Below are 57,671 nucleotides of genomic sequence, written 5' to 3' on the forward strand. Positions count from 1 at the left end.
CGTTACATTGCTAACTTTAATTCCGTTCGTGATCATTTTCTTCGCTTCTGCCAAATAGTTGATTGTACCTGCAGATCCCCATTGGCGATCAGCAAGAATCAGAGAATAAGCGATGTCAAGGTCTCCGTCAGTTGCGGAGTCGAAATGACCTTGGGCACCAGCGCTATCCGCTACAACCCAACCCATTAGATTAGCGTTGTTCGGGCTATTGAACGCTCTTGCTGTTTTGAATAGACCATCGTAGATCGTTCTAGCATTAGAATCGTAGCCTGCCATCAGAACAGTGATAATCATTCCATATCCTTGTCCTTCAGAGGTACCAAGCGGATCGTATCCGTCAGCGCTGCCAGTTATATCGCCTTTTACATAGTAACCGCCAGGCAATGATGCTAGGTTATTTCTTAGATGTGCGGATTTCCAGTAGTCATAATAAGAGGCAACCGAGCTATTCATAGAAGCCTGGCTCACATGATTAGGCTTAATAATGCCCGGGTAGCTTACTTGTTGTGGAAACGGTTTCAATTCACCTGCAGCATGAGCTGTCGGTTGATATTTAGCAGGCGCACCCAGCAGTGTAACAAGCATTGCTAGACAGAGAAGAATGAGGCCCATCAGTTTCGTCGTACTTTTGTTTGATTTTAAAGTGTTCAAATAAAATTCCTCCTTTTATTATGCTGCTGTAATCTACGACTCTATCCATAAAGCTCCTTTCCCTTTGATAAAAATCGTTAAGCACTTAACTAAATTTAAGCGCTTAAACTTAGGGGGTGAAAAGTAATTAGATTTTGAAAAAGGATTTGAGAAGAAACTGGCTGCACTTTACACGCATCTGTATCAACCAAGCTACTTTGTAACCCTCTACTCAATGAGAAATGGATTTATCCTTCTCCATGGCAGTAATTTAACACATATTTTTTAATAATGCTACTAAAAAAAAAAGCAATGAATAAACTTATATTGGAATAAATGTTTATAGAATTTAACCGCTTACATCGGATTTATACTCAGTCACATCTTTAAAAATTAAAAAAATCTTCCTATATCAATATTTTCAATAAGAAGTTGCCTTAAGGAGGATCATAAGTTATATAATCCGCCATTCGAAAATTGGGAATCCATCTATGAAATTCAAGTGCCTGGATATGGTTTATTGAAGATCGGGAACATACTTAAAATGGAATTTATTCCGTAATATTAAAGTAGGAATCCACATCGGTTAATAAGGAAAAAGGGCTCAAACACGCATGCAGCGTGGTTGAACCCAAAAGTTAATTTTCCTCTTTAAAATTTATCTCTACAACCTATTAAATCAGTTCTGATTTTTGAAGCAGTCTGTTTTTTTCTTTGTGATCGCCATCCCTGCAACTTCGAAAATATGAATTTAATCATTCTCTTAACACAATTCTCTAAAAAAACTTAACCCGGGTAATCCGTAATAACCCCATCCACCCCAAGACGCTTCATCCGCTCCATATCTCCATCGTTTTGGATCGTCCACGCGACCACTTTTCGCTTCCGGTCATGGATTGCCCGAACGAGCTTCTCGTCAAGCAGATCATGGGGGTAGTTAATATATGCCGCATAGGAAGTCAGCTCATCCAGAGCCTCATTCGATAAAGGGTGTTGATCCTCATGAATAAGTGCAGCGACAGGAATGTCGGGAAGCAGCTCGTGAATACGGCGCGTTGAGTCAAAATCATAGGATTGAATGACGATGCCTGCGCTGTTCTTCATTTTGCCCATACCCTTTAATCGACCATTGTCTTCAAACTGGCTATGATTAAGCTGAAGCTCGTATTGGCGCACAACGTCGGCCACCTTCTCTTCAATTTCTGGAAACAGCTTGGAATCCTTAATCTCAACGAGCATGCCCATCTTTCCCGCGAATCGTTCCATCACATCATGGAATGATAATATTTTTTCGTCCGCAGCATCAACAGCATCCGCACCCTCCGAACCCGCATTCATTCGTTGAAGCTCGTTCAACGTATACTCCTCCACAGAACCTGAATGCTCCGTCGTTCGATCCACCTTATCGTCATGAATGACGACGAGCTCTTCGTCCTTGCTCAGCTGAACATCAAATTCAATAAAGTCTGAGCCAAGCTTCTCGGCCTCTTCGAAGGCCGCCATCGTATTCTCAGGCGCATAACCGGAAGCTCCACGATGCGCGAAAATTAAAAATCCCTCCGGTGTATTGGGATTGGATGCAGATGCGAACAACGTCGCGCAGCACATCGAAAGCAAGAGCAATCCAATCCTGCGCCAAATAAAAGCTGGTTTCCGTCTTCCCATCATTCCACCTCCAGATATAAAACAACTGCTTATTAATGATGTCTCACGCAAAAACAGCCAAGGGTTCGTAGTCTAATTACATTAAACATACGGAGCACTTCCCGAAACAAAAAAAGGCCAGATCTGCCTTTGGCAAGGCTGATCCGACCTAGTTAACGACCTATTTAGCTCCGCATTCCTCACCCTGGAAAATCCGTAATGACCCCATCCACACCTAGCCTCTTCATGCGCTGCATATCCTTTTCATTACTCATTATTTTTGCGGCTGCTCCGCCGTCTTCAAGGAAACAACGACCTCCCGATCCGAGTCCACTCCCCTTGCATGAGGATTAAGCTTATAGCGCTTCATATGCTGATGCAGCAATGCTGCATGCTTTGCAATATCAACTTCAGCAATATCTACTGTAGAGGCTATTCCTGCGCTTCTTAGATTAACTGCCTTTATTATTGCAATTTTTAAACTTTACTTTGACCAACGTTCAAGCTTATGAATATTTCTAGTAAAGAGGCCAGTCAAAAATTTCGGAAACCCGAACTCTACCAGCTTTTGTTTGACTCTATCCTTCATTTGTTCTACCGTTAGGTTTGGCATCGTATAAGCGCCATTCTCGTAACAATGACTGCAAAATTTTATGCTTTTAGCTCCGTTTTTTTCAGTGCCGCCTTGTTTCTCGTCACGAGCTAGCGGCATGCCGCAGCTTTGGCAATTTTTATATGCCTTTTCCATCCTCTTCGCCCCTTAATCAACGACCGGTAGTTTTCCTTCATTATATATCATTAATTATAGGTCATCCATACCGTATTTCCCAAAGCCTCAAACCCCTGCTTAAACCAAAAGTTCCTTGATTTATCTAATGTATAAACATACATTTTTTTATTAGGGTATTTCTCTTTAACCCAATTAATAAAGAAAGCCGCATAGCCCTTGCCTTCAAAATCTTTCAACACATCCAACGCTTCAATGAATATGAAGTCCCTCTTGTTTTTGATCTCAATATAGAAATCCTTCTCTAAGTACTTCTCATCATCGCTAAAATAGTCCGTCTCCGCCTTCTGAATTAACTGTTTCCCATTCTCATATTCCCAAATAACACCGTATCCGACCATTTCTTGATCAGCTTCAATCATATAAATCTGCTCCGGCAGCTCCGAGCTGTCCTTCTTGCTCAATTCCCCTGCATGATAACCCGATTGTAATTCACTCAATAGTGTTTGTATCTCTTGATCAAATGGTTTTGCAACAATTGCAGGCATTTTACAGCTCCTTTTGCTATTTATAGCATGTATGGTCTCCAATGAAAAAGCAGGGCATGTAGCATTCCCTACCTCTCATCCTTTATGGTATATGGCTTTTTGTCCTTAATCGCCTTTAACAATAACCTATTCGTTTCCTTCCGTCAATCGAAGCAACATTTTATAAACGCTTATACACGCATCGCCTAAATATCGCAATAACTCGGCCAAATTCTATAATTATACAATTTTACCCCATCGTAAATAGAATATCCCCCTTCCCATCTCTCTCCATTCGTCCCATGATAATAGGAGGTACACAAAATCTTTACATATACAGAAGGGGAGGTGCGCCTTAAATTTTATTTAAAATGGGACGGCATCAGGAGGCCATTCCATACCTTTACACCGAACGCAGCCATTCAAGACACACTCACCGCTTTAATTTAGATTTTCCGCTCTCCTCCCGGTCATCGAAGAATCCCCTTCATTGAACCTTCCGGATCTATCCAACCAGCATGATAAGACATCAACACCCAGACATGCACATCAATTGGAATGATGCACTGTTCGACTATTACGAAATAGAGGTGATACGGTGAATTTTTTTGCTAAGAAGAAAAATTTGAAAATTTATATGCTGTTGCTAAGTTTTGTTCTACTGTTTACCACATTTGTTAATGCTTCTATATCCTATGCCGCTGAAAACGATCCCCCGAATCAAACAGACCCTTTTGCTCCGAAAAATTTGAGAGTTGTAGCTGATTCTATCACCGCTACTAGCGCGACTATAGCTTGGGACCATGTTGCTGAACTTGATGATATTGACGTTTGGTATGATACAGGCACCTATTACACATGGGGAAATAGCGGAAGCCGCAAACTTACTGATTTGAAACCCGAAACAACATATAAGATTTATATCACTTGGTATAAACAGAGGCCCGCTACGCTAAAAAGCAATGTTATCGAATTTACGACTTTAGCAGGTGACCCCGTGAAACCTCCTGCCGCAGGCGCTACGAATTTAAAAGTCGTCGAAGTTACGCATAATACCGTTTCCTTGTCTTGGGACCAAGCCCCCGGCATAAAAGATTATTGGATTTGGGATCAGAATAACAAATACATCTATTGGGCGAGCGGCAGCACCCAAACCGTTGGCGGCCTAACGCCAAATACCACCTATTCCTTTTATATCGGTCCCGACGGCATCCAAGCTCCAAATCTCACGCCTGAGCAAAAGAGCAACTTGGTCACCTTTACTACAACGGAAGATCAGAGCGAATACAAAGAGCCCCCATTAGCGCCTCCGCTAAATTTGAAGTTGTCAGCTGTAACAGATACTAGCTTGACCTTGAAATGGACGGGAAGTCCTGGCGCGGATGGTTATGATTTTTACGTGAATGGAAAATGGACATCCGGCGTTTGGGATGGTTCCACTAGCATTACATATACCATCCCAGGCACCGTAACGGGTTCGGTTTACTTCCAGGTTGGAGCGCAAAAGACCGTAAACAAGCTAACAACTGCATCGGAGAAAAGCAATAAGGTCAAGCTCACTTGGGGACAACTGGCTGCTCCGAGCGATGTTCAGGTCGTAACAGCGAACCGCACGACGGTTTCGCTCGGCTGGGCTCCTACGCCTGGTGCTGCAAGCTATGATATTTATCAAGACGGCGTACTAATCGGTTCAAGCGATACGAACCGCTTTGTCGTCAATAGCCTAAAGGAAGGCCAGTCCTACGCTTTCTCAGTGGCGGCCAAGAACAATCTATGGGAATCACCTAAGAGCGCTTCAATTAAGGCTGTACCGGGAAGCAATTATAACATCGTAACGTACTACACCTCTTGGTCTGTTTATGAGACAGCACGGAATTTCAAGCCGACTCAGGTAGATGTATCGCAGGTGACTCATATCAATTATGCCTTCGCAGATCTATGCTGGAAAAAGTACGGAACAGGCTCAACGGTTTGTGAGAACAAAGACATTCCGTTACAGAGCAGGTATGTGCATGACGGTGAAATCGTCATTGGCGATCACGACAACGATATAAAAAACTTTGAAACGTTTGCATCAATCAAAGATAATAATCCGCATTTAAAGATGATGGTATCGGTAGGCGGCTGGTCATGGTCCAAAAACTTCTCGAACATGGCGGCAACTGAGGAAACACGCCGCGTATTCGCTAACTCCGCTGTGAAATTCCTTCGGGCTTATGATCTAGATGGCCTCGACATCGACTGGGAATACCCGGTTGAGGGCGGGGAGACGCATAATAGCCGTCGACCAGAGGATAAGCAAAACTTCACGCTCATGATGCAAACCGTTCGTGAAGCTTTGGATGCAGCAGGCTCTGAAGACGGCAAGTATTACTTGCTGACGATTGCATCCGGCCAGGGCGACAATTTTGTCGTGAATGCGGATTTTGCAAATTCCGTCAGCTACCTGGATTTTATCAACATTATGACCTACGATTACAGCGGAAGCTGGGAGCTGCTGGCTCATCATAATGCACCGCTGTACGCAGATAAGAATCATCCGAGAGATACCGCTCCGCGCAACAACGTGAGAGGCGGAGCAACTGGCCATTTAAATGGAGGAGTACCTGCCTATAAGCTTGTGCTCGGCATTCCGTTCTACGGCAAAGGCTGGAGCGGCTGCCCCGCAAGCGGCGAATATCAGACCTGTACCGCCATTCCGCCCGGTTCGTGGGAAGCAGGTATCTTTGATTTCTCAGATCTGGAAAAAAACTACGTGAACAAAAACGGTTATGTCCGCAAATGGAACGAAGCTTCTAAAGCTGCCTATTTGTACAACAGTGTAAATGGTAATTTTATAACGTACAATGACCAAACATCGATGATCTACAACGCCTCTCTCGTCAAATCCTTGGATTTGGCTGGTGTAATGAGCTGGGATATTAGCGGTGACCGCAACAAAACGTTGTCCACACAGTTGGTGCATGATTTGCCAATTGACGGCTCCGTGAATGCTTCTGCCCTGCCTGCCCCATCCAACCTCGGAATTATTTCTAAAAGCGAAAACGAGCTGCAGGTGAAATGGGATGCAGTAACAGGAGCGACCGGCTACGAGGTGTATGTCAATAATCAATACACAGGCGCAACAAACGAAACCAATTATGCAGAAGGCTTGCTTACATCCAATACCGAATACAAGATTCATGTGCTTGCCATCGAGAAGAAGGATGATCGCGTGCTGAAGGTTTCCGCTGCGAGCCATGTCCTTGTCGCGAAAACGTCGGGATCGACTTCGAATTCCACTTCGCCAGGAGGCTCAACGCCGCCGCCTGCTAAGCCGAAGGATGAACTCGATGCAAGCATCACCAAAGACGGAAGCAAATGGACGATTGCTGTACAGGCGGACGCTGCTATTAAGTCAATCAATGCCTCCGATTCCTCGGCGTTTAAAGTAACGGCAAGCAAAGAGGCGAAGCAGGTCGATGTCCTCATTTCTAAAGCCGTTGTCGAAGCGATCGCCAAAAAAGGGGAGATGCCGGCATTGTCCATCGTCTGGAATAGCGTTACGTATGTCATACCGATTCATGCCATCCATCTCTTCGCCGATATGAAAATCTCGATCTCATCGACGGATGCGGGTACCGCTGGCAAGATCGAGCAATTATCGCAAGCCAGCGGTCTTAAGCTGCTTGCGATGCCGCTTGATTTTAAAATCGAACAGCTTAACTCGGATAATACGTATGTGGAAGTGACTGATTTTGGACAGCATACGTTCAGCCGCCTTCTCACCTTAAGCGCAAAGGATATCGACGCAAACCGGGCAACCGGCGTAGTCTATCTCCCAGGGTCAGATCAGTTCCGCTCCGTCCCTACCAAGTTCACTGCGAATTCGGATGGAACGGTAACCGCGGAATTAATAAGAAATGGAAACAGCGTCTATACCATCGTTGAAACGAATTTCAAATTTAATGATGTAACAGCGGAGTGGGCACGTAAAGATGTAGAGCGAGCAACCGCCAAGCTGATCGTCTCTGGAGAGACGGCGGATCGCTTCGGCGTGAACACCAGCATTACCCGTGCCGAGTTCATCTCCATGATCGTCAAAGGTTTAGGCATCTTGCCAGACTCGGCAAACAATCCGTTCAAGGATGTGGACAGCAATTCCAAGTATGCCGGAGATATTGCAGCGGCTAAGAAGCTCGGACTGATCAAAGGCGTAACCGAGGATTCCTTCAACCCTAACGGCTCTATAACCCGTCAGGATTTAACCGTCATACTCGCGAGTGCGCTGCAATATGCCGGCAAGTCGAAAGAAGCTGATGTCACGGTGCTTGAGCGCTTCAAGGATCAAGCTGCTATTTCCTCTTATGCCAAAGCATCGGCCGCGCTTATCGTAGAGCAGCAAATTATGCTAGGTGTATCTACGGATAAGTTTGCTCCTTTGTCCAAGGTGACGAAAGCCCAAGCAGCAGTTGCGGTCATGAGAACGCTTGATGCATTGAAATTAACCTAATAAATCTTCCCTCATGCATGACAATAGTAGACTGTAGATGAAAATAGGACGGAACAGATTGTTACATCTGCTCCGTCCTATTTCGTCTTTGAATCGTTATTCCTTGACTCCACCCGACGTCATTCCCGTTACGAGATGCTTCTGGAAGATGAACGAGATCAAGATCGGCGGCAGGCAGGCAAGCACCCCGCCAGTTGCGATCATACCGTAATCGACCCCATTTTTCCCGCTGAATTCAGCAATGGCTACTGGCACTGTTTTCGCATCGAGACTGGAAGTAAACAGCAGTGAAAAGAAAAACTCATCCCATGCAAACAGAAACGCGAATATGGCGGTAGCCAGCACTCCAGGTCGTACTATCGGAAAAATAATCAATCTGATCGTTTGAAACCTTGTACATCCATCCATGTAAGCGGCCTCGTAAAAGTCCTTGGACAGAAACTTCAGATAGCTTTGCATCACCCAAATGACATAAGGAATGACGAAAGTTAAATCGAGTAGAATCAACGACCATTTAGAATCCATCAATCCAAGCTTATTCAACACTGAGAACAAAGGAATAACGATTACGACTGAAGGAATCATGTAAGAAAAAAGAAATAAATAGAGCATTTTTTGCTTGAATCTGAACTGATACCTTGCGAAGGTATGTGCAGCAAGTCCTCCAATGATCAATGCCAAGAGCGTTGTGCATACGGCGACAATTAGACTGTTGAACATGGACACTCGGAAGGTGTAAGCCATATCATTGTCCGGATTTGCGAAAATATCGATGTATCTCTGGAACGTAATATGGCGTGGAATCCATTTCAACGGCACAGATGTCAGATCTACCTGATAAGATATGCTTGAAATAAAGAGCCAGATAAACGGAGCAAGCGTGCAGAAAGCTACCAGGACACCGAATAAATACTGTACAAGCCTAAATCCTTTGCTGCTTTTCATCCGGCTTCCTCCTCTGCCTTTAACACTTTGACATAAACAAAGCTGATTATGCCAATAATCATTGCGATGAGGAACGAGATCGTAGCCCCTATTGAAAAGTGCATATTGTTAAATGCTTGGATATAGGCTTGATACGTGAGTACTTTCGTCCCGTCCGAAGGTCCTCCCATGGTCAAGGCATAAATCAGGTCGAATACTTTAAACGCTTCCATCGTTCTCATGACAATCAACACAAGGATCGTCGACTTCAGATGCGGCAGAGTAAGAATGAAAAATCGCTGCAAACGACCCGCACCGTCCACATTAGCCGCTTCATAGATTGATTTGTTGCTCATTTGCAGCGATGCCAGCAGGAAGATAACAATCAGCGGAGTCATCTTCCAAACATCAGCCAAAATGACCATGTTCATCGCAAGCCAAGGCTTGCTTAACCAGGATTGATATTGCGGGATGATATGAAGTTGAGTCAGAAACGCATTCAAAGCCCCGTATTCCGGTTGATAAATCCATTTCCACATGGCACCGTTTACGATGGTCGGAACGGCCCAAGGCAAAATGATAATGGTACGCAAAACAGCGATGCCTCTAATGTTTTCGTTAAGCAGCAGCGCGATCAATATTCCAAACAGCAGCTCAAGGCTAATGGAAACAAAAGAGAAGTAGGCTGTTCTACCGAGCGATTCCCAGAAGCTGGCATCGGTAAGAACATTAAAATAGTTTTCCAAGCCTACAAATTCACCCATCGATTCGACGGTTAAGGACATGCTGTGAAGACTTAGTATGAACGTGTAGATCAGTGGAAAAAGTATTATACCGAATACCGCTAAAACAGCCGGAGTGATATTCAGCCAGGCATAGGTTTTATCACTCATTCTTCTCATGACATTGCCCTTTCCTTACCTCTTATTATTTACTTTCAGAAATTTGGGTCGCTTTTTGCTGCAATTCATCCAAGGCAGCCTGCGCCGAAACCGATCCGTTTAACACTTTGCTTACGGCAACCTGAGTTTCAGTGGAAAACTCACCGTACCATGGCACGATTGGACGGTTGACCAAATAGTCATATTGCGTTTTTGACAAGTTAACAAGGTCTGGATTTACAGCAATGACATCTTGATCCTCATAGAGCGATTTCCAAATCGGGAGAGCATCCTTCGCATGCTGCTTCTGGAAATTTTTATCCGCTAGAAATTGAATGTATGTCCATGCTGCATCGGCATGCTTGCTGCCTTTCGTAATCGCAAGTCCCATACCGCCATTAACGGTTGCGCTTGCTTTTTTGGATGTTCCTGGGCTAAGCGCAATTCCCACCTTGCCAACAACCTGCGATTTACTCGCATCACCGTTCGCCAGGTTAAACATGTAAGTCCAGTTCAAGGCAAAAGCCGCTTTGCCGCTGGTGAATACGCCTGTAACGTCATCTTCCAAATACTCAATCGAGCTCGGATTAGTCAATCCGTCTTTAATCGATTGCGCCATGAAATTAATCGCTTCTACGTTAGCCGGATCATTTACGGTAGCCTTGCCGTCCGTTATCAAATGTCCTCCAAATGCTTCCGTAATGGAAGTCACATCGCACACTAGAGCTTCAGCTTGCTTCCATGTTGCAACGAGCGGGAACTCCACAATATTTTTTTCTTTCAGCACTTTTGCTTGAGCTAATAGTTCGTCCCAGGTCGCTGGCGGAGCATCGAAGCCTGCTTGTTGAAGCATTTCTTTGTTGTAAAATAAGTAGCGCGTATCGTTCAGCCAAGGCATGCCATACAACTCGTTGTCATAGGTAACCGAGTCTAGCGCCCCTTGAAAAATATCGGTACGGTCATCTGCAGGCAGCTTATCCGAGACGTTTTTGATAATTCCCGCTTTTGCGAACTTCGCTGTCCATGGAGCATCGATCAGAACAACATCATAGCTGCTGCCGCCGGTAATAATTTTTTGCTCCAGAGACTCATAGGAAACAAAAGTCGGCTCCACTTTAATGTTCGGATTCAATTTCATGAATTCCTCAGTAGCCGTCTGAGTCGCCTCTTCGCTGTATCCGGCTTGCTTCATAAAAATCGCCTTCAAAGTTACCTGATCCCCTGAATTTCCCTCTTTGCTCGAACATGCGCTCAAAGCTCCCGTACTCAATAGAACAGTTGACATTACAATTGCAAGCTTCTTGTTCATTTGACTTCCTCCTCTATACTTTTCCTTGTATTTGTAGAAAAGCGTAAGCAATCGCACCAATTGCACAGTCTTTCTTGCCAAGCAAAGCCAACTCTATTGTTGTCTCAATCGGCGTAGAATGACTTACTCTTTTCTTAATACCATTTAAAATCGGACCTAATGACTCGGAAATTTCCCCGCCAATGATGACTTTTCAGGAATGAGAAGGCTTACAATATTTGAAATACACATTGCCTGTGCTAGCCCCTAAAATTAAAGCGCTTTCACTAAAGGCAGCACAATTGACATCGTTGTTGAAAAATAACGGAAAGCATGTTTGTTCGACGCCAAAACTAACTAAGATCAATATAAATTGCAAGTGCTTACATTGTCAATAACAATTTAAATGCATCGATCAGGAGATAGCAAAACGCCAATTTTTCAAACAAAAAAAGAGGGGCAAGCTGCCCCTCCTGCTGTTCCCTATGCCATTACATTCGAGCATTTCAACCTAAGCCTCATCATCTTGGCGAATTGGTTTCTCATATTTATTAAACTGTCCCATTGTATTCGAGGCTGTGCCTATAAATTCATAACCGCAGCTCTTATAAAAAGCGTTCAGCTGCGCGTTATTTGCAATGCAATCAAGGCGAATGCGGTCTTTGCCTGGAAAATGAATGCCGGAATAGGCCCAATGGACAATGGCCTCACCCAAGTTTTTTCCCGAAGCTTCACGATTAATATTAAGACGGTGCAGATAGATCGAGGATGCATGACCCTCATCTCCCCAAAGCTCAACGTCCCAAGCGCTCGCACGCTGCATAAGCATTACCATGCCTGCCAAGATGCTTCCTTGCATGAATATATATACTTCGCCGCGTTTAATGGCCTCCGGTGTCTGATGGGAATCCTCGCCTCTCAGCAAGCTGTTCCACTGCGTGGAGCCTTTGCTCTTCAACCATTCTGCGGTGCGAACGAGCAGCTGCAATACGGCCTCTGTATCCTCAGGCCGCGCTTGAAATACGTTGATATCCGAATGAATAACTCCAATAGAATCAGTACGAGGAAAGGTTTGCATGATCATTATCCTCCGAATGGCTATATGCTCCCTTTATTATATCCTGATCTTCATTCGTTTCGCCATTTTAACGATTCATTCATGCGTACAATAGCAAAAGGGCTATCCGCATGTTGGATAGCCCTTCTTCATAAACCCTTGTTATTTGGCAGTTACTCCGCCATCTACTGGCAGCTCAACGCCTGTAATATAAGCAGACTCATCAGAAGCCAAGAACAGGACGGCTTCAGCCACTTCGGATGCACGACCCACTCTAGGCAGTGCCGTCTGAGACAAGAACCATTGCAGCATCTGTTTGTTATTCACGAAATCCGCACTCATTGGCGTTTCAATAAAGCCTGGGTGAACCGAATTGACGCGAATATGATCCTTGCCAAAATCGACAGCCGCCGCTTTCGTCAACATACGGACAGCGCCTTTGGAAGCCGTATACGCCCCCGCACCGCTGCTGCCTGTTAGACCTGCAATCGACGAAATATTGACGATTGAGCCGCCATTGTTAGCTTGCATATGTGGAATGACATATTTCATGCCAAGGAAAGTGCTGGTTAAGTTAATGCTCATGACTTTATTCCATTGATCAACTGTCGTATCAAGAAGTCCAACAGCAAGAGAGATTCCCGCATTGTTTACTAAGATGTCCACTTTGCCGTAAGTTTTAATCGTATTCTCGACGACACTGATCCATGCTTCTTCCGAACTGACATTGTGCGCATAGGCTGCAGCTTGTCCGCCGCCAGCTTCAATTTCCTTCACAACGGCTTGCACAGCGGCTTCGTTAATATCTGTTGCGACAACCGTTGCTCCCTCTTTTGCAAACAAAAGAGCTTCTTCGCGCCCCATGCCACTACCTGCTCCAGTAATAATTGCGACTTTCCCAGTAAGACGAGTCATGTGTAAGTCCCCTTTGGTGTTCAATATTTTAAATGATGATGAAATTAATTATCAAGTGATAGTATCACTATCACTATGATATAAATCATATCACACTCTTTAAGAAAGCTCAATTCCTTCCTTGCTTAAAGGATAACCAATCGATATACTACATGTAATTGAAATAGCTAAGCTGAAAGGATTTAACCTCTTATGGATCCAAAAGAAAGATACGAGAAAGAACGTTTTGAAGGCAAGCAGCAGCGCCAATTCACCGTTCTCGAAGCCGCAGAGCGCGTATTTAATCAAAAGGGAATCGAAAAAACGACGATGCAGGATATTGCGACGGACGCGAATATTGGCATCGCAACGCTGTTTCGGTATTTTCCAAAAAAAGAAAAGCTGATCGTTGCGGTCGCTACCAAGCTGCTTGAGCCGATGCTCCATCGTTTTCAATATGTCGCTGAGCTGCCCTTGTCATGCCTCGAACAGCTCGAAATTTTGTTTGATTTCTTTATCGAGGATCAAAATCATTCGAGCATTAAATTTATGGTCGATTTTGAAAGCTATGCCTCCCACTCGTCCGAGCCTTTAGAGGATATACACAATATCAACGCAATGAATCGCATGATATCGAGCGAGTATTCGAAAATCATTCAAAATGGCATGGAGGATGGATCGATTCGTTCCGACCTTCCGGTTAAGGAGACATTAACGACTCTCATCAACACATTTGGACTTTTTTCAAAAAAATTATCGCTGCAAAAAAACATTCTCCTGCTCGAATCTGATTTGGAAAACGATCATCAGCTAGCTATCCTAAAAAAAATATTTATGGAATACCTGAAAGCCTAAATAGCAGGCAAGCTCCTTGCCTCTATATGATTTGCCGTGATCTCGTTATTTAAACAAAAACAAGTCAGGGAGGAATGCTGTTCCTCCCTGACTTGTTTATTTATTTTGCTTATAAATTACGTTATTGCTTCGCTTGCATTTCCATTAATTTGACGATTACGGATGCCGCTTCGCCTCGGTTCATCGCTTTCTCCGGACGGAAGGATCCATCCTCATAGCCTTTGATAATGCCTTGGCTAACAAGCGTATTCAAGGAGCTGACGGCCCAATCAGAAACATTCGATTGATCGACGAACTTCGTTTTCTCTTCGTTCTCGGTCTTCAGCTTTAAAGCCCGAACGAGAATAACCGCCATCTGTTCCCTAGTAATCTTTTGCTTTGGAGCAAAGCTCGAGTCGCTTACCCCTTGAATGATTCCTAGCGTAGCAGCGGTTTGGACTGCTTCCTCGGCCCAGTGGCCGTTCAGATCGCTAAAGGAAGGACCACCCGTACCCTTCAGTTGAAGAGCTTTCACGAGTAGGACAACAAACTCTGCACGTGTCATCTCTTTTTCCGGCTTAAACGTCTGATCAGGATAACCGCTAATTACGTTTAGCGCGCTCAGCTTCTCAACTGCTCCTTTGGACCAGTGCTCGGATAGATCCTCAAACTTTACAGGTGCTGCTGGAGGCTCAGTTGCTGGCTTCTCTGGTGTTACCGGCGGCACAATTGGTTTTTCTGGCTTGATATCAGGTTTTGGTGTCGTCGGTGGGTTCAACACCGTACCTCCATCGTCCCCAGTGCCACTGGATGGAGATTTAACATTAATTTTTACCTCAGCCGTATTAGAGTCGGAAATGCCATCATTTACCTTATAGGTAAATTTGTCCTCTCCGGTAAAGCCTGCGTTTGGCTCGTAGTTGAAGTATCCATAAACGGCATCTGTTACTGTCAATTTTCCGGATGTCGGCTGGGTGACGATCGTGAAGTTGAGCGCATCATTATCCTTATCGCTCGCTTTCATCTGGCCTGTCAATTTCTTGTCCTTCTCCATTTTAAGCTGAACATTCGTCGCATCTGGCTTATTGTTCTCCTCAATATAAATGATTGCAATGGCTTCATTAGTCCGTCTTGTACCGTCGCTAATTTGGAAAGTGATTACGTCTTTGCCAGTCTTAGTAGAATCAGCTTTGTACACAAATGACCCATAAGTTGCTTCGGTTACGGTTACTTGTCCTTTTTCCGGAAGCCTTACCAGACTGACTTCAAGAACATTATCCCGTTCATTTTTGTCTACCGCGTCGGAGAATGTTCCGTTAAACGTTCCGCCTTGTCGAATCGTATATTCCAGATCTAATGCAGTCCAATCTCCTGTGCTGGGCGCATTTTCTGTTATATTTACGGTAACTATCCCTTCAGGTGATTCGTTCTTCCCGTCTGTAACACTGTAAGTAAAATAATCAATTCCTTTTTGTCCACCTGTAGGCACATATTTAAATGCACCAGTGGATGCATCAGTCAATACGATCGTTCCCTTGCCCGGCTGCGTGAGCAGTTTAAACGAGAGCTTGTCGCTGTCTGCATCCTCCACCTTCATCATTCCGCTCAATTCTTTTCCTGGAGCAACCGTATACTCGCCGCGTAGCGCCTTCGGTGCATGATTTTTGATTACCGTTACGCTGACATGAGCTTCGTTTGAATACGCTTTGCCGTCATAAGCCCGGTAAGTAAATTGATCAGCACCGTTGTAATCGCGGCTTGGTGTATAGACGAAATCTCCTGTTTGATTGTCAACGGTTAGAGAACCGTTTTTGGGCTGAGCAACGATCTGATACGTTAACGGGTTTTGATCTTGATCGGCAGCCGATAGCTTGCCGCTATATGCCTTGTTCTGATCTGTCTTCACCGATAGATCATTGCTGACAGGTATTTCATTGTCATTAATCAAAAACTCAGTAAGGTCGAGGGGACGATTCGTAATCCGAATCTCATTGATTGCCCCGTTAAATGCTCTTTCAAATTCATTGTTGTAATGGTACGCTCCGACGATCCACGGTACGAATTTGCCGTTTTTCTGAGCTGTCGCTAGTCCAACCGAGTCTGGACCTTCGTCATTCGTCAGTACCGGGGAGCCATTCACATACATTAATGTCTTCTTCGTATCATTTACGACAGCAACGTGAATCCAGTCGAAGAACATCTCGCCCGACCAGTTGGTCCTCAGTTCATCTTTAGTGTGCGGGTAAGCTGCCCACTGCAGCTGCTTTAGGTTAGAAATAGATAAGGTAGCGAGAGGTTCTTCATTGTCTCCTTCTGGGTCTTTTTTCCCTCCATCCTTACCCGTCCCTCCGCGTCCAAGTATGCCCATCCAACCATTTTTACTCCCGTCAAAGTTGCTGTTAATACGGAAATACGCTTCTATTGTATAGCCATTTTGGAAAGTCATGGCATTTAAAGGCGCATCGTCAGACGTCCTTAAATAAGACAGCTCTTGCGGAAATTTACCATAGGTTGAAATTTCTAAGCTGCCCTTGCTTTTGGAATACGGAGATTTATCATCCGTCCATTTCATATCAATGTCTGGTACATCCGCTTGGATAAGGTCAACTCGCTGCAGATCATTGCCGTTGCCGGATAAATCCTTTACGTTGAAGGAACCGTCAGCCGGCTTTTCGAATTTCCAATGCGCGACCTCTCCGTTTCCATCCGAGGCACCGCGAACGTCAATCGTAACCGTTTTGATCTCAGAATCTATGAATCCGTCGTTTGCCTTAAATGTGAATGTATCCTTGCCTGCTGCGCCTGCAGGAGCCGTGTACAGGAACGCTCCAGTCGCAGTGTCCACAAGCTTGACCGTGCCTTTCGTTGGCGCAGTGACAATGGAGTAGGTTAGCTTGTCCACGTCTGGATCTGATGCTTTCAGCTTGGCGCTCAGCGTTTTTCCTTCAGCAGTGCTGTAATTTACATCAGACGCTTGCGGTGCTCTGTTTTGCGAATCCCAGATCCCTTTGAAGCGCTCTTTAAAGTTCATGTTCATAGTAAATTGGTTATTCGAATCGGTCATTTCTTCAAGATCATAGGTTTCATCGCGCGTATCCACAGGCATATTCATGACCCAAGGCGAGAATGTTTTAGCAGAAATCGTTCCTGCATCCAGATTGAACTCCATCGTTCGCATAATGCCGTTGCCGCCCATGTAATAGCCTTGATAATCAATAACGGACATTAATACGTCATGGCCTTTGTCGTTCTTTTTGACCATTTGAGCTGTACCGTGATGGTGACCGTTGAGGGTGAGAAAAATTTGGTCGTTGCTTTTAATCAATTGATCCCACAAATATTGGCCATTCTCTGTCATAACCGCCGTTTTCCCATCGCTTTTGATATTCAAAAGCTGGTGAGTTGCCAAAATTGTTGGTTTGTCGGTGTTGTCTTTCATGACCTGGTTAGCCCATTTTATCGTTTCAGTTCCCGCTCTCCAGTCAATAAACAGAACCAAAAATGTTTTTCCAGCGCCTTTAAACGTATAGTAGGAGCTATAGCCCTTCGGCGACGATCCTTGATAGCCAGGCTTATTGCTCATACGTGTTGCTGGCTTGAAGTATTGATTAAAGAACTTATTATATTGGTCATTATCATCTCGACTATCGTCGTCAAACCGTTCGTCAATATCGTGATTTCCCGCTGTATAACCATAAGGAGCTCCCGCATCGTCCAAAATCTTCATCGCTTCATCGGCACTTTTCCATTCACTCTCTACCGTGCTTCGATCAACGATGTCGCCTAAGTGCGTAGTGAATGCGATATTCTCGCTATATTGATACTTTTTTATCCATTCCGTTTGGGAATTATAAATTTCCGGTTTGTATCTGGAATACATTTGCGTGTCGGGAAGAACCGCAATTTTAAAAGAGCGATCGGCAGCTGAAGCTACTTGGTTCTCCTTCATGCCCGAAATAGGAAGCAATGCGATTTGCAGCAAAATGACGAGGGATAGCAACACCTTCGTTAATCTCTTTTCTAATAACAACATAAGCCTTATCTCCACCTCTATCTTTCTTCTGATGTTTGGTTCCAGCGTATACATCAATCTTTTTAGAAAAACAAACGCTCTATCGACCAAAAAGCGCCAATTAATGCAATGACAGTCGACACTGCTATTAATCCTGACTTCTGGTAGGAGCTGCGTTGCCACAGATTTAACAGGGGCAGCAGCAACAACACTAAAGTAATCTGCACAAGCTCAATGCCCACATTGAAGCTTATTAGCGAAACCGCCAAATGGGATTTTGGAATCTCCATTTCGCCTAATATTCCAGCGAAACCTAAGCCATGAAATAAGCCGAATAGGAATGTAATTAGAGCTCTATGCGAAATTTTTTCGCGAAATAGATTTTCAACAGCAACAAAACAGATACTAAGTGCAATAATAGCTTCAACCCAGCGAGACGGAACCGATACGATACCCATTACCGCCAAGGATAAGGTAATACTGTGCGCAACAGTAAAGGCAGTTATAATGGCAGCATATTGTTTAAAGCTTTGTTTTCTCAGAAGCAGCGCCAGCAAAAACAATAGATGGTCGTAGCCCGTAAGAATATGCTCTGCTCCAAGTAAGAGAAAATCAAACCAACCGCTGTGCGAGCCAGACCCACCTGATCCTGCCGCTGGATCTCCCAACATCACCTCCCAGTGTCGTGAACTTCCCTTCAATACCGTTTCACTAACTTGGTTGCCTTCTTTAAAAACGAGCAGATTCGTATAATTCGGACTGTTTTCTGTGTACATGGAATCGTCTAAGCTAATTTCTTGTCCACTTTTCACGTCTGAAAATTGATAAATGGCTCTAACCATCGTTAGCCCTTCAGATCGCCTATCTTCAAGCTCCATGCTCGTCAACTGTCCTTGTTGCTCGACGCCATCGACTTTAAGCACAATTTTTTGACGAATCCACTCATTAATTTCATCTTGCGATTCGCGTAGCTTTTGTCTATCTAATAAACCCACATCAGTTGATTCAGTGACAGACAACAAGTCGATAGAATACGCCAATTCGATACCGCTACCGTTATGAGTTATTGTGCTGTAGCTTACGCTCAATGGGTGAGCGAGCGTATGCGACGGATAACACATGAATAGTAAAAATATCGATAAACCAGCCATCATGATCATTGTCGATAATCGTTTCAATCTCAGTCCTCACATTCTAATGTTGAATTATTAGCTGGCTTCCACATGGGCAGTGACAGTATTATATTGCGTCACTTTTGTAAGGGGAATATTAACATCGGCAATAAAATTGTGTAAAAATCGTAGTTAAACAAAAAGAACAGTCCTGAAACGGGCAAAAACAAACATTCATCTCGCATTGTTTGACTCCTGTAAAGGTGGCATTTGTATGATTGAATGTTAAAAAGGACGAAGCAGGGTTTATCCTGATTCGTCCTTTATGGTTTACTCCCTAATAAATAAGTTCCAAAACAATCACGTTTACGGAATAAGCCAATGCCCATCGTTATCATGTAGCCCCATACGTTAAAGTTTTCCTTGCGCAGCTCGATATCGTTGACCGACTCTTTCCAGTCGTAAATATTTTCCCAAACGTGAGAAACCCTCTGAAATACAGCCGCTAGGAAAACGCAGAAACGTAGGATGCAGGTCGACGAGCGCATTCACTAAATCTTTTCTCAAAAAAAGAAACTTCTGCTTTTCGCTAACAGAAGTTTCTTCGATTAAAGAGTCATAGCTTGCCCATGCCTGGCTAAATACTCTTCCTTTTCTTTATAATCCGGCATAATGCTGCCGACGCGTCTCCAAAATGATCGATCATGATTCATATGAAGCAGATGGCATAGCTCATGAATGATGACATAATCGATCACTTCAATTGGAGCCATTGCCAGTCGATAATTAAAGGTTAGCTTTTTGCTCGAGCTGCAGCTTCCCCACTTCGTCCTCGACTCTTCTACTTCAATGGATTTTGGCTTTACTTTCAACTGATTTTGATAGATCTTAATTCGTTCACCAATAATCTTCTTACAGCTTGTGAAATAAAATTTCTTAAGATTCTTCTTTAGTTCGTCTTCGTCCAACTCTCCGGTGTCGATTAACTCATGTAGATAATACTCTTTTCCAAGATGGAGAAACTTTCCTTGATCCTGATATTCTCTAGTCTTCGGCTTATTTCGAGCCTCCGCAAGGACATTTAATTTCTCTAAAATCTTCTTTCCATGATGCTCCACAGCTCTAATAATACTCTCTTCACTTGTTGCATTGGGAGCTTTAACGGTTAAAAAGCCTAAAGAGTCTATTTGAATGGACAGTTTCCCTCTATTTCCGTATTCAACATTAAATTCTATCGTTTGATTTTCAAACTCAATTTTCATAAACACCATCGTTTCCATTGGGCTATTTCCAAATCACACTAAAACAGATGAAAGAGTGCAGGATCAAGGACTTCCCCTTGGTTCCCTTCTCTTCCTCTATTTTAGCATGACTACATTTTGTTTATAATGGAAGCAACAAATAAAAGGGGCTGTCCAAAAAGTGTTCGCACGGAATTTCGCTAGCCTATAATCTCATGAAGCAAGCAACCATTGACCTGAATAGAAAAATAGCGGAACAGGAATAGCTCCCTGTACCGCTATTTTTTCACGCACTTTCAACATTTCAATTCAAAGCGAGCTATCTTCCCAGTGGGCATACTACTTCTGGGGCAGCCCCTTGTTAGCTTTTAAGAGCCATATACCTCGAAATCAAAGAGCGAATATCCATATGCAGTGCCTCTTGCTGTACCTAGTACACGCACATATCTACCGTTTGCAGCAGTAAACGTAATATCGTCAATCGCTCCATTGCCGGTTGTTGTTGTAAATGCATCAGTCCATGTGGATGCATCATTGGATACTTGGATTTTGTAGCCCTTTCCGTAAGCAGCCTCCCAGTTTAATTTCACTCGGTTTACGCTTTGAGATGTGCCAAGGTCTACATAAATCCATTGGTTGTCGCTTCCTTCAATGCTTGCCCATCTTGTTGCAGAATTGCCGTCCGTCGCTTTGGAAGCTTCGAAGCCTGCTCCTTCTACCGAGCTGGCTGCTGTCGTCTTGCCTAGAGCAAGATTGGAGCCTGATGAAGCTGCACTTGTTGTAGCGGTTGCTGTGCTGCTGTTTGCCGATAGGTTGCCCGCAGCATCAATTGCTTTTACCGTGTAGCTATAAGCCGTGGATGCCGTTAGACCCGTATCGTTAAAGGTTGTGCCAGTTGGTGTGCCAACTTGAACGCCGCCGCGGAAAACACGGTATCCCGTTACGCCAACGTTATCGCTCGAAGCTGCCCAGCTTAAGTTGATTTGGCTGCTGGATGCTGCTGTTGCAGTTAGGCTGCCAGGTGCGGTTGGAGCTTGTGTATCTGCCGATCCGCCACCACTGCCATATACTTCGAAATCAAAGAGTGAATATCCATATGCAGTGCCTCTTGCTGTACCTAGTACACGCACATATCTACCGTTTGCAGCAGTAAACGTAATATCGTCAATCGCTCCATTGCCGGTTGTTGTTGTAAATACATCGGTCCATGTGGTTGCATCATTGGATACTTGAATTTTGTAGCCTTTTCCGTAAGCAGACTCCCAGTTTAATTTAACTCGGTCAACGCTTTGAGCTGTGCCAAGGTCTACATAAATCCATTGGTTGTCGCTTCCTTCAATACTTGCCCATCTTGTTGTTGAATTGCCGTCCGTCGCTTTGGAAGCCTCGAAGCCTGCTCCTTCTACCGAGCTAGCTGCTGTCGTCTTGCCAAGAGCAAGGTTTGAGCCTGTTGAAGCTGCACTTGTTGTAGCGGTTGCTGTGCTGCTGTTTGCCGATAGATTGCCTGCGGCATCAACTGCTTTTACCGTGTAGCTATAAGCCGTGGATGCCGCTAGACCCGTATCGTTAAAGGTTGTGCCAGTTGGTGTGCCAACTTGAACGCCGCCGCGGAAAACGCGGTACCCCGTTACGCCAACGTTGTCGCTCGAAGCAGACCAGCTCAAATTGATTTGGCTGCTGGATGCTGTTGTTGCATTCAAACTGCCTGGAGCGGTCGGAGCTTGCGTATCCGATGGTCCGCCGCTGCTTCCCGGCTTCCACCAGTTGCCTGAAACGTAGAGCAGGTTAAGCATATTGAAGGAATCGCTAAAGTAAGAAGACTTAGCGCTCTTCATATAATCCCAGCCTGCATTCACCCAAGCCTGATGGCTAGTGCTTGTCGTTGCTGCGGAGATCATCGGTGACGTAAATACCGCTTCACCGTAAGAGTTGAGAGCAGTTCCGCTTAATGTGTAGCCTGCTTTAACCTGAGAAGGCGAGCCTCCAGTTTTGCCTTTAATCCATACCGCTATTTTGTCAGCGATTGTTTTTGCTCTTGTGTCTCCATAAAGAGCGTAGTCCATAACAATCCGGAGCGGGACACGCGAAGCATTATAATAGAACTCATTTGTCTCTGGGAATTCATCCAAATAATTTTGCGGTGCAGGCTTAGCCGGATTGTCGACGATAAAGTCGGAAATCAGTCCGGTTGACGAAGCGTAATTGTTGCTGACCTGCGAATAGGCCGTATATAAGCCATTAATCACATTGATCCAGGTTTGATCTCCAGTTACTTCATGGAACGCGCGCAGATGACTTAACATCCAATCGGACGGTCTTGAATTCAATGCGCTCTTTTCATCCCAATCTCCAAGATTAAGGCGATTGTTAGTCGTAACGTTGCTGGATTTAATCGCATTAATCATTTTGATCGCTTCAGACAAATAATTGATTGTTCCGCTTGAGCCCCATTGATTGTGAGCAAGAACCAAGGAATAGGCAATGTCCAAATCTCCGTCAGTTGCGGAGCCGAAATGCCCTTGCGCACCCGAGCTGTCAGCCACTACCCAGCCCATCAAGTTGGAATTGCCTGAGCTCTTGAATGCTCTAGCCGTTTTGAACATGCCGTCGTAAATCGTCTTTGCGCTAGAGTCATGTCCGGCCATCAGAACGGTGATCACCATGCCGAAGCCCTGACCCTCAGATGTACCGAGCGGTTCATAGCCCTCCGCGCTTCCAGTAATGTCCCCTTTTACATAGTATCCGCCCGGAAGGGATGACAGGTTGTTCTTTACATATTTAGTTTTCCAGTAATCATAGTACGAAGAAACGGAAGAATTCATAGAAGATTGGCTAACATGATTCGGCTTGATGATACCTGAATAGTTAACTTGCTGAGGGAACGGTTTTTGTTCTCCTGCAGCATGAGCTGTTGATTGAAAATTAGCAGGAGCACCCAATAAAGTCACTAGCATGGATAGGCTTAAAAGAATCGGGCCCATTAATTTCATCATACTTTTGTTTGATTTTAATGTGTACATTCGATCTCCTCCTTCATTTTTATACTGCCTCAATCTACTGTTTTATCCATTTCTCCTTTCCTACGTAGTAGAAACATAAAAAATGTAACCGCTTTAACTTTACGACAGAAAGCAACCAATCTATGGAAAAAAGTGTAGTGGAGGATACGAGGTATGATTAAATCGCAGCTGTATCATCCAAGTTACTTTTAGCCACCAACCTTCAAATGATAGATAAGAATCTTGTATCCTTTTTTTAGTAAATGTAACATATCTATTTTAATTATGTCTACACTAACTTATATGGGTAAAAATAGTTCCGTCCCTATTTTCTTTTTTATTGGATATCTCCAAACGCCAGCTTTTTCAGGAATGGATTGTTTGCAATTAAATTTTTGACTCTCTCTATTTAACCAACCAAACCCGATCGATTTAATATCCTAATAATAACATAGAAACTCACCGCCTTAATGAAATTTTTGAATTTTATCATTGTAGCGCGTCTGTATGAACAACCAAAAAAGCCGACTCGCTGAATCGGCTTTTCCATAGGCGCCATGTTTTCTATACTCACGTAAAAAAGAGATTATCCCCGAATCTTGTATTTTTTTCCCATTGGCTCTTGACCTCCTCCATCATCTGGTTCGGTATTTCCGCCAATGGCAGCGCGGTCGGCTGCCGCAAAGCGAAATTGCCTGTCTTCGCAACCGTACCGTTATGGACAAGCGCATCGGCCCGGTCCGTGCGTACGCCCGGGATGATTATAATATCCTGCTCCGCCCTGCATCTCGCCGCGATTGCCCATTCCACTTCAATCGGATTGTCGATCGGAATATCATCATCGACCACCACGAAGTGCTCATGGTATTTTTCCAGGAAGTATGACTTGATTGATCGCATCCTTGCGATACGTGATAGCTTTCACCTACAACTGGTATACATGGTGGCTCGGCGACATGCCAATCATCAGCTTGTCCGGACCGAGCACCAGCAAACGGTTCATCGACATGTTGCGCTTGCCGGTTTCCGGATCCTTCGCCACAATGAGGCCAGCGGTATGATTTATTTAAGAAGACCAATGATTTCAAGGAACTGCTTGGCGACTTCCTTTGGCTTCATTTTGTCATTCTCTACTTTGGCGTTCAGTCCGGCCATCGTAACCTCATCCAGCTTGTCTGCAAGCAGGTTCAGTGTCTCGCCTACCTCCGGATACTTTGCGAGGAAGTCCTGTTTAACAATCGGAGCCGGAAAATAAGGAGGGAAATATCCCTTGTCGTCTTCTAGAGTAACGAGATCCATCACGGGAATCCGGCCATCCGTTGAGTAGCCGACAAGCACGTCGATTTGGCCGTCTTGAAGCGCCTCATAAGCGATTCCGATATCCATTTCCTTGCGGCCCTTGAATTCAAAACCATACGTTTCCGCCAATCCCTTAAATCCATCTATGCGCTCAAAGAATTGAGCATCGGTGCCTAGCACCATATTCGGCGCCTGCTGAGCCAGATCACTGAACGTTTTCACCTTCCATTTTTCCGCTGTTTCTTTCTTGATGATCAGGGTGAACGTATTGGAGAATTGGATAGGATTCAGCCATGTAAGTCCATACTTCTCCTCGTACCCTTTTTTTGTTTTCTCATAGACCGTAACCGAGGTGTCATCAGACTGGAGCTCATTTTGCAGGATGTTAATGTACCCTGTCCCGGTATATTCGGCATAAACCTGAATGTCGTCGTCTTTCAAAGCTTGCATGAGTTCATTTGAAAAACCCAGTCCTGCTTTCGTGGAAATATGATGATCCGTCTTTGCATCCAGTAGCTGCGCCATAATTTCTACCAGAATCAATTGCTCGGTGAACGGTTTACCGCCAATCACAATATCCGCTGGCGGAATCCCGCCGACCGATTCTGCGTTCTTGGATGAAGAGCTGCAAGCGTTTAGCACTGCCAAGACCAAAATCATCATACCGATTAGTGCTTTTTTCATTGTAGGCTCCTCCTGGTTGCTGGTTTAAAAATTGCAAATAGCGATAATCGATTATGAATTCCAACTATTTCTACATGTAATATATTTGACACCTATAGCCGTGTCAACAACTTTTATTATCTGCAAGTAAGATAACGTGACATGAGGAAAAGGACCAGCCTAAACGGCCGGTCCTTTACATGTATTTCGACGTTACTTCAACGTCATTTCTTTTTTCCACGTTAACTCCTTGCCTTGCTCATCCTTGAACAAGAACACAACCTGCCCTTTCTCACCCTTCATCGCGTCCGTGTAGAAGAAGCCCGAGAATTGTCCGTCGCCGCTAATATAGAAGCCGTCTCCACCGCTAGCTCCATGTTCAATCGCTTCTTGAACCGAATTGACGATCAAGTTCTCCTTGGACACCCACTGCATTTCGGCCAGCATAAACCCTTCCGGAAGCTGCTTCACCGTAAAATCGAAGCTGTTGCCCTCAATCGGCTTCTCCGTCTGGTCAATGACAATTAAGATTTTTTTGTCGGTGTCCGGATCGTCAGAGGCTGTTGGAGATGAGACAGCTTCACCGGGATTTAGCGCGGGCTACCAGTACTCTTGGACTCAGAGGCTTCGTTACGTACTCATCGGCGCCAAGCTCAAACCCCAACAGGTGGTCGTCATCCTCTGCTCGGGCGGTCATGATCATAATCGGGATGTCCGACTTTTCCCTGATGCGCCTGCATACCGACCATCCATCGATTTCCGGCATCATAATGTCGAGGACAACCAAATCAACGGAGTTCTGTTCGAATACGTCAAGCGCAATTCTTCCGTTCTCCGCTTCAAGCACTTCCCATTGCTCCTTCTTAAAATAGTCCGTGATCACCTCACGCATAAGCATATCGTCTTCAACCAGCAATATCGTTCGTTTCATTGGGCTGCACTCCGCTTCCGCCAGCATCTCTATGTTTTATCGCTTCCCATAATTCAAATTAAAGAATGGCTGTGTACTTTGTGTGTATTTCAAATGAATGTTTCAACATAAGTAATTCTCACAATTGTATCATTGAGAAACATCCATTCACAATTGAAGCCGCCTGCCTTATACTCACGAGTATATTTCCAATATAAATTGCATTTCAGAAACAAAAAGAGCCTTAAAAGATCTCCAAAATTGCAAGATCCTTAAGGCTCTTTCCAGTTCTTATTCCTTTTACCCTTACTTATTATGCGTCAAATCATTGGCTTTTGCATGATGGAATTATGAGATAGCTGTAATCGTACTAAGTTCCGCGTCGTTATGCTTCACGTTATACACTTTTATTTTCTCCGTGTCGCCTTTGAAATACCATTCATATGAAGCCTTCGAATTGCGGTTAGCCCCGTTCAGCTATGCCCAATAATATACACAAAAAGTTTATGATTTTCCAATTTTTCACACATTCACTTCCTTCGGTTACATTTTGCTACAAACGCCTCTTCCTAGTCTGATTTAAAGCCAAACTTTTTATCGTCTGCACTTCAACATTTAATACCTGCCCATAAGCCTTACACACCTGGTGAAGCCACTGCTGTCCGTCGGCAAACCTAGGAGCGAGAAGTACCTTTTTAGTTAGCGAGGAATTTCTAAAGTTCTCATGAAGATTTTGAATCATTGTAGATATCATGCTTTCACCTCTTGATCGGGAATAGAGACCTACACTTCGCAATAATTCATCAACTATATAATTTCATCCATTCCTGCAACTGCTGCTTCATGTGTTCTCTATAGGATTTGGGTTCCAAAATCTCTGCGTTGGGTCCGTATTGATACACCCAGTTAAGAAATTCTCGGTCATGATTCAGTGTTACTTCAAAGATCAAGCCGCCATCCTGAAGATCCTTCATACGCGGTCTCACAAACAGCTCTTCTTCTTTTATATAACGAGCGACTGCCGAGGAGAACTTCACTTTAAAGTGAATGTGATCGTCGCCACGCTCAATGGACCACGTATTTTTCAAGTACTGCTTAATACTGAAATCGCCTTTTTCATACGATTGATTGGAAACTTCGACGGCTCGAAACCGACTCAGCTTGAACGTCCGTATATCCTGGGCTTGATGGCAGAATCCAATCAAATAAAAACGCTGATCCCTTGGCACCAAATAGTAAGGGTCTATCAGGCGCTTGGTCTCGGTATTTCTGCTTTGTGTATGGTACACAGCCTCTATCGTTTTGTTGCTAAGAATCGCCTGCAAAATATCGAATAGAAAGTTCTGCTGATTTTCTTCCTTATAGGCAGGCATACCCATTTGGATTGCATCCGTAATATTCTGAACAATATCTTTACTGCGAGATTTTTCTTTTAAATGTGTAGCCATGACCTTATCATGAGCCGTATCGAATCCGTCAGGCAGCTTATTTCGGTCTAGGACAGAAGGCAGCATGGAGAAAACCATAGCTTCCTGATCCGTAAAATTGAGAGGATACATTGAAAAATTACCGATAAATGTATACCCTTTCCCATAACCCTCATTCGTGACCGGAGCAATGTGATCCAGGTTGCGAAGATCTCTGTATACGGTTCTTTCGGTTATTTGGCATTTTACCGCAAGCTCTTTCGCTGTTATCCCGGGGTTTGCTTGTATGGCATTAATCAATTTAAATAATCGAATGACTTGATCTATCATCGAGAATGCTCCCTTGAATTAGTTCTATTTTCCTAATTCTAGTACATTCGACTTAATGTTCTAAAATCCTGCAATAATTGTGGATGAGACTTCCATATTGCTCACCCCTAATTCGAATAACTCTACATAAGTCCTTGTTTGATCCCGTTGTAACGAATCCTATGGTAGATGGAGTTGCCATTTTCGCGATAAATTTTTTCTACTCTAGGATCATCAGGTTCAAATAAATCGAGTACAAAATGCGGTGAGTGACCTGTACAGATAATGACAACCTGCGCACCGTTTCTTTTGCTTTTTAACGCCTCCGGACTTTCCTCATATCCGTCATACCATTCAACATGAAATCCACAATCCGTTAGCATCTTTGTATATTTAGTACGGTTTCTAGACCCAATGACAAGAACTTTCATTTCAGTTGAATGAATGGGTATAACTGCGCTATCTGTACGCTGAATTTTCCGTCTTACCCCAGCAGCACTCGAAGTCCTCGGAACATAATGGTAACTATACTGCTTAATAATGTTAACCTCATGTTCATGAATCATATTAACCTTAACAGGAAGGTCTGGCTCATATGTCCCCTCCCCCGAACAAACCTTATACACACCGTTTTCTAAGTTATAAAAATGAAGATCTTCGCCTGTTTTAATAAGGTAACCATACATTTCACTCGAGTTTCTAGGCTGAATGGAACTTGGCGCTTCCTGAAACCTGCTTTTGATTCTCTTTAATCGATTAAATAAATCTAGAAGCATCTCCCTGTGCGACGGCTTTGCCAAGACAAGCCTTGCCCGCAGTGCATCAAATAGTTCCTGAATACTGGCTTCTGAGATCATTCCAGAATTTGAACGTTTCAATTGTTGTATGTAGGCTGCCTGTGTCCGAATCGTATTTTTGAGCAGAGACAACTGATCCCGATCCATTCGAAATTCCCTTTCGATTTGTAATTCCCTTGATAACTCTTGGTTTACCTTGTTAAGCCGGTCTAATGAATTCCTCAGTTTCAAAGAACTATTTGTATTTGTTAATGATTTCGCCTTCGATAGATCATGTTTTAGTTTTTCTATTTGAACAGCTTGAGCAGCGTTCGTCTCTTCCAGAGCTTTGCATTTTTGAGTAAGCCGATCAAATTGTGACTGCTTTTCAAGGCTGGCTTTCTTTTCGTTATTTAGTTCCAACTTTGCTTCGTATAAAAAAGAACGTAATGATTTATTTTCCAATTCCACTTTATTGGATTTAGCTTTGGAAGCCTGAAGCTTCTGTTCCTGTTCGTTCACTCTATTTTCCAATTTCTTGATATGCTTTTTTAAGCCTCGGATATCTTCTTGCTGTCTATTTAGCAAGTCATGGTCTTGAGCAATCTGATCTGTTGGTGATTTTGAAGTTGCGTTTTGAGCTTTAATTTTTAATTGTTCAATAAGTTCCTTCTTATTGAATTGATGCTTTCCTTTATTATGTTCCGCGGTTTTGATCATCTGTTTGATATATGGATGCATGCCATTCACCCCTTATAAAATTCATTAAGTAACTATTTCACGTGAATGTACAACCACATGGGCAGCCAGAATAACATTCCACCTAAATAAAAGATCGTAATCAACCCTTTACTCCCCACGATTTTCTCAAGATTATGCAGCGCATCATAGAAATCATTTCGGGATCGAATGTAGTTTACATCTTCCTCTTCACTAAGATCTTCATCAAATATCTCATGTATTTCTTTCGTAATAAAACGGTATGCCAAAATTAATCCCACCACTAGGTACAGACTAAAAATTAAGATCATTGCACTATTCATATTCATGAAATTAACCCCCATGGCCTTCTGTAAATCCATTTTCTCATATCCAAAAGTCAGCTAGTTGTCAGTGAACACTTGTTCTGTAATAGGCTAGGGGTATTCTTTTTACATTCAATCAAAAAAATAATTGTTATTAGAAATAATTTGACGGAGGTTGCGTGAAGTAGCTAGTTTAGAGAAAAGAGGAAAAAAATCTTGGAGACTAACCGTTAGCATTAAAAGAGAAGTCAAAGCGAGCGCATACATCGCACCAGAGAGATTAACACTGAACTGTAAAACCTGACTTCTAATTCTCATATTTTAATCGATCATTTCTCTTTTTTTCTCGATCATATTCCTTTTTTCTCAATCACACTTTTTCTTTGAAAAATGATATTTTAATTACGAGTACATCAATTTGGTCCTCAGAAATAAAGCAACTATTATTCCCAATCCAGTCCATCACATTATGGGAAGCCAAAATGCAATCCGAAAAACTAAAAATATTTTATATTATTGAATCAGGTTAGAGTATGATTTAATCATTTGGAAATCCCTTTTTTCGACAGGATATTCCATTATTATATAACATATTATCGGCACTAATCTGTCAGCGAGTATATGTTAGCAAGAAAAAACCTCCCATTTAAGAGAGGCCAACTTGAATCAATATTTATCAGCGCGATTGTCGATAGCCAAAATATAAACGATTTGCTCTTGGTGATTATCAAATAAAACCCGATAACTTCCTATTCGCAACCGAAATCGTTATTTTCAAAACAAAGGATCGTTTGGAAATTAAATATTAAAATTGCTGACATAAGATTGTAATTCCTCTGCCATGTGGGATAGAGAGCTAGCAGAAGCTGAAATCTCCTCCATAGTTGCGAGTTGCTCTTCGGTTGCGCCCGATACAGTCTGTGTCTCTTGCGAGGAAACGGAGGCAACTTCAGACACAACACTGAACGACTTCACAACTTCTTCTGTTCCCTCAGCTATTTGTTGTGCAGAAGCGGATATTTCCTGAATCTGGCTTGTTACTTCATTGACAGTACTGAAAATTTGATCAAACGATTGACTAACGGCATTCATCACAATAGTTCCGTCAGCAACTTCTTTTGTCCCAACTTCCATATTATCAACAGCAGTTTTGATCTTAGACTGTACGGATTCAATATAGGCAGCAATTTGTTTCGCGGATTCTGACGATTGTTCAGCAAGTTTGCGTACTTCAGTTGCTACTACTGTAAATCCTTTACCTTGTTCTCCGACTCTTGCTGCCTCAATTGAAGCATTAAGTGCCAGTAGATTGGTTTGATTGGCAATACCCTGTATGGTTTCAACAATTTTTCCGATATGTTGTGCTTGTTCTCCAAGCTCAGTGATGGAACGAGATGCGTTACCCACAGATGATTGAATACTATTCATTTGCTGGACTGATTGTTCAATAGCCTTTTTTCCTTCTATTGCTGATTCTGATGCAAGAATGGCTTTATCAGAAACCTCTTGTGAATAGTTTGAAATTTGCTGAACTCCAAGAGACATTTGTTCAATCGTCCGTTCGGTTGTCATGACGTTTTCCAGTTGTGTTTCCGCACCTGCTGAAACTTCTTGTATAGATGCGGTAATTTGGGTAGCGGCTTGTCCCGATTGCTCGGCTGATGCGCTCAATTCCTCCGCCATGGCTGAAAGATTTAACGAATTCTCATTGATCTTTTGGATTAGGTTTCGCAAACCATCGAGCATAGCATTGAAAGAATGAGTTAATGAACCGACCTCATCTTTCGATTTGTAGCTCCCTCGAACCGTTAAATCGCCCGACTCGGCTTTCTCCATTAATGTTTGCATAACCCGAATCGGTCTAGTTACTAAACGTGTAATTAAATAGCCTGTCGCAATACAAACAAGAAGGCTGATGATCAATATGAATAGGGAAAGTTCTTTTGTTCGTGAGAAATCTTGAATACTTTTGTTATTTAAGTCTGTGGCTTCTTTTTCTTTATAGTCCGCTAAATCTTGTACAATTTTATGTCTTTCCTGGTTGAGTGGATACAAGGATTTAGAGTATAGCGCCACTGCTTGCTCTTTTTTGTTTTGTGCAGCCAAATTCTTTACTTTTTTACGCTCTTCCCTAATTTTCCCCGTAATGTCATTCAACTTTTTAAGTCCATCTGCTTCGAAGGGGCTTAAATCTGATTTTCCATAATCAGAAAGTAGCTTGTCATTCTGACTGGTAATGTTACTACTTCTCTGTGCCAAAGTTTGAATCTCTGAATTATCTGTCGTCATCATTGTTTCTAATGAGTTAGCGTCTTGTGCATTCCAATTGGAACGAAGTTGATTTAACCACTTCACAGGTAACAATGCGTCCTGATACAAAGCCGTAGAATTTTGACTCATTCTATTCATTGTACTCAAATTCGACAGCCCAATTACAATTAAAGAAAGAAAAGCAATTATAATTAAAAGAAAAATTTTCATTCCAATTCGCATGTTTTTTAATAGTTGCATCTTTCAACCATTCCTCCATGTTGTTCGGCTCACTAGAGTTGCATAAATGTTCTCTGAATTTTCATAACTTTCCGTCTTATCTTGTACGAGAACGTTCACAGATCGGGTGTCTGAAACCCGGCAAGTGGCTACATCGACTATGCAGCATTCGATCGCTACTGCGAAAGCGGCATTTCTTTCGTCACTCGGCTCAAGAACAACGCTTGCTTGGAGCCACTTGAATTTCTTGAAATCAAGGCAGAAAGCAGGGTCAGCGAAGACGTCATCGTACGTGTAGGATCGCAGCAGAAGAAAATGAAACACAAGCTGCGGATGGTTCAAACCGAAGACTCGCAAGGCAATCTGCTGTTTCTGGTCACGAATCGATTCGAATATCTTTAGGGAGACAACGAAGACTGAGCGTCGACTGATCGACAAGCGCAGCTGTTTTTTACTCATGTGAACATATTTACATAATTAATCCAAATGGATAGAGCTACCTCTAATAGCGATCGACCTTTTGGATTTCGGATCAAAAAAAGTTGTCTTCATTTTCAGACAGAAAGTACATCAGTGTTTATACAACGCTTATGTGTTCGGCTCTTAATTATTGTTACTAATGTACTATACTTAGCTAATGATTCCAACTATATTTCGACAAAATATTCTTTATTTTTAGTAAATTCGACATATTTTTTTACAACATAAATAGGGCTATTATCACGAAATATTCAGAAATATTTCTAGTGCTAATGTCCTTTTACGTATATATATAAATATTTCATCACTTTAGATATAAAAAATTACTTGGATGTATCCAACTTACGTTTATAAAAAAATCTCTATAATTAGGGGACTCGCCTATCTGATCGCATCCATCAGCAGCTCTCAGTTATCAAGGAAAAACAACAAGAAAAAACAGTACATATTCTACAATCCAACAGGAAATTTCTTTATTCGACAGGTAATTCCCATCATTATACACCACATTGCCGACACCAATATGCCAGCAAGCGTATTTCCTCATAAAAAAACCTCCGTCGCGTGATGAGGAGGTGTCGTATCCATTATGTGTAACATACTCATTTTTCAACAACTCTGGCTACCTGATGCCCGCATTGGAGCAATCTCCTTGAAGAATAATGACGTACTTATCCAATTGTACCATGAAATCCTTGACGGTTGTTGTACTCAAGCATCTTCCACATTAGACATTGCTAATGTATTTTTGACGCGCATCAAAGCATTGTCAATATTGTCTTCTTCCTCATCGTGCACTACCCATTTAAGATCAGAATAAGAGCCTTCCGTCTTAATAGGCTTGCCTGTCTATATTGCCTGTAGTGCTCTAAACTGACCACAAATATCACCCATATCAAGCCACCCACTCCTTTCTGTAAGCCACACTAACTCCCGCAACACTTCTTATACTTTTGACCGCTGCCGCATGTGCAAGGATCATTACGACCGATTTTTTCAGCTTTGACAGCTGAATTTCTTTTTGGCTCACTGTTGGCTGCACCACGTTCTATCTTTGGCTTGGCGTTTACTGGCGTTTCAAACTGTTCTTGGCGAAAACAAGCCCATACTTGCAGTTCCTTAATTGTGTCCGTTATAAACTGAAATTTGTAATCTTGTTGATTGCTTTGTAAGACATCTTCTTTTGTTCTCTTAAGTGTTTTATCGATGCTTTCTATGCTTATGATAAAGGATTCAATAACCTGTTCCTCATACAAACGCTTAATATCTTCATAAACCTCGTCAGGATAAAGATCATTACAGCAGCATACGATCTCCGTATTTACATAATAGTTTGTTTCTGTAAGCTTATCGTTCATAAGTTGCTTAAAATAGTCCATGACGAATTCTCTTGTAAGCTGACCGTTAAATACAAGCGCAACTAAAGAGATCAAAGCTTGTCCACGCGCATACTCGTTTGCCTCTGTATTCTCGATTAGCTTCAGTAATAAATCGACATCTCCATTATATACAGACGCCAGTATTCTACCTATATCTTCCGTTATGGCATCGTCAAATATCATGTCAGATATAAACAATTCGAGTTGAGCGGTCTCTCACCTTCTCATGGCCCTCTTTTAACTCGATCATAATTTGAAGCAAGTACGGGATAGCCTCTTCCTTCCGTTCAATGATTTGCTGCAATTCGTTGCGTGGAAATGTTCCACTATTATTATATCGAATGGTTTGTAATAGCTCCAAAATCTAATCCCTCATCCGCTTTATGCGAATTCATTCCCCCCGATATATCCTTACCACGCACTCCACATGAGTAGAGTAAGTACACAAAAATCAAAAAAACGGCATCTCTGCCGTTTGTGTTAGGTGTTGGTGGAGCTAGGCGGAATCTAAGCACAGGTAATTCTATATAGGTCCTCCTATGTGGTAATATTCAGGATCAAGTATAAACTCACTGCCAGTGGTATCGAGCCAATCATTACTATACTGAACCATCTTCCATATACACTCACAAAAAGATTCTAGGACAGAGGAGTTAAGGTTAAAATTAGAAATCAGATAATCCTGTTCTACTAACGCCATTGTACCAACGTTTATTACAAAACCCTGCGTTTCATCAATCTTTTTTAATAGAATATAAGAATCATCTCTATTAAATTTATTCATTTTTCCTGCATGGACAACAGTATATGCTCTGTCAGGGTCTAATTTCTTGATATAAACCGGGTATTCTCTTCTAAATGAAGTGTGCCATTGAAAGCTTCTTATCCAATCCTGTAGGTTTAATATAGTAACTGCCCAGTTCGTTGGGTAGTTTGATGATGAGCTAATCATGTTAAAAAGCTCAATCAATTTGTCTTGCACATCCTTTAAGTTCTTGTATGCAAAAAATCCAAGAATACTTCTCTTCTCTTTGAGTAGGTTTAATATGGTCATTTTATCAGAGCTTAATAGTTTATTGACTTTCCCCAAAGACTCCGACATGCTGTGTATATCATACACAATTACACTAATATGTTTTAAAATTTCAAGAAAGCAATAATCAATTTTCCCTTTAACATGATCCTTTAAAGGATTAAAAAGAATGCCTTTAGAAAACATCTCCGATATATTTTTAAAAATTATTTCTGATACCTTATCCTTTTCATTTGTGTTATCGGAATTATAGCATAATATTCTCTTATGGTTTAAATCGAACGGAACATCACGTAGTTCGCCATACTTTATATTGAATAAACATAAAACTTTTTTCCATCCCAAAGTTTTCGCTGCATAACCAAGCTCAACAAGCACATTTGGATTAGGGGTCTTCCTTCCGGAGTAATCACTGTTTACTATAGATATATCACATATAAAAATACTACTCTTATCGATTTTTTCAAAGATTGCATCAGATATATCTGGTGAACCTGTTATACCTAATGTGTCTCGATCATATTCAGCATACACTTGAGTTTCAAATGACAGTTTTTTAATAGCTTTCTTAATTGCATTTTCAATAAAACTACGGTTAGTGCTATTTGGTAGATCTGATTGCCAAGAATAAAAGATAGTAGCTCTCAATAAAGCCCCTCCCTTTCTAGCTATTTTATAGATTGTTGATCTATACGTAAACGGTATTTCCTATCTTTTTTCTCATTCTTCTTGTCGAGCTCTCTATTATCATAGTTCATATGCCAACAAAGTTTTTGGTATATGCGTTCTGAGTATCTCCCATTCAGTTCATCCAGCATCATTTGAAAACCATCTTTCAAAAATTGGCCTCCAAAATGCTGAATATGTAAATAATTCAAGAAGTACAGATTGTCGAAGTCTTGTTGTGTGTACTCGGTTAATTCCTTATCTGAACCAATATATGAAAGCACACTTGAATCTAGTAATATTCTAGGATATATAGCTGAATTACATTCAAGATCGTAGGCTTTAAGAAGCGCTTCCCCCCATACCATGGTTTCATCCATAAATAACTCACCTATCGAAATCCCTCCACGAACAAGCCATCCAACACTATCTGTGACCGATGAGCATTGAAAATGCGAGACACAATTTAATAAAGCCTTTATGTCGAGTAATCGTTTATCTGGCTGTTCAGATAGCTTCTTAACAATGATGATATTATCGGAAAACATTTTAAACTGAATATCGCTATACCCTTCTATAGCTATTTGCTTTGATATATCCATAGAAAAAGTATAGAGGTTATGCAACTTATTCATCGCATTTTTTTGACGTTCTTTCCCCTCCTTCATTCTCGCTACAACACCCAATATATCCAAATAAGCAACAATATGCTGCGATGTTTCCCTATCATACTTGTCCACGTTTCCTCTTATCAGCATAATACTTCCTCCCATCATAACCTACTATGCAATGAGACAAGACCTAATGTAACTTTATCTTAAATAAGACTACAAAAATATTATAGCTGATTTGCGTTTTTTATACGAAGATCTCAGATTCAATCTCGCTTTCTAGCAGGTAGGTAAATGTAACTCCGATATGCTATTTCCTGATGGGAGACCACACAACGATACGCTCCTCCAAGTGCACAAAAGCCCGAGCGTAGTTAGCGCTCGGGCTTCAATTAGGCAGGTAAATGCGGCTCCAATATGCTATCTCCTGATAAGCGACACACAGCACTCCACATGAATAGGGTGAGTAACATTATTTAATGATTAAAGCTCTAAGCTGTATTCATCCCCAATAATTCTAGCCCTTGCTAAATCAACAGCAGCTTCAGAATACTTACTGAATGTGGAATTACCAATTTTTAATCTTATGTGATACCTATTATCACTCGCCTTTATATCGATTCCTGTCTCATTTTTGATTTGTACAAAAGCCTGATGAACAGGATACCATCCTGAAAACCCAAGATGGTTTCCGATTTGTTTAATCGTATAAGGAAATTCTGCATTTAAAGCTGTAGAGTTATTTAGAGTCGTTATTCCATATACTTTGGCAAGCTCTCCCTCTTGGTTTATCGCATTCTCTAGGACTCTAAAATCAACCTCTACCGTTCTTTTAGGGATATCATATCGAACCATATCATAGGTTCTTGCAAGTAATGCTCGCAGTAATTTAGGATTTACTTTCTCTAATGCACTATTCGCTCCAAATGCTCTATATACCCATTCAAACGAGTTAGCCACAATATTTTTAACTCTAACACTGCGATGATTTCCAATTGCTATTAACTTCTCCCTAGCTGGTAAAGGCTTATGCTCGACACCTTCATCCCACTCAAGTAAGTAGATATTAGGGATCAACTGGTTATCTGTTGAAATGATCTCATCAATATCAGATAGAATTGCACGGATATTTGGATCTTCAGCGCTATATCCAATGAAAACTAAAGGATGCTCCGCAAAATAAGTTAGAAGCTTAGCACTTAGATACTTCTTTTTAGTAGTAAAGTTATCGTAATCATTACTTGTTAGTACCACACTTGTAGGATCTGAAACGCAACCATGTATTTTAAGAATTTCCCCAATGCTTGCATGATTAGATTTAAGAATTTGTTGTCCTACCACAGGTGCATAATCAGGGAAAACCAATTCTTGGAATGTATCATAATTAGTTGTTATTATGGCATGGGGTCTAACATCTTGTAGTGCCAAAATTTCCTTTCGTAATGCCTCATTTTCAATCTGCTCTATTGATTCAGGAGTTATACTATCTAAAAACTCCTTTATTTTAAACTTGATATATATATCAGGCGGTGCATTTTGTTGAAATAGCTCATCAGGAAAGTACTGTTTGCCCTCTCTCCAAGCCCACTCTCTAAACTTCTGAGCAAAGATTTGACCTATTTCCATATAACTATTTGTTTGTTTGTAGAAGGCAAAGCTGTCTTCGATACGAGGGCACGTCTCAGATAAAATAACAAGCAGTCGTTCCCAGTTAGGAGCATCGAAATACCTCTTTGAAATTCCTGAACCAACGAAGAGTATTGGCTGACAGCCCATATCCTCCAAACACGCTTGTATATCATTTGAGATCTCTTCTTTGTAACTTTCATATGACAACACATACACCCCCTACATTTATTATGCCTATAATATTACCTAACACGATCATAAATTAAAATAAATTTTAACACAATATAATGATTTCATTTGAATCAACTTTCTCTATAATTTTCCAAGTACCAAGTCCAAGGTGCTTTGATAAATATCTCTTATAATCCTCGGAAAAATTCATATCTACACTTCTGCCACATAATGAACTAACTAATAAATAAAACAAAAAAACGGCAGAGATGCAGTTTGTGTTTAAGATCTACGTGGAGTATATTCGGGCTCGAACCTCTGACCTTTTCGCTGCCAGCGAAGCTCTCTCCCAACTGAGTTAAATCCCAACAAAACTAGCTCATGCAATCTCAGCATGAGCTAATTCAAAGTCTATTGTTTTGAAATATGGTTTAGGCGTTCCCTATTATTTGTCAACATGATGTATTGACACTACCGCCTCCACATGCTTTGTGCATGAAAAGAACATAATGTTCCCACACTTAACTTCACAACATTTTTTTGAATGCGAGAACATATTTCTATTGCTCTTCGTTTCTCGTGCATCAATGCTTCTAATCCCGATATATCCTTACCACACACTCCACATGTGTCGAGACGGTGAAAGGTATATAATTGAAAGTAGTTAAATTCCGTGTCGTCGATAAATGATTTTACGATACAGAGCTTACTTATTATTTTTATAAATTTTTAGTAATAGGTTAATTTAAAACCTATACTTGCTTGGCAGTTCAGTTTCTAATAAATCCTCCATTATAATTCTTACCCTAATTTTTTTAGTACTAAGTATAATAGAATCCTCATATAGCCCAGTTTGTATTGTTTTCCCACTCACATAATCACTTTTAAAAAGTTGAAATAATGGATTTTCTTTAAATGTTTCTACGAATTGAGATATTTCTGTTTCTTTACTTGTATCAAGTTTTTCAAAACTATTAATAACTTCCCTAACTGGTTTAAGTAGATTCATAATCTCACCTGAGCTAAAAGAATTATCAATATTGTCATGAATTCTTTTGAACTCGATAAATAACTGTTTTGTAGTTTCTACTGCTACTTGTTCAGTTATTGTGTCTTCTAATCTTTGGCTAATCATTAAGTTCTCTTTTATTGCTAGCATTTCATTAAAGACATCTATTGCACTTTCCAAATCTCCTTCGTCTAAAAATCCATTTACTTGCCCGTACATTAGATGAAGCTTCTTATCGGTTTTAGTTTCACATCCAGTAATAACATTTACGAAAAGTAATACAGCAACATATATGCAGACGGTTTTAATCTTCAACATTTCACCTCCGAAGCACTAATTCCTGCAGTCTTTCGTTTTATCCATAAATAGTTATCCTGCAGATACCCACGATAATACACAATTTCACAAATTGCAATGCAGGATTTTGCTGGTTTTTACCGAATGGTATTAACTGCCTGCAACTTTTGACCTATTAATTATGCAAACATATATTCGCTGACATATTGAAGTCAATTAGGCTTGATATGATTTAGCGAAACAACCATTAAAATGGACTTTTAAGTAGGTAACAGAACAAAAGGGGGATAAATATGTACTGTAAAAAATGTAACGTGGAACTTCCAGAAGATAGTCTATTCTGTAATAAGTGTGGAACTACGACTTCAATAAAGTCTTCAGGTAAGTTAAGTAACAGGAAGAAATGGATTCTCACGGGTGTTATCGTTGGAATCGTGATTATCATCGGATCGATGTCCTTGTTCTTGAACAATAGTCCTGTTGGTTCATTCAGAAATGCTATCCAAGAAAACAAGTATGGAAATGCCATCGAAATTTATGAAAAGAAAATCAAAGGCGATCTAAAAAAAGAAACGGAAGTCGAGACATTTCTAAAAGCGGATATTGAAAAAGTCAAACAAGATTTTACAAGTGAAAAGATCGATTTTAATGCAGCTACAAACCAACTTGAAACCATTAAGAAAACAAGTTTACTGTCATCTGAAGTGAGTGCAGCCCAAACAGAAATTAAAGAGCTCAATGATTCAAGGACAGCTTTTAAAACGGGGGAAGAACTCCTAAAGAACAATAATGTGAAGGATTCACTTTCAGAATTGAAAAAGGTCATCGAAACTGATAATACCAATTATAAAAAAGCTCAAGATTTAATCAATGAGACTTCATCTGATTATAAGTCAGCTATACTCACCGATGCCGAAAAATTTGCGTCCGAACAGCAATTTGAAAAAGCAATCAAGGTCTTAAGTGAAGCATTGACCATTGTATCAAACGACTCAGATCTGATGGCGAAAAAATCATTATACGAAAAACAGAATGAAGAAAAGTTGGCTGCTGAGCATAAGAAAAAGATGGAGGAATTGAAGTCAAATCAAGAGGTCAGTGTAGTAAGCGCAAAGGTTGTTAGAACTGGAACATATATCGATTTTTATCATATCCAAGTGATTGTGAAAAACAATACGGACAAAGTTATTAAAAACTATAAGGCCAGATGGTTCGCATTCGACAGCAATGGATATCCAATAAAATTAGACTCGTCTGATTACTTGGAAGGCGGCTCAGCTACAGCAGTTAACATTCAACCCCAAAAAACTGAAGGGGCTAATACTGGCTGGAGTATCTTAAGTAATGGAGAAAATGCAAAGACGATAATTGCAGTTATTATGGAAGCAGAATACTATGACGGTTCGAAATGGGAAAATGAATACTACGATTATTGGATTGAAGAATTTAAAGAAAAACCATTAAAACAATAATTCATAACTTGCCATCCCCAGGGGTTGGAGAAGGACTCAAGGGTCAAGATGATTTCGCTACGCTCGCCCTTAATTCCTGCTCCATATCCACTTCTATCCATATGTCGGCTCCCACAACCGGAGAGGCGGCTCATTTTCTCCGGAGGAATGGCTCACTTACCACCGGAATGATGGCTCTATTTCATCGAAATAATCATCAACCATGAACCGGAGGATTAAATGACCAGAACAAGTACATATAAATCAATATTTAATAAAGTTCTTCAAGTAATAGATATACATCGAGGAATTATTATAATTTCTATTTGGTCAGTTTTAATACTTTGGAATACATTAATTCATCACAAACCACTATTCGAAGCAATTTTGGTTTTTCTTTTTCTTACACCTATTTTATTGGCATTTCAACTTAAACTTTTATTCAGTGTAAACATAGTATTCATGTCGATATTTACTTTCTTGTCCATTCCGGCCTTTGTTACTTTGATTGTAATTTTCATAAATAGAACAGTATCCTTTCAATTATTGTTAATCTCAGTTTGTGGGACTTCAACATTAATGTATCTGATCTTATTAATAAAACATAAGTTTTCAGATGAGTTCCTTGATAGCGCGAAAATCTCTTTGGATATTGTTAGGACGCTTTTCGCAATGTCCCTAGCATTTCTTACAGTTTACTCATTAATGAACAATGACTTTTCATTTTTAGATAAATTTATCATAAATTATAAGGATAAGAATCTAGACGAGATAAAAAAAATCTTTCAACTTGTATATCAATCAATTGCTTTACCTTTTGTTATTTCGTCGTCGTTATTCAAAATCGTGACTGATTGGATAATTCTCTTTAAAAAAAGAGGAACTATTCTTCAATGGTATTCTACTCTACAGAAATTTAAGTCACTTATTAAAAAATAGAAATAAGACGTAGCAAGATAATCATATTGCACTGCTCTCTGTTGTAAGCACGAATTAAAACAAATCTTCTCGTCTTAAAAAGTTAGCTACTAAGAAGCATTCAGATTATAAGTTCCAACTCACATATGTAGGTGTAACCTCTTTCAGCAAGCGTTGCGGACGTCTATTGCTAATTTGAACTTGCCATCCCCTCCCATCAGAGTTAACATACACACACTCGAACAACGGGAGGGATGGCTTTGTCTCAGAGAGATTTCCCACAATGGTTTAAACAAGTATTAAGCCGGAGATTTGATGAACACGCGAATGCTTCAGCTAAGCTGCCTAATATCTATACAATCAGATTAAAGCTGAACGAAATAACGGATGAATTAAAGGGGCGGCTAGATCCAGCAACGTTTTTGAAAATCTTAGAATGGGAAGAAACGGTTAACCATCTGCATGCGATGGAAAAAGAATGGTTGTATTTCGAAGGGGTTAGAGATGGATTGAAGTTGATGAGTTCTATTAAATCTAGTTTGGAGGATCTGTATCCGAAGCACTGACGACTAACAGCATGAGCATGAACTATAAGCGCATCGACTGTCCTACGCTTTTTTTCGAACAAATATTTGCGGGAATAAGGTATCATACTTTTATAGTATAATTTAGACAATAGTCATACCATGAGGGGGAGTATTTAATGAAAAAAATAATAGCCCTGAACACACTCAGTATTTTGTTTGGAATTATGACTCTACTGATGATGTCCACAACCGACCCAGTGTATCTCAAGATATCAATGCCTATAATTGGTCTCGGTAGTATAATCGTTGGTCTAATTGGATTTTTGAAAATACGGTCAAGCAAGAACAATGATATGCTGAAACTAGAATTAGCACTAAAGGAACTTCAGATTATTCAGCGCGAAAATGAACTAAAAGAAAAAGGAATCGATATCCCAACAAGACCCCGATTGTAAAAGTAAACCTTCCGTTTGACGACTAACAGCATGGAATCGACCCATGCCATCTGTCACTTTCATTTAATCTTATAACAGTTTGAAGTTTACTCTTCGAACTTCTCGATCTCCATCCCGCTTTTCAAGGTAAAAACAAAATGCGCCGGTGAGAGAATGGTTATCTTCTCTACCAGCGCATTAAATAGGTCATCTTCAAATTGTTCGAGTAAGTCCTTCTGTAAGCTAAGTACCTCTATGATCTCATCGACGCGATCCTTGATTTCAGCCTTTTGATTGTTTTCTTGTTCCAGCTTCATTTTATGTTGTCGGAGTCCATCCAATTGCTTAGAGATTCGAGCATTCTCCTCAGCGTATACTACTTCGTCAATCTGATCCCGAAGCTTTAGCTTCACCAATCCCTTCAGGTCAGATTTTAATTGATCCATCTGCTTCTCGATTTCAAGTAACGGCTTATTTCCTTCTCGCTTAGTAAGTACCGCTTCAATATTCGCATTCAGTGTTCGGATAAAGCCATCTTTATTCTCATGCATTTGATTGAATATCCGTACAAAAGCATCCTGCAATACATATTCATCCACCGCTTTGGCATCACAGGCTGCTTTGCCTTCTTTGATATAAGTTTTGCATTGCCAGACGACTTTCTTTGAAGGGTTATTACTATTCCACGTTCGGCGTTTGAAGTTAGTATCGCAGCAGCCACAGTATACTTTACCACTAAGTGCATATTTGCTGGAGTATTTCTTACGGTCGCCCATTACATTACCTTTTAAATTCGCGCGGCGTTCTTTTTCCTTCTGTACCTCCTCGAACATTTCCTTGGAGATAATCGGTTCATGGTTGTCCTCGATCAAATATTGCTGTTCCTGCCCTCTATTTTTAATTCGCTTATGAGTAAGAAAATCAACCGTTACTGTTTTCTGCTGTAGCAAGGCTCCGTAATACTTCTCATTGGTAAGCATAATCGTAATCGTTGAATCCCACCACTTATCACCGCCAGTGACGGTTTTAATCTTATCTCCTGTTAAACCATTAGCTATAGCCTGATAACTCTTACCCTCCAGATACTCTTCGTATATACGCCGGACAATTTTCGCTTCTGCTTCATTAATAACCAGTTCACCGTTTTCATCCTTATCGTAGCCGAGAAATCGAGTCGTATTGCAGAACACTTTGCCGTTCTGGAAGCCTCGTAGAATTCCCCATCGGCTATTTTCCGAGATATTTCGGCTCTCGTCCTGTGCCAATGAGCTGAGAATGGTTAGCAAAACTTCACCCGTTGTATCCAGTGTATTAATATTTTCGCGTTCAAATAATACGGCTACACCGAGACCTTTCAATTCACGCACATATTTTAGCAAGTCCAGCGTATTCCGTGAGAACCGCGATATCGATTTGACTAATATGAGATCGATCTTACCGTTTCGGGCATCCTGTATCATGCGGTTGAACTGTGTTCGATTTTTCGTATTCGTTCCTGTAATTCCCTCGTCGGCGTATATATCGACCATTTCCCACTCTGAATTACTGTGAATAAACCGAGTATAATGATTGACTTGGTTTGAATAACTCTCCTTTTGCTCTTCGGAGTCCGTACTGACCCTGCAGTACGCTGCCACTCGTTTCTTATGAATTTGCTGAGTGCCATCTACTATATCTGCTGTTCTCACAGGTACAACGACGACATTTTTTACTATTGCTGCCTTTGCCATTTTACCTCTCCCTTCGATATATATTCCTTCTACTGTCACATGTTACGATTGATCCGGCACATCATCAAGTTATTTCTGCCCCATTTCATGAGCTATTTGAAGGACTTTTTATTCAACAAATCAATCTCAGAAAACTCTTCTTCGGTGATCAAATTTTGTGATTTTAGTTGTTTCAATAGGCTCACGCTGAGCATGTATTCAATGGATTTTCGTTGCATATGTATGGGCTCCTTTTTTAAAATGAAAATAAAAATAGCCTACTTTATGGGCAAGCCGCATGTAAAATGTTCTACCATATACCTTTGATTTGAATCGTCTTTTCTATTGTGATCGTCGGATCATTCTCAAGCTCAGCGAATAAACCAATATATCCTGTTGTGCTGCCAGCTTTCGCCGTTGTACCGTTTCCTGTACTTGCTGTGATACTTCCCATGATCGGAGTCGAGTTAGCTTGATTTCGCAAGCTCCATTGAATGGACTGGTCAAACACCTCGGTTCCATTATCATAAATATGACTAACGTAAGATGCACTTTGGCCGACTTTTATTGTTGGATTGCCAATAATGGAGATTGTATAGTTGTGCGTTAAAGTCTCAACTGCAGTGATTTGAATCGTAGATTGAACGGTTGGTTGGTATGTTAACCTCGCTGTAATTGTGGCTTGTCCAGCTTCAATCCCCATAACCATACCTTCATTATCCACGCTAACCACATTCGGATCGTTCGAGGTAAATGTAATCGCAGGATTTGCAATGGGGCTCCCATTGTCCTCAGCTGCAACGTTCAATTGTAAAATATCATTAATAAGCACATTAGCACTTATTCCATTATCTATGTTTAACGAATAGGTATGAGCGAGTTCATATTTCCAGCGATCAGCGATATTATTCTCCACATCATCGTCAGTGGATGAAATCATATCCAATGCACAGTTTAGCTTGTTGATGCCTTTTACTGTATGGTCAATTCCCGTTACTTTAAAAGGCTGATGCGTATTGTAGAAGCGTTTATTTAATCGAATATCCCTTGTGTCTGCGTTGTCTTGCACATACACATGAATGTTCCCATTTGGAAGAGAAATGACGGTTCCATCATCAATCGAAAATGTTTTACCTTCTACAATGGCATTAAACCATTTCACATTGCCATTCCAGTTGAATGAGATACTGTAATTACACTTCCGCATCCTTCCACGATACGATTGATCATGATGGTCAATTTCGCTTGTTATCAAAAAGCGTTCATTTCGATAACCAATCAAATCACCAGTTTGTATTGGAGTTGCTGCGCGGATTATTTTTTCATCTATTTCTTGAATTTTATCCGTAGCATCTCGAACCATAGCAATCTGCTGGACACCGTTTATATGTAAAAGTTCGCCCTTCTCCCGTAGGAAGAAGTCCATCATCGTTTCTATTCTTCGTGTCATTAACTCTCCCTCCTATGCAAAATCAGGCTTGCAACGAAACAAGAACAGTTCCAGATAATCGCTCCATTCCTTCATGTTCAAGATGATGAATATGTTATCGCTAATTTTCACGTATCGGCTTGGTTTTAGTAGAGCATCTATTTCACAGAAGGCTCGATGGGTAACTTCCAGCGAAATAGCATCCTCAAACGTATAACTCTTTATGTATGGCTGTACATCAGCAAAGATCGTTTTAACCACCGTCAAATCAACAGCATCCAATATTTCAAGTTTCACGTCATTGAACATGGCTAATACCCTACCTTGATTTTCGGTAAGGGGAGAGCGAGTCGAATGCTTTGTGGGATACCTGGTTCATAGCTGGCTGAACGTTCGCCTTCTTGCTTTTGCATCAATCCTACCGATTCTTTATTTCTATATAGATACATGGCATAATCGACAACGGTATCATCGTAAACAGAAGAAAGCAGTTCAATGTTGCAATAGCCGAGAATATTGCTTCTGGCTTTATTCAAATAATGATTGAGGATATCATCTTTAGAGCTATCCGTTAAATCAACGCCAAGGAGCCGCTTCATCAAATCCAATTGCTCATTCATGATACAGCCTCTTTTTCGTTACGTCTCGTATTTTTCGTTTCCTGCTTTGGCTCCTGTATGGCTTCATAACTAGCATTTGCCTGTAGCCGCTGAATCAACTCCTGATCCGTTACTTCCCAACTTAATCCTGTTTCTTTATTCAAAAACCACATATCCATCAGCCTCCTGAAATTAAAATAGGGCATCCAAATGGACACCCTGAACGTTTTTCTTCTATTGTAATGTGTTTACGTTTAAGACTTGTTTGCAGTAAGGACAGCAATACCTTCAGGCTTGATACATTTCGCACCACACACTTGCAAGCCTTAATCGCATCTGAGAATTGCTTCTCTGGACGATAGGCTTCAACATAATCCACTTGACCAGCAAATGAGATCGCGCTCTTGTGTCCTGCAATAATCTTATACTAGCTCCTGCTGTATTTGGCACATTGTTCGACTTGTACACCGACATATTATCGATACTGCCGACAAATCCAGTCCGCATGACATTGGCATCCTTCGTATAACGGGGATCTTTGACGAGCAGCCCATAAAAGAAAGCAAGGACAACCACAAAGCGATCCGCTTCAGGCACATCATTTTCATCCAAAATAACGCCCAAATCCACAAGCAAATCATAGGCTGTAGCCGAAGTCGGAACGATAGGCGTTGTATCATTTCCAATGGTATTTCCAGCCTTCACTTCCGTATAAAATCCCGGCAATATACTGATCCACCACATTAGCGAGCCCATAGGATGCTTCCACAATCCCTCCACTTAGCAAATCCACATTAGCTTGAGCCGCATCGACATCATCAACGGTAAAATTATAAAACTTAGCTTGGTCGATAGTCAGCGTTTTTTGTGCAGAATCCAACTCCTGCGGATTGCCGATTCCTGCTGCCTTATCATATGTACCGATGGTTACTGCGCCAATCGAATTATTCTTCACCGTTGAGCCTTGGCCTTTGATCTCGCCTTCATAATCGGTATTGACCACATTCCCATAGACCAGATTCTTCTTGAAACTTTCATTTAAACGTGCGCTCCAAATGGTTGGAATAAAATTTTGTACTGACATATGTATTCACCTTGTCCTTTTCGATTTTTATTTGTTTTGTAATGCCTGTTTGACCTGATCCCAATTCCTGTTGATTTCGTCTTGCGACATGCCTTTGATTGCATCGAGCGTGAAAGTTTTACCTGTCGAATCATTAGGAGACGTATAGCCATCCCCTTTGAGCCTTTGTTCGACTTGCTGTTGCACCGCCAATTGAAGTGACTGCTCAAGCGAAGTCAGATTAGCTGTCGTTGTCGTTTCATCTGCCCCAATAAAAAAATCCACTAACTGGAGTGGAAGTTTCTTTTCACTGGCTATTTTGATGGCTTGGCTCGTTAATCGTTCACGCTGTTTTTCCAATTTCATATTCTCCACTTCAGCCCGAAGCTTCTCCATCTCGATTTCTTTCTCATCTTTGGCTGGGAAGCGTTTCTTAATCTCCACATCCAATAACCCTTCCAGATGATTGGCCTTCCATGTCTCCAATGATTTAGTTGTCCGTTTATCTACGGTGCTATCGAACCAACTGCTGGCTTCTTTGTTGGATTGAATGAATTGCTCGACACCTTCAACGCTGATTGGATTCAAACCCTGAATATATACTTTCACTTCCTCTGTCGTGCCATTTGCTTCGATAAATTGTTTTACTTGTTCCAGATCCATTTTCATCAATCTCCTTTGATGCCCATTCGACTCGCTTGAACCGAACACACATTTTCATGTTTTTTGTAGCCGTTTAACGTCATTCTCAGGACAATGATGTAACGCATTAGAAATCGCAAAAGTGGGGAAAAGGTATAAATACCCTAGCCCCTCATATTTGACTATAATAAACCCTTGATTTATATAGCTTCGCAAGCCCTCTAAAGCGTTACATCAAGCCTCTTTTTGCCTGAACTTTCGAACGCGCAATCTGGTGGTTTCTTTCCTCGTCTTTTCCCTGCAATTTTCACAACAAGTTTGCCTATTAGAATTCGCTTCGAATGTAGTCCCACATTTCTTACAATTCACTTTTGGTTTGGCTGCTTTTATTTCAACATGCATATTCCGTTCCGACTTATATTCGCGCTCCAACTTCTCATCTGCTGGCAGTACCCCATTTTCAAGATATCGACAACTAGGGAGCGGTTTCTCCTGATCAAAAAACACACATGTACCATCCTTCCAGCAACAATAATTGGAGATGCCATGTCTGTCACCCAGATAAGAAGCACAATGATGTTTTACCAGTTGTTTGATTTTGTTTTTATTCTGCATGAGTAGAATCTCCAGTCCCATCAGCTAACCGATACTGTTCAGCTTGAAATTTGTTTAGCTCAAGCTTTGGATTTTCAACGAATGGAAGCAGAGTAAGTAAAGTTTCCTTCGAGCATACGTCCTGCAATTTTACGATTACATCAGCCAACCCCACTAAATCAGTCGGCAAGTTACGTGTAAACTTAACTGCGATATCCCGATAATCATATTGAACGCCTTCTTTTTTCTGAGGGTAGGTAAAGAAATTCCGAAGCCTGTTCTTAATGACTTTCTCCATCATCGCTTCCCGAATCGCCACCCTATTCTCTAAATTCAGCAGCTTATTTCGGAGTGCAAGTGAGGAAGTATTACTCGCCCAATTCTCATTGAAGTTAACCTGATCCATCATGTCATAAATTTTATGTTCGAGATTATCCAGTTCATTTTTAACAAATGAATCATTGATCTCCTTGATCAGCCACGTTACTTTACCCCCAGCAGGAACTTGGATGATGCCCATCTTCTTCATATTTAACAAATCTTCTGCTTCCAACTTTGCATTTTCAATAACCAAATAAGAATTGCGATGATCTGCAATCTCATTGACGAGATCCGAGTTCAGGGCATTATACGCATCAAATAAAGAAATCACATCATGGAAGCCGCATTTCCGCTCAGTATTAGCTGGGCAAGAAATAATGGGGACTCTTCCAAAGATGTGATCGTGTTTGCCGATATATTTGAGTTCAGTTAACTTACTCTGTCTCGTAAGATTATTTTTCTTGCTGCTTGACAATTCATAGTGCAAAATTTCGTTATCCGTATATACATCCAAGTAAACTTTATCTTCGAATCGCTTTGTAAATTTATGTAGTCCGAGCAGCACATTTCGATCTGCTGTTCCATCCTCCAACACATAAGCATTCTGTGGTGATAGAACGGTTGCCGAGAACTGACCATCTGTATCAATGTAATTCAGTTCATAACTCTCACCATAAATTTCACTTTGCTTCCGCAGATTAATGTTATGCTCCTTTTCCCAATGGCTCATGTTCAAATCCAGCTTATGCACGGCTTCATCTTTGTCCGATTTGGAAACGTAATTTACTGGCTTTCCAAGTATGTATCCCACTTCATTATCCACGAATTTACGTGGGAAGTTGAAGATGAGTTTTCGATTGCTTCGACTCTCCTGCATAGCGTAATCTTTAAAAATGGCGTGATTGCCATTGTAATAGTTAAAGTATATCTGCTTCGTTAGTGCTGCTTGATTGAGTGCATTTAGACACTCTATAATGATTGATTCGGTTATTTGCAATTACATCATTTCCTTTCAATTGGACAAAAAAATAGCCCTCTCACTGAGGGCATTAACCGTAAGCTAACATATATTTATCTGGTAGCTGTTCATGGTTTTTAAGCAATCTGTAAATATACAATATAACTTTAAATGCAAAGTAGTTATTTTTCCAATCTGAACGTGCTTTGGTTATTTCAAATTTGAAATCTGAGATATCCTCAAAAACACTTAACTTGTTTATTTTCACTATTCCATCATAATCTCGACAATCATGGCTATACCGATAAATTATCCAAATCTCATCCTCAAATTCTTTTATAAATTCTACCCAACCCATAATAGCACACCTCTTAAAACAGCAGACTTCGATCATAAAACTTCAGACTTTTAACCGACTGAATTAATTGTACAGCACCATATAAACTATCTGGTGCATCATCAAATTTGCAGTTGCGATTGTAATCCTTTATTTGGTTATTATATCGGATATTCGCTGAGTTGAATAGGATATGCCCCTTCTTCACATCCGGCTCCAAGCTGATGATTCGCTCATGCTTCTGTCCCTTGGAATTCACACTTTCTACCGGCGTGTAGATTTTCGCCTTCAATAGTTGCTCCTCAAACTTCTGCTTCATATAACTTTGTGCTTGAACAGTTTCAAAGCCTATTTTATCAATGGGATACGTGGTCAACTTTTCAACGGCCACTTGAAACAAATCATCTGGCAGCAGCTTATACACATTACCGTCTATCACATAAATCTGCTTTGTCTTCCGATGCTGACCAATTATCGAGATAGCGGAGTAGTCATTCTTCTTGCCAACCTTGATAGCTGGATCAATGTACATGGCAATCTCCATCTCCTCAAACTCAGGCAAGCGATCCCAATGCATGATATTTTGGAATATGTAATCGTCCGTTGAACGTGGATCGTTCTGTAGCTCCTTGTAGAACGACTTTTCACCCATTGCTTGCTTCTTGCACATGAGATAGTAGTAATCCAAATACTCATTCCACAGAATTTGAGTTCCCTCAAGCATTTCATCTTTATGAGCAAAAAAAAAAAGACAAGGCAGTGTTGATCCTGTCCTCGTCTTGAAGGTTATTATATTTTATTTCCCATTCTGCCCATAAATCATCTCGTTCCGAAAACTGAACAACGGCTGCTTTACGAATGCTTCTGACACCAGGTATCTTACCTTTGAGTAAATCAGCCATGATATCCTCTTCATTTAAAATTGTACCGCAAATAAGAATATTCGTATCTCTCGTTCCGATTGGCAAAACGACATCAGTAAATGTACTTTTAATCTGATCACGTTTGGTTTCTGATTTAGCTGTATCATCCTTCAACAAATCATCGAGCAGAACCAGTGTTGGCCTGTAATGCTTATAATGGATGCCCCGAAGAGAACCATCAATTCCTCGAATCATGATGCATGAATCCAATCCACTTTTACTCCGCAGCCAAATCTCATTATTGTTCCAACGGCTACCCTTGCGAATACCAAAGTCTTCAATTAGCATCGTATTCGTTTCAAGCTCATCCTTGATCATATCCAAGAAGGGAAGAGCAATTTGCTCCGTTGCAGATATAATCAGCGTGAACTGCGATTTATCATAAAGAGTCGCATACAGCGGAAATAAAAAAGAACTGATAGTTGACTTTCCATGCTCACGAGGGAGCCCAAAAGCCGTAATCAGTCCTGTATTGGACAGCATATGTTTCAATTCAGCAAATAGTTGACGGTGGAACTGTCCAAACTCTCGATCAAAATATTTCGGAAAGTAGCATAGGGCAAAGAACTCTATATCCATCTCACCGATTAATTTGCAAAGCTCGGAGAAAGAGAAGGTTTCAACTAGCTGTTTGATTTTTGGTGGTTTGAAGTGTTTCTCCATATATTGCTTGAGTAGTTCGGTTTGGCGTTGTTGCTCTTGATTTATCGTTTCAATCGTATTGGCTCCTCTCTTCATTTTCAGCACTGTTATTCTTCAATATCGTTTTCTGGTTAATTGTATGATATTAAGCATCTATTGGTTGCGAGCAATGTTCCGTATGATTAACTCAATGGATGAAGAGGTAGAGTTGTGATTAAAGTGAGAATGACCAGAATATGAAGACGCAAGGTAAGCACATTGATGCGTAAGTAATTCCAACCCAAGTTTTGAGCTATTAATCATAACTAAGTGCTGATCTGCTGAAATCCTCAATTGCTCCTTATACTTCCAACGCTTCCATCTATCCCATATAGACTCATCGTGTTCATTGTGTACTTTGAATTCAAATTTTATCGGGCTGGTTTTATTTAATGCTGATTTTATTTCTTTTACAATCTTCCGAGTTAGCGGATGAATAGCTCCATTGAATACAAATAGATCAGCATACGAAGAATCTTCCCTTTGTAAAAAAAGAATGTCATTCGTAGCGTACATATGATTAAATAGACTGGACAATAAGAACATCTCGCAACAATCATTCGCATCAATGAGTAAAAAATGCCCCATTTCTTCTTTCACGAAAATGCCTATATCTTTTTGTTTCAAGTGCAATACTGTCATATTAAATGCTCCTACGACCAGTTCGGTACGACCAACTGTTACGCTTTCCAATATCTGCCCCCTAACAATTATTTATACCTACTTATTGTTATTGAAAATGACTATTTCACTGTAAAATCACCGCAAAAATTTCTGCACCCTTTGCTGGCGGCTCGATTTCAACCGTTAGAAGCCCCCCTACGCATGTAACGATAAAAAGAGCGGCTCATCACCACTCAATATTCGCCAATGCTTCAGCCATATCCTTCTCAGTAGTCATCGTATATATATTCGTAGTGCTTACGTGATCATGTCCCAATATCTGTTGTATTGTCGTCAGTGGAGTGGTTTTTATCAGCCTGTATCCTAGCGTGTGCCTGAGCATATGGGGAGTAACCTTCACATTTATGCGATCACCGTACTTGTTCAATATCAAGTTGACCGCATTCCGTGCCAATGCGCCACGCTGCCCGATGAATAAGTATTCCGTGTCGCATTCCAACCTTACCTCTAAGTATCTTGTGACAGCCTTCCGTACATCCTTATTGATAGGAAGCGTTCGTTGGGCATTACCTTTGCCAAGTATCCTCAACATGCCTTTACGTTCGCTCAATTCAATATCCTTCAGCCGGATACCGACTAATTCGCTTACCCTGATACCTGTTCCAATCAACAACTCTATGATACAGATATGCATTCGGTTGCCATGTCGATGGATCTCATTCCGTAGCTTCCACAAATCGCTATCCTCTAACCCCTTATACTGCCGGACATCCTTATTCCTGACCGCTTCAACGTGTATCTCTTCCTTTATATAGCCTTGTTTGTGCATCCAGCGGCAGAATACGTTGATACTGGCTATCTTTCGGTTGATCGTCAGTATAGCTTGATCGATGCTTTGAAGATACTTCTTATACTCTACCCCATCCAGTTCGATCAGCTTCTCCAACCCATACTCCGTCTTACCCCGATACCAAGCCATAAATTGCAATGTATCCCTCAAGTAGCAGGATACTGTGTTCTCGCTTCGGTCTTTGCTACGTAAATGCGCCTCGAATTCCTGTAAATACGGCATATTGCCCCCACCTTTCGCTTGTGTGTCACATCATAGCGTGAGTGGGGGAGACAGTCAACTCAATACATAACCTATCTTATGTTGGATTTTTTCCTGTTTTATAGCCAATTACTGCCCTTTTCGAGGTGCATTTTACCCTTTATCTATCGAATTACTGACGACATAACGTTATACATCCGGCTCTTCATAGCCTATCCCGGTACGACTGGACTCCTCGATGGCTTCATATTCGGCTTCGATTGCATCAGCATCTATCATTTGCAGGAACAATTGCTTGCGTTCGAGTTCAGCGGCCTTCGTGTCAATAATAAGCTCGCGGCGGTCATTCCATTCATTTGGAGCGCGGTTCTTTAAGTAGAAGCTTATCGCTGACGGATTCGGGGGCTGATGGCGCTTAACCTTCTCAATTCGAGTTTTCTTTTTCCCATTTTTGTCTTCCTCGACGATTGTTTTAATTTCCTCGTACTCATAGCCCATCGCTAATTTAAAAAGTGAAGTTTCCACACGATTTATAGTAACAGACTTGCTCCAATTAATAAGCTGTGCAAAGGTAGGATGCTTACTTGCATACTCATACCAAGAGGCTTGAGCAATATTGAGTTTCTCGCACATTTGCTCATTAGTCAGTCCTTCTTGGCACCATTGCTGGATCTCCGTGAATCTAGGCAAAACATGCGTTTCAAATTTTGATGGTCGTTCCATTATTCTAGTCAACTTTGGATGCAATTTCACATATTCATATAATGTGGTAATATGTATCTCTAACCGAACTGCAATCTCATCATCTGTCACACCATCTTTAACCCACTGCCTCAAATCTCGGCAACACGTTCAACTCATACTTAGTCGGTTTCTTTGGTTTCTTTTCCTTAAGCAAATCACATCACCTCCATCTTTGAAACGTTATCATTATAATTTTGTATTATTTATAGGGGGATGAAGTCATGACTAGGGTTATTAATCAATCAACTTTAAATAGTTATAAACAACAGCTCCAAGTTATTGCAGACGATTTGATTAAATCATCAATTAATATTCAGGTAACTTGTAAAGCCGATATCGAATCAGCCTTTATTAATAATTTGAGGGCTAAAGGATTGTACGTTTGGTATGCGACATGTAACCCACAATTATTAATTTCAAAATGGAACGAGAGACAGTCTCTATATGAGTATTTCAAAACTAAAAATACCAATTCTCCTGAACCGATCAAAACATCATCTGATAAACCAATCGATTTCCTTCTTCCTAAAATTAACCCGCAGTGGGAAAGGAATCCGACATATTCCGTAGACGATGAAAATGAAATCGTACTGTATGTTGGCAAAGTTCAAGGTCAACATGAAACACTGAAAAATCGTCTGTTATCTCACTATAATGGTTCAATTCAAACATCGGCCTTAAAATTAGCAGGTTCGTCAACCAATGAACTGAGACTAGAACTGCCACTTATTTCACAGTTTCTTCATTTAGAACGAGAAATCCTAGATTCAATGCATTTACGACAAATTCGATGCGCTGCAATTACTATTGTTGATTCCCAAAAAGATAGATTCCTCACTTATGAAAGAATCCTTAGAGAATATCTCGAACCAGTGATCGGAGAAGAGTGAATGGGCTTTATTCAGCCCTTCCAACTTCGCTTCATAAAAACCCTCAATATCCCCAATCATCTTTTGAATCAGCTCGACATCATCCTTGGCTTCATCATCCCCAAGCACGTTGACCTTCTCGGCTTGCATCCCCTTCAGGAACCGTATCACCATATTCACTTTTGCCTTACCCATCTACCATTCACCCTTTCGGTTTAGTCAGCACATAATACCTCTGACCTTACCGACCTAGCAACAACATCTTGATATGGAATCTTTACGCCATCCCGAATCAAATATACGCCAGTATCGCTGCCAACGTGGGCAATATATCGATTAACGATTACATCTGAGTATTTAGGATCAAGCTCACTGGTATAGCAAACTCGATCTGTATCCTCACATGCGATTAACGTACTTCCACTCCCTCCAAAAGAATCAAGTACAATATCGCCAATCTTACTTGAGTTTTTAATCGGATAGCTTACTAACGGAATCGGCTTCATCGTTGGATGATATTCATTTCGGAACGGTCGATCAAATTGCCACAATGTAGTCTGCTTCCGATCAGCATTCCAATAGTGTCCTGCAGTCGGCTTCCAACCATACAATACGGGTTCGTGCTGCCAGTGATAATCGCTTCTGCCCATGACCATTGACTGCTTAGACCAAATACAACATTGAGACAACTTGAATCCAGCTTCGATGAACGCCTTCCTAAAATTCAATCCTTCACTATCAGCATGGAACACATATATACTCGCACCGTCATCTGCTGCCTCGTACATTCTCATATATGCTGCTAATAGAAAATCATAAAACTGGTCATTTTCCATCTTATCATTTTCAATTTTCAACGCATCTTTCGTCTTGCCGGTATAGTCCACGTTATACGGAGGATCAGTCACAATTAACTTGGCTTTCTTCCCATCCATCAACGTTGCCATATCTTGCTCATTTGTACTGTCACCGCAAACTAATCGATGCTTACCCAATAGCCATACATCACCACGACGAGTTATTGGATTCTCCGACAGCGCAACATCAACATCGAATTCATCTTCTTCCGGCTCATCACTCTTATTAAACTCATCAAATAGCTTCTCTGCTTCCGAGAAGTCAAATCCAGTCAACTCAATATTATATTCCTCTTGTTTCAGTTCATCGAGCAATCCAGCTAACGCATCAAAATCCCACTCACCTGTAATTTTATTTAACGCGATGTTCAAAGCTTTCTCTTTCGTTTTATCGATGTCGATTAGCACACAATCGACTTCATTGTAACCGAGAGCCTTCAGTACTTTTGCCCGTTGATGGCCACCTACTATCGTGTAGTCACTATTGCAGATAATCGGCTCACAATATCCAAATTCCTCAATACTCTTCCGAATCTTCTCAAACTCTGGATCGCCAGCTTTTAAATCCTTCCTTGGATTATATTCAGCATGAACCAGTTGATCCATTTTCAATTTTATAAATTCCAATGTATATTCTCCTCTCAAATAGAAAAGGAACCCTAGCCAATAGCGAGAGTTCCCATATTGCTTGCTGCGTGTAATTTATAATTTCGGTAATTTGAACCGCCATTTAACTTGATAAATTTGCACTCGATATACGAAATATTGCAAGTTGTAGTACCACTGCATTTATTCTCAACTCCAATAATATTATTTGGCTGATGATTACACTGCTCTGTAATGCGAATAAAAAAAGAACCATACGAATATGGCTCCGATTAATTGTGTTACTATATTTTGTATTAGAAAGAGCTATACCTTGGGGGTGCTAATACCAACTCTATCATTATTTCCAATATCGCTTTCCGCTACTGTCAAAATGATAGACCTGCCGCACCACCCCCAAACCCCCTCACGGCAAGATTTATTTTTCTGATATCGTGACTATGAAGAAGGAAGAAATCTTCCCCTAATATTAGGGAGAATATCTTCCTTTCAACTTTCTACAATATTTTACGATAATGTTCACTAACCGTGTAATCAGTGAAGGCGCCTTGTTCGATAAGCATAAATAACCAATATCTTCTACCTGACTTATGAGATACTTTCTCGAATAGCAAAATGTTATTTTTCTTCAATTCAGCTAGAATAACTTTTTTTCTATCTTCCTTCCAGTTGTCTTTAAACCACTGATATAGAGGCTTCCCACCAATAGCCTTGGCATTAAGTTCAATATTCTTTTTGCCCACCATGAGTTTTACCATTTCAGCTATCTTCTTTGCACACGCTTTTTTGAATCTAAGCTCGTTATGGAGTTGGTGCATATTAACTCGTTCATCCAGCAATTCAAATTCTTTTTGCAATCTTTCTAGCCATTCTGTCCTGCTAGAGTACATTACAATAT

Annotated in this window: 53 protein-coding genes and 3 pseudogenes (1 of these 56 running past the window's edge); 8 read left to right on the top strand and 48 right to left on the bottom strand. The window is 41.1% G+C overall.

All coding sequences use genetic code 11. The features are described from left to right. The 4 genes from AC1TPC_RS22470 to AC1TPC_RS22485 all read right to left on the bottom strand — a co-directional run. Positions 1-651 (bottom strand): glycosyl hydrolase family 8 (locus AC1TPC_RS22470; RefSeq protein ID WP_482069032.1); only part of this gene is annotated, 651 nt, incomplete at its 3' end. Positions 652-1,416: 765 nt separating this feature from the next. Further along, on the bottom strand, positions 1,417-2,298 hold the full coding sequence (locus tag AC1TPC_RS22475) for a glycerophosphodiester phosphodiesterase (protein WP_482069033.1): 882 nt from the start codon (positions 2,296-2,298) through the stop codon (positions 1,417-1,419). 460 nt (positions 2,299-2,758) lie between these two features. Then, a complete protein-coding gene (locus AC1TPC_RS22480; protein WP_482069034.1) occupies positions 2,759-3,022 on the bottom strand; it encodes a zinc ribbon domain-containing protein in 264 nt (87 codons plus the stop codon). 50 nt (positions 3,023-3,072) lie between these two features. Continuing rightward, on the bottom strand, positions 3,073-3,501 hold the full coding sequence (locus tag AC1TPC_RS22485; protein ID WP_482069035.1) for a GNAT family N-acetyltransferase: 429 nt from the start codon (positions 3,499-3,501) through the stop codon (positions 3,073-3,075). Positions 3,502-4,126: 625 nt separating this feature from the next. Here AC1TPC_RS22485 and AC1TPC_RS22490 point away from each other — a divergent pair. Next, on the top strand, positions 4,127-8,020 hold the full coding sequence (locus AC1TPC_RS22490; RefSeq protein WP_482069036.1) for a glycosyl hydrolase family 18 protein: 3,894 nt from the start codon (positions 4,127-4,129) through the stop codon (positions 8,018-8,020). A 96-nt stretch (positions 8,021-8,116) separates the two neighbouring features. On the opposite strand, the gene AC1TPC_RS22495 is transcribed toward AC1TPC_RS22490, so the two are convergent. The 5 genes from AC1TPC_RS22495 to AC1TPC_RS22515 form a co-directional block, all read right to left on the bottom strand. Then, positions 8,117-8,965: a carbohydrate ABC transporter permease gene (locus AC1TPC_RS22495; RefSeq protein ID WP_482069037.1), complete on the bottom strand. Its 849-nt coding sequence runs from the start codon at positions 8,963-8,965 to the stop codon at positions 8,117-8,119. Next, complete coding sequence (locus AC1TPC_RS22500) at positions 8,962-9,846, bottom strand: carbohydrate ABC transporter permease (protein ID WP_482069038.1); 885 nt, start codon at positions 9,844-9,846, stop codon at positions 8,962-8,964. Before AC1TPC_RS22500 ends, AC1TPC_RS22495 begins: the two co-directional genes overlap by 4 nt. A 25-nt stretch (positions 9,847-9,871) precedes the next feature. Then, on the bottom strand, positions 9,872-11,134 hold the full coding sequence (locus AC1TPC_RS22505) for an extracellular solute-binding protein (protein WP_482069039.1): 1,263 nt from the start codon (positions 11,132-11,134) through the stop codon (positions 9,872-9,874). A gap of 490 nt (positions 11,135-11,624) precedes the next feature. Beyond that, positions 11,625-12,191, bottom strand: a complete 567-nt coding sequence (locus AC1TPC_RS22510; RefSeq protein WP_482069040.1) for a GNAT family N-acetyltransferase — start codon at positions 12,189-12,191, stop codon at positions 11,625-11,627. A 141-nt stretch (positions 12,192-12,332) separates the two neighbouring features. Then, the gene (locus AC1TPC_RS22515) at positions 12,333-13,085 is read right to left on the bottom strand and encodes an SDR family NAD(P)-dependent oxidoreductase (RefSeq protein WP_482069041.1); all 753 of its coding nucleotides are present in this window, start codon (positions 13,083-13,085) and stop codon (positions 12,333-12,335) included. Positions 13,086-13,277: 192 nt separating this feature from the next. Between AC1TPC_RS22515 and AC1TPC_RS22520 the strand changes: the two genes are divergently transcribed. Further along, positions 13,278-13,919, top strand: a complete 642-nt coding sequence (locus tag AC1TPC_RS22520) for a TetR/AcrR family transcriptional regulator (protein ID WP_482069042.1) — start codon at positions 13,278-13,280, stop codon at positions 13,917-13,919. A 121-nt stretch (positions 13,920-14,040) separates the two neighbouring features. Here the strand turns inward: AC1TPC_RS22520 and AC1TPC_RS22525 are convergent, their stop codons facing one another. From AC1TPC_RS22525 to AC1TPC_RS22595, 15 genes and pseudogenes are all read right to left on the bottom strand, one after another. After that, positions 14,041-17,931: an Ig-like domain-containing protein gene (locus tag AC1TPC_RS22525; protein WP_482069043.1), complete on the bottom strand. Its 3,891-nt coding sequence runs from the start codon at positions 17,929-17,931 to the stop codon at positions 14,041-14,043. 62 nt (positions 17,932-17,993) lie between these two features. Next, entirely contained in the window at positions 17,994-19,088 is a 1,095-nt protein-coding gene (locus AC1TPC_RS22530) for a HupE/UreJ family protein (protein WP_482069044.1), read from the bottom strand. 311 nt (positions 19,089-19,399) lie between these two features. Then, positions 19,400-19,589: pseudogene (locus AC1TPC_RS22535) on the bottom strand (hypothetical protein); the annotation flags it as partial. Between the two features lie 41 nt (positions 19,590-19,630). After that, positions 19,631-20,284 (bottom strand): M48 family metallopeptidase, encoded by a 654-nt coding sequence (locus AC1TPC_RS22540; protein WP_482069095.1) that lies wholly within the window; start codon positions 20,282-20,284, stop codon positions 19,631-19,633. 347 nt (positions 20,285-20,631) lie between these two features. Continuing rightward, complete coding sequence (locus tag AC1TPC_RS22545) at positions 20,632-21,963, bottom strand: discoidin domain-containing protein (RefSeq protein ID WP_482069096.1); 1,332 nt, start codon at positions 21,961-21,963, stop codon at positions 20,632-20,634. Between the two features lie 51 nt (positions 21,964-22,014). Further along, positions 22,015-23,166: pseudogene (locus tag AC1TPC_RS22550) on the bottom strand (family 8 glycosyl hydrolase); the annotation flags it as partial. A gap of 666 nt (positions 23,167-23,832) precedes the next feature. After that, a complete protein-coding gene (locus AC1TPC_RS22555; protein ID WP_482069045.1) occupies positions 23,833-24,162 on the bottom strand; it encodes a hypothetical protein in 330 nt (109 codons plus the stop codon). 25 nt (positions 24,163-24,187) lie between these two features. Then, positions 24,188-24,328, bottom strand: a complete 141-nt coding sequence (locus tag AC1TPC_RS22560; protein ID WP_482069097.1) for a UbiD family decarboxylase domain-containing protein — start codon at positions 24,326-24,328, stop codon at positions 24,188-24,190. Next, positions 24,325-25,245: an ABC transporter substrate-binding protein gene (locus AC1TPC_RS22565; protein WP_482069046.1), complete on the bottom strand. Its 921-nt coding sequence runs from the start codon at positions 25,243-25,245 to the stop codon at positions 24,325-24,327. The genes AC1TPC_RS22560 and AC1TPC_RS22565 overlap by 4 nt, the downstream gene beginning before the upstream one ends. 192 nt (positions 25,246-25,437) lie before the next feature. Further along, positions 25,438-25,671, bottom strand: a complete 234-nt coding sequence (locus AC1TPC_RS22570) for a hypothetical protein (RefSeq protein WP_482069047.1) — start codon at positions 25,669-25,671, stop codon at positions 25,438-25,440. Between the two features lie 139 nt (positions 25,672-25,810). Further along, positions 25,811-26,155: pseudogene (locus AC1TPC_RS22575) on the bottom strand (response regulator transcription factor); the annotation flags it as partial. Between the two features lie 782 nt (positions 26,156-26,937). Continuing rightward, complete coding sequence (locus AC1TPC_RS22580; protein WP_482069048.1) at positions 26,938-27,891, bottom strand: helix-turn-helix transcriptional regulator; 954 nt, start codon at positions 27,889-27,891, stop codon at positions 26,938-26,940. Positions 27,892-28,013: 122 nt separating this feature from the next. Then, positions 28,014-29,387 carry a hypothetical protein gene (locus AC1TPC_RS22585; RefSeq protein WP_482069049.1) on the bottom strand — a complete coding sequence of 458 codons (1,374 nt, stop codon included), beginning with the start codon at positions 29,385-29,387 and terminating at the stop codon, positions 28,014-28,016. Positions 29,388-29,419: 32 nt separating this feature from the next. Then, positions 29,420-29,635, bottom strand: a complete 216-nt coding sequence (locus AC1TPC_RS22590) for a hypothetical protein (protein WP_482069050.1) — start codon at positions 29,633-29,635, stop codon at positions 29,420-29,422. Between the two features lie 834 nt (positions 29,636-30,469). Next, the gene (locus tag AC1TPC_RS22595) at positions 30,470-32,182 is read right to left on the bottom strand and encodes a methyl-accepting chemotaxis protein (RefSeq protein WP_482069051.1); all 1,713 of its coding nucleotides are present in this window, start codon (positions 32,180-32,182) and stop codon (positions 30,470-30,472) included. 207 nt (positions 32,183-32,389) lie between these two features. Here AC1TPC_RS22595 and AC1TPC_RS22600 point away from each other — a divergent pair, with 207 nt between their 5' ends. Further along, positions 32,390-32,563 (top strand): hypothetical protein, encoded by a 174-nt coding sequence (locus AC1TPC_RS22600; RefSeq protein ID WP_482069052.1) that lies wholly within the window; start codon positions 32,390-32,392, stop codon positions 32,561-32,563. A gap of 1,004 nt (positions 32,564-33,567) precedes the next feature. On the opposite strand, the gene AC1TPC_RS22605 is transcribed toward AC1TPC_RS22600, so the two are convergent. From AC1TPC_RS22605 to AC1TPC_RS22630, 6 genes are all read right to left on the bottom strand, one after another. After that, the gene (locus AC1TPC_RS22605; RefSeq protein ID WP_482069053.1) at positions 33,568-34,218 is read right to left on the bottom strand and encodes a DUF1186 domain-containing protein; all 651 of its coding nucleotides are present in this window, start codon (positions 34,216-34,218) and stop codon (positions 33,568-33,570) included. Continuing rightward, on the bottom strand, positions 34,205-34,381 hold the full coding sequence (locus AC1TPC_RS22610) for a DUF1186 domain-containing protein (RefSeq protein WP_482069054.1): 177 nt from the start codon (positions 34,379-34,381) through the stop codon (positions 34,205-34,207). Before AC1TPC_RS22610 ends, AC1TPC_RS22605 begins: the two co-directional genes overlap by 14 nt. Before the next feature lie 162 nt (positions 34,382-34,543). After that, entirely contained in the window at positions 34,544-35,701 is a 1,158-nt protein-coding gene (locus tag AC1TPC_RS22615) for a hypothetical protein (RefSeq protein WP_482069055.1), read from the bottom strand. A 20-nt stretch (positions 35,702-35,721) separates the two neighbouring features. Continuing rightward, positions 35,722-36,477: a hypothetical protein gene (locus AC1TPC_RS22620; protein ID WP_482069056.1), complete on the bottom strand. Its 756-nt coding sequence runs from the start codon at positions 36,475-36,477 to the stop codon at positions 35,722-35,724. A 336-nt stretch (positions 36,478-36,813) separates the two neighbouring features. Then, the gene (locus AC1TPC_RS22625; RefSeq protein ID WP_482069057.1) at positions 36,814-38,169 is read right to left on the bottom strand and encodes an SIR2 family protein; all 1,356 of its coding nucleotides are present in this window, start codon (positions 38,167-38,169) and stop codon (positions 36,814-36,816) included. Positions 38,170-38,875: 706 nt separating this feature from the next. Continuing rightward, the gene (locus AC1TPC_RS22630; RefSeq protein WP_482069058.1) at positions 38,876-39,457 is read right to left on the bottom strand and encodes a hypothetical protein; all 582 of its coding nucleotides are present in this window, start codon (positions 39,455-39,457) and stop codon (positions 38,876-38,878) included. A 272-nt stretch (positions 39,458-39,729) separates the two neighbouring features. On the opposite strand from AC1TPC_RS22630, the gene AC1TPC_RS22635 reads away from it, so the two are divergent. From AC1TPC_RS22635 to AC1TPC_RS22645, 3 genes are all read left to right on the top strand, one after another. After that, positions 39,730-40,908: a DUF5780 domain-containing protein gene (locus AC1TPC_RS22635; protein ID WP_482069059.1), complete on the top strand. Its 1,179-nt coding sequence runs from the start codon at positions 39,730-39,732 to the stop codon at positions 40,906-40,908. Positions 40,909-42,065: 1,157 nt separating this feature from the next. Continuing rightward, positions 42,066-42,371 (top strand): hypothetical protein, encoded by a 306-nt coding sequence (locus AC1TPC_RS22640; RefSeq protein ID WP_482069060.1) that lies wholly within the window; start codon positions 42,066-42,068, stop codon positions 42,369-42,371. 137 nt (positions 42,372-42,508) lie between these two features. Next, on the top strand, positions 42,509-42,787 hold the full coding sequence (locus AC1TPC_RS22645; RefSeq protein WP_482069061.1) for a hypothetical protein: 279 nt from the start codon (positions 42,509-42,511) through the stop codon (positions 42,785-42,787). Between the two features lie 86 nt (positions 42,788-42,873). Here the strand turns inward: AC1TPC_RS22645 and AC1TPC_RS22650 are convergent, their stop codons facing one another. The 16 genes from AC1TPC_RS22650 to AC1TPC_RS22725 all read right to left on the bottom strand — a co-directional run bounded on the left by AC1TPC_RS22650 (position 42,874) and on the right by AC1TPC_RS22725 (position 54,420). Further along, a complete protein-coding gene (locus AC1TPC_RS22650; protein WP_482069062.1) occupies positions 42,874-44,496 on the bottom strand; it encodes a recombinase family protein in 1,623 nt (540 codons plus the stop codon). A 92-nt stretch (positions 44,497-44,588) separates the two neighbouring features. Beyond that, positions 44,589-44,714 carry an SHOCT domain-containing protein gene (locus tag AC1TPC_RS22655; RefSeq protein WP_482069063.1) on the bottom strand — a complete coding sequence of 42 codons (126 nt, stop codon included), beginning with the start codon at positions 44,712-44,714 and terminating at the stop codon, positions 44,589-44,591. A gap of 71 nt (positions 44,715-44,785) precedes the next feature. Then, on the bottom strand, positions 44,786-45,925 hold the full coding sequence (locus tag AC1TPC_RS22660; protein WP_482069064.1) for an Ig-like domain-containing protein: 1,140 nt from the start codon (positions 45,923-45,925) through the stop codon (positions 44,786-44,788). Between the two features lie 12 nt (positions 45,926-45,937). After that, positions 45,938-46,213, bottom strand: a complete 276-nt coding sequence (locus tag AC1TPC_RS22665) for a hypothetical protein (protein WP_482069065.1) — start codon at positions 46,211-46,213, stop codon at positions 45,938-45,940. 2 nt (positions 46,214-46,215) lie between these two features. Further along, positions 46,216-46,524 carry a phage head-tail connector protein gene (locus tag AC1TPC_RS22670; RefSeq protein WP_482069066.1) on the bottom strand — a complete coding sequence of 103 codons (309 nt, stop codon included), beginning with the start codon at positions 46,522-46,524 and terminating at the stop codon, positions 46,216-46,218. Next, positions 46,521-46,676, bottom strand: coding sequence for a hypothetical protein (locus AC1TPC_RS22675; protein WP_482069067.1), 156 nt, complete (start codon positions 46,674-46,676; stop codon positions 46,521-46,523). The genes AC1TPC_RS22670 and AC1TPC_RS22675 overlap by 4 nt, the downstream gene beginning before the upstream one ends. Positions 46,677-46,791: 115 nt before the next feature. Next, positions 46,792-47,229 carry a hypothetical protein gene (locus tag AC1TPC_RS22680; protein WP_482069068.1) on the bottom strand — a complete coding sequence of 146 codons (438 nt, stop codon included), beginning with the start codon at positions 47,227-47,229 and terminating at the stop codon, positions 46,792-46,794. Then, a complete protein-coding gene (locus AC1TPC_RS22685) occupies positions 47,180-47,587 on the bottom strand; it encodes a hypothetical protein (RefSeq protein ID WP_482069069.1) in 408 nt (135 codons plus the stop codon). Before AC1TPC_RS22685 ends, AC1TPC_RS22680 begins: the two co-directional genes overlap by 50 nt. Positions 47,588-47,614: 27 nt before the next feature. After that, positions 47,615-48,229 (bottom strand): DUF4355 domain-containing protein, encoded by a 615-nt coding sequence (locus AC1TPC_RS22690; RefSeq protein ID WP_482069070.1) that lies wholly within the window; start codon positions 48,227-48,229, stop codon positions 47,615-47,617. Positions 48,230-48,812: 583 nt separating this feature from the next. After that, entirely contained in the window at positions 48,813-50,120 is a 1,308-nt protein-coding gene (locus AC1TPC_RS22695) for a phage portal protein (RefSeq protein ID WP_482069071.1), read from the bottom strand. Between the two features lie 52 nt (positions 50,121-50,172). After that, positions 50,173-50,439, bottom strand: coding sequence for a hypothetical protein (locus tag AC1TPC_RS22700; RefSeq protein ID WP_482069072.1), 267 nt, complete (start codon positions 50,437-50,439; stop codon positions 50,173-50,175). Positions 50,440-50,452: 13 nt separating this feature from the next. Next, on the bottom strand, positions 50,453-51,142 hold the full coding sequence (gene terL, locus AC1TPC_RS22705) for a phage terminase large subunit (RefSeq protein ID WP_482069073.1): 690 nt from the start codon (positions 51,140-51,142) through the stop codon (positions 50,453-50,455). A 7-nt stretch (positions 51,143-51,149) separates the two neighbouring features. Beyond that, positions 51,150-52,079 carry a hypothetical protein gene (locus tag AC1TPC_RS22710; protein ID WP_482069098.1) on the bottom strand — a complete coding sequence of 310 codons (930 nt, stop codon included), beginning with the start codon at positions 52,077-52,079 and terminating at the stop codon, positions 51,150-51,152. 57 nt (positions 52,080-52,136) lie between these two features. Next, complete coding sequence (locus AC1TPC_RS22715) at positions 52,137-52,715, bottom strand: hypothetical protein (protein WP_482069074.1); 579 nt, start codon at positions 52,713-52,715, stop codon at positions 52,137-52,139. Between the two features lie 157 nt (positions 52,716-52,872). Continuing rightward, a complete protein-coding gene (locus tag AC1TPC_RS22720) occupies positions 52,873-53,718 on the bottom strand; it encodes a tyrosine-type recombinase/integrase (RefSeq protein WP_482069075.1) in 846 nt (281 codons plus the stop codon). A gap of 168 nt (positions 53,719-53,886) precedes the next feature. Next, on the bottom strand, positions 53,887-54,420 hold the full coding sequence (locus AC1TPC_RS22725; RefSeq protein ID WP_482069076.1) for a transposase: 534 nt from the start codon (positions 54,418-54,420) through the stop codon (positions 53,887-53,889). A 242-nt stretch (positions 54,421-54,662) separates the two neighbouring features. Between AC1TPC_RS22725 and AC1TPC_RS22730 the strand changes: the two genes are divergently transcribed. After that, positions 54,663-55,331 (top strand): hypothetical protein, encoded by a 669-nt coding sequence (locus AC1TPC_RS22730; RefSeq protein WP_482069077.1) that lies wholly within the window; start codon positions 54,663-54,665, stop codon positions 55,329-55,331. Next, positions 55,332-55,529, top strand: a complete 198-nt coding sequence (locus tag AC1TPC_RS22735; protein ID WP_482069078.1) for a hypothetical protein — start codon at positions 55,332-55,334, stop codon at positions 55,527-55,529. On the opposite strand, the gene AC1TPC_RS22740 is transcribed toward AC1TPC_RS22735, so the two are convergent. Further along, the gene (locus AC1TPC_RS22740; protein ID WP_482069079.1) at positions 55,526-56,794 is read right to left on the bottom strand and encodes a site-specific DNA-methyltransferase; all 1,269 of its coding nucleotides are present in this window, start codon (positions 56,792-56,794) and stop codon (positions 55,526-55,528) included. The two genes, AC1TPC_RS22735 and AC1TPC_RS22740, sit on opposite strands and share 4 nt — an antisense overlap. 476 nt (positions 56,795-57,270) lie before the next feature. Then, positions 57,271-57,671, bottom strand: the final stretch of a protein-coding gene (locus AC1TPC_RS22745; RefSeq protein WP_482069080.1) for a hypothetical protein. 1,615 nt of this gene lie beyond the right edge of the window; the window shows 401 of its 2,016 coding nt (coding positions 1,616-2,016); its start codon lies off the right edge, out of view; its stop codon occupies positions 57,271-57,273.

Source organism: Paenibacillus sp. Y280, assembly GCF_056786335.1.

What these genes read in the sequence shown, in the direction of transcription:
- AC1TPC_RS22570 (WP_482069047.1), bottom strand. Translation starts at nt 25,671, where the DNA reads ATGCTGGCCGAAATGCAGTGGGTGTCCAAGGAGAACTTGATCGTCAAT.
- AC1TPC_RS22620 (WP_482069056.1), bottom strand. Translation starts at nt 36,477, where the DNA reads ATGCTGATAAGAGGAAACGTGGACAAGTATGATAGGGAAACATCGCAG.
- AC1TPC_RS22510 (WP_482069040.1), bottom strand. Translation starts at nt 12,191, where the DNA reads ATGCAAACCTTTCCTCGTACTGATTCTATTGGAGTTATTCATTCGGAT.
- AC1TPC_RS22475 (WP_482069033.1), bottom strand. Translation starts at nt 2,298, where the DNA reads ATGATGGGAAGACGGAAACCAGCTTTTATTTGGCGCAGGATTGGATTG.
- AC1TPC_RS22585 (WP_482069049.1), bottom strand. Translation starts at nt 29,387, where the DNA reads ATGCATCCATATATCAAACAGATGATCAAAACCGCGGAACATAATAAA.
- AC1TPC_RS22580 (WP_482069048.1), bottom strand. Translation starts at nt 27,891, where the DNA reads ATGATAGATCAAGTCATTCGATTATTTAAATTGATTAATGCCATACAA.
- AC1TPC_RS22710 (WP_482069098.1), bottom strand. Translation starts at nt 52,079, where the DNA reads ATGAAGAGAGGAGCCAATACGATTGAAACGATAAATCAAGAGCAACAA.
- AC1TPC_RS22730 (WP_482069077.1), top strand. Translation starts at nt 54,663, where the DNA reads ATGACTAGGGTTATTAATCAATCAACTTTAAATAGTTATAAACAACAG.
- AC1TPC_RS22670 (WP_482069066.1), bottom strand. Translation starts at nt 46,524, where the DNA reads ATGAATGAGCAATTGGATTTGATGAAGCGGCTCCTTGGCGTTGATTTA.
- AC1TPC_RS22525 (WP_482069043.1), bottom strand. Translation starts at nt 17,931, where the DNA reads ATGTTGTTATTAGAAAAGAGATTAACGAAGGTGTTGCTATCCCTCGTC.
- AC1TPC_RS22540 (WP_482069095.1), bottom strand. Translation starts at nt 20,284, where the DNA reads ATGAAAATTGAGTTTGAAAATCAAACGATAGAATTTAATGTTGAATAC.
- AC1TPC_RS22660 (WP_482069064.1), bottom strand. Translation starts at nt 45,925, where the DNA reads ATGACACGAAGAATAGAAACGATGATGGACTTCTTCCTACGGGAGAAG.
- AC1TPC_RS22515 (WP_482069041.1), bottom strand. Translation starts at nt 13,085, where the DNA reads ATGACTCGTCTTACTGGGAAAGTCGCAATTATTACTGGAGCAGGTAGT.
- AC1TPC_RS22650 (WP_482069062.1), bottom strand. Translation starts at nt 44,496, where the DNA reads ATGGCAAAGGCAGCAATAGTAAAAAATGTCGTCGTTGTACCTGTGAGA.
- AC1TPC_RS22635 (WP_482069059.1), top strand. Translation starts at nt 39,730, where the DNA reads ATGTACTGTAAAAAATGTAACGTGGAACTTCCAGAAGATAGTCTATTC.
- terL (WP_482069073.1), bottom strand. Translation starts at nt 51,142, where the DNA reads ATGCTTGAGGGAACTCAAATTCTGTGGAATGAGTATTTGGATTACTAC.
- AC1TPC_RS22685 (WP_482069069.1), bottom strand. Translation starts at nt 47,587, where the DNA reads ATGTCAGTACAAAATTTTATTCCAACCATTTGGAGCGCACGTTTAAAT.
- AC1TPC_RS22645 (WP_482069061.1), top strand. Translation starts at nt 42,509, where the DNA reads ATGAAAAAAATAATAGCCCTGAACACACTCAGTATTTTGTTTGGAATT.
- AC1TPC_RS22725 (WP_482069076.1), bottom strand. Translation starts at nt 54,420, where the DNA reads ATGGAACGACCATCAAAATTTGAAACGCATGTTTTGCCTAGATTCACG.
- AC1TPC_RS22630 (WP_482069058.1), bottom strand. Translation starts at nt 39,457, where the DNA reads ATGTTGAAGATTAAAACCGTCTGCATATATGTTGCTGTATTACTTTTC.
- AC1TPC_RS22735 (WP_482069078.1), top strand. Translation starts at nt 55,332, where the DNA reads ATGGGCTTTATTCAGCCCTTCCAACTTCGCTTCATAAAAACCCTCAAT.
- AC1TPC_RS22665 (WP_482069065.1), bottom strand. Translation starts at nt 46,213, where the DNA reads ATGTTCAATGACGTGAAACTTGAAATATTGGATGCTGTTGATTTGACG.
- AC1TPC_RS22520 (WP_482069042.1), top strand. Translation starts at nt 13,278, where the DNA reads ATGGATCCAAAAGAAAGATACGAGAAAGAACGTTTTGAAGGCAAGCAG.
- AC1TPC_RS22495 (WP_482069037.1), bottom strand. Translation starts at nt 8,965, where the DNA reads ATGAAAAGCAGCAAAGGATTTAGGCTTGTACAGTATTTATTCGGTGTC.
- AC1TPC_RS22690 (WP_482069070.1), bottom strand. Translation starts at nt 48,229, where the DNA reads ATGGATCTGGAACAAGTAAAACAATTTATCGAAGCAAATGGCACGACA.
- AC1TPC_RS22500 (WP_482069038.1), bottom strand. Translation starts at nt 9,846, where the DNA reads ATGAGAAGAATGAGTGATAAAACCTATGCCTGGCTGAATATCACTCCG.
- AC1TPC_RS22555 (WP_482069045.1), bottom strand. Translation starts at nt 24,162, where the DNA reads ATGCGATCAATCAAGTCATACTTCCTGGAAAAATACCATGAGCACTTC.
- AC1TPC_RS22675 (WP_482069067.1), bottom strand. Translation starts at nt 46,676, where the DNA reads ATGTGGTTTTTGAATAAAGAAACAGGATTAAGTTGGGAAGTAACGGAT.
- AC1TPC_RS22565 (WP_482069046.1), bottom strand. Translation starts at nt 25,245, where the DNA reads ATGAAAAAAGCACTAATCGGTATGATGATTTTGGTCTTGGCAGTGCTA.
- AC1TPC_RS22505 (WP_482069039.1), bottom strand. Translation starts at nt 11,134, where the DNA reads ATGAACAAGAAGCTTGCAATTGTAATGTCAACTGTTCTATTGAGTACG.
- AC1TPC_RS22720 (WP_482069075.1), bottom strand. Translation starts at nt 53,718, where the DNA reads ATGCCGTATTTACAGGAATTCGAGGCGCATTTACGTAGCAAAGACCGA.
- AC1TPC_RS22655 (WP_482069063.1), bottom strand. Translation starts at nt 44,714, where the DNA reads ATGCAACGAAAATCCATTGAATACATGCTCAGCGTGAGCCTATTGAAA.
- AC1TPC_RS22700 (WP_482069072.1), bottom strand. Translation starts at nt 50,439, where the DNA reads ATGGGTTGGGTAGAATTTATAAAAGAATTTGAGGATGAGATTTGGATA.
- AC1TPC_RS22480 (WP_482069034.1), bottom strand. Translation starts at nt 3,022, where the DNA reads ATGGAAAAGGCATATAAAAATTGCCAAAGCTGCGGCATGCCGCTAGCT.
- AC1TPC_RS22595 (WP_482069051.1), bottom strand. Translation starts at nt 32,182, where the DNA reads ATGCAACTATTAAAAAACATGCGAATTGGAATGAAAATTTTTCTTTTA.